This window comes from Streptomyces glaucus (genome assembly GCF_039533365.1).
Taxonomy (GTDB): domain Bacteria; phylum Actinomycetota; class Actinomycetes; order Streptomycetales; family Streptomycetaceae; genus Streptomyces; species Streptomyces glaucus.
In genome coordinates this window covers 1-57,351 of the sequence record NZ_BAAATK010000034.1, presented here as the reverse complement: position 1 = coordinate 57,351, position 57,351 = coordinate 1, and the positions used below count along the sequence as shown (strand labels likewise).

The 57,351-nt window shown below is 74.2% G+C and carries 43 protein-coding genes, 1 tRNA gene and 2 pseudogenes; 31 read left to right on the top strand and 15 right to left on the bottom strand.

What is annotated here, in order from left to right:
- Positions 1-467: 467 nt before the first annotated feature.
- Positions 468-806 carry a transcriptional regulator WblA gene (wblA, locus tag ABD363_RS22930; protein WP_344606588.1) on the top strand — a complete coding sequence of 113 codons (339 nt, stop codon included), beginning with the start codon at positions 468-470 and terminating at the stop codon, positions 804-806.
- Between the two features lie 27 nt (positions 807-833).
- Here the strand turns inward: wblA and bagB are convergent, their stop codons facing one another.
- Together bagB and bagA are read right to left on the bottom strand one after the other, a co-directional pair.
- Positions 834-2,186 carry an ATPase BagB gene (bagB, locus tag ABD363_RS22925; protein ID WP_344606586.1) on the bottom strand — a complete coding sequence of 451 codons (1,353 nt, stop codon included), beginning with the start codon at positions 2,184-2,186 and terminating at the stop codon, positions 834-836.
- A gap of 31 nt (positions 2,187-2,217) precedes the next feature.
- Positions 2,218-3,195 carry an ATPase BagA gene (bagA, locus tag ABD363_RS22920; protein ID WP_344606584.1) on the bottom strand — a complete coding sequence of 326 codons (978 nt, stop codon included), beginning with the start codon at positions 3,193-3,195 and terminating at the stop codon, positions 2,218-2,220.
- Positions 3,196-3,335: 140 nt separating this feature from the next.
- Here bagA and sp36 point away from each other — a divergent pair, with 140 nt between their 5' ends.
- From sp36 to ABD363_RS22900, 4 genes are all read left to right on the top strand, one after another.
- Positions 3,336-3,500, top strand: a complete 165-nt coding sequence (sp36, locus tag ABD363_RS22915; RefSeq protein WP_344606582.1) for a Sp36 family protein — start codon at positions 3,336-3,338, stop codon at positions 3,498-3,500.
- On the top strand, positions 3,497-3,964 hold the full coding sequence (locus tag ABD363_RS22910; RefSeq protein ID WP_344606580.1) for a RidA family protein: 468 nt from the start codon (positions 3,497-3,499) through the stop codon (positions 3,962-3,964). The genes sp36 and ABD363_RS22910 overlap by 4 nt, the downstream gene beginning before the upstream one ends.
- 201 nt (positions 3,965-4,165) lie before the next feature.
- A complete protein-coding gene (locus tag ABD363_RS22905) occupies positions 4,166-5,047 on the top strand; it encodes an NUDIX hydrolase (protein WP_344606578.1) in 882 nt (293 codons plus the stop codon).
- A complete protein-coding gene (locus ABD363_RS22900; protein WP_344606576.1) occupies positions 5,044-5,895 on the top strand; it encodes an MBL fold metallo-hydrolase in 852 nt (283 codons plus the stop codon). The genes ABD363_RS22905 and ABD363_RS22900 overlap by 4 nt, the downstream gene beginning before the upstream one ends.
- Before the next feature lie 97 nt (positions 5,896-5,992).
- On the opposite strand, the gene ABD363_RS22895 is transcribed toward ABD363_RS22900, so the two are convergent.
- Positions 5,993-6,667 (bottom strand): Crp/Fnr family transcriptional regulator, encoded by a 675-nt coding sequence (locus ABD363_RS22895; RefSeq protein WP_029382547.1) that lies wholly within the window; start codon positions 6,665-6,667, stop codon positions 5,993-5,995.
- Positions 6,668-6,918: 251 nt separating this feature from the next.
- On the opposite strand from ABD363_RS22895, the gene nth reads away from it, so the two are divergent.
- From nth to ABD363_RS22880, 3 genes are all read left to right on the top strand, one after another.
- Complete coding sequence (gene nth / locus ABD363_RS22890; RefSeq protein ID WP_344606572.1) at positions 6,919-7,890, top strand: endonuclease III; 972 nt, start codon at positions 6,919-6,921, stop codon at positions 7,888-7,890.
- Between the two features lie 88 nt (positions 7,891-7,978).
- Positions 7,979-8,668 carry an NUDIX hydrolase gene (locus ABD363_RS22885; RefSeq protein WP_344606570.1) on the top strand — a complete coding sequence of 230 codons (690 nt, stop codon included), beginning with the start codon at positions 7,979-7,981 and terminating at the stop codon, positions 8,666-8,668.
- Between the two features lie 120 nt (positions 8,669-8,788).
- The gene (locus tag ABD363_RS22880; protein WP_344606568.1) at positions 8,789-9,988 is read left to right on the top strand and encodes a MarP family serine protease; all 1,200 of its coding nucleotides are present in this window, start codon (positions 8,789-8,791) and stop codon (positions 9,986-9,988) included.
- A gap of 21 nt (positions 9,989-10,009) precedes the next feature.
- On the opposite strand, the gene ABD363_RS22875 is transcribed toward ABD363_RS22880, so the two are convergent.
- The 6 genes from ABD363_RS22875 to ABD363_RS22850 form a co-directional block, all read right to left on the bottom strand.
- Positions 10,010-10,192, bottom strand: a complete 183-nt coding sequence (locus ABD363_RS22875; RefSeq protein ID WP_344606566.1) for a hypothetical protein — start codon at positions 10,190-10,192, stop codon at positions 10,010-10,012.
- A 198-nt stretch (positions 10,193-10,390) separates the two neighbouring features.
- The gene (locus ABD363_RS22870; RefSeq protein WP_344606564.1) at positions 10,391-11,356 is read right to left on the bottom strand and encodes an alpha/beta fold hydrolase; all 966 of its coding nucleotides are present in this window, start codon (positions 11,354-11,356) and stop codon (positions 10,391-10,393) included.
- Positions 11,353-11,838 carry a phage holin family protein gene (locus ABD363_RS22865; RefSeq protein WP_344606562.1) on the bottom strand — a complete coding sequence of 162 codons (486 nt, stop codon included), beginning with the start codon at positions 11,836-11,838 and terminating at the stop codon, positions 11,353-11,355. Before ABD363_RS22865 ends, ABD363_RS22870 begins: the two co-directional genes overlap by 4 nt.
- Positions 11,839-11,927: 89 nt before the next feature.
- Positions 11,928-13,364 (bottom strand): Na+/H+ antiporter NhaA, encoded by a 1,437-nt coding sequence (gene nhaA, locus ABD363_RS22860; RefSeq protein WP_344606560.1) that lies wholly within the window; start codon positions 13,362-13,364, stop codon positions 11,928-11,930.
- 191 nt (positions 13,365-13,555) lie between these two features.
- Positions 13,556-15,511 carry an acetate--CoA ligase gene (acs, locus tag ABD363_RS22855; protein WP_344606558.1) on the bottom strand — a complete coding sequence of 652 codons (1,956 nt, stop codon included), beginning with the start codon at positions 15,509-15,511 and terminating at the stop codon, positions 13,556-13,558.
- Positions 15,512-16,053: 542 nt separating this feature from the next.
- Entirely contained in the window at positions 16,054-18,393 is a 2,340-nt protein-coding gene (locus ABD363_RS22850) for a bifunctional SulP family inorganic anion transporter/carbonic anhydrase (RefSeq protein WP_344606556.1), read from the bottom strand.
- Between the two features lie 391 nt (positions 18,394-18,784).
- Between ABD363_RS22850 and ABD363_RS22845 the strand changes: the two genes are divergently transcribed.
- The gene (locus tag ABD363_RS22845) at positions 18,785-20,059 is read left to right on the top strand and encodes a polysaccharide deacetylase family protein (RefSeq protein WP_344606554.1); all 1,275 of its coding nucleotides are present in this window, start codon (positions 18,785-18,787) and stop codon (positions 20,057-20,059) included.
- A 511-nt stretch (positions 20,060-20,570) separates the two neighbouring features.
- On the top strand, positions 20,571-21,434 hold the full coding sequence (locus ABD363_RS22840; RefSeq protein ID WP_344606552.1) for a Fic family protein: 864 nt from the start codon (positions 20,571-20,573) through the stop codon (positions 21,432-21,434).
- A 418-nt stretch (positions 21,435-21,852) separates the two neighbouring features.
- Here ABD363_RS22840 and ABD363_RS22835 read toward each other — a convergent pair whose 3' ends face one another.
- Positions 21,853-22,686, bottom strand: a complete 834-nt coding sequence (locus ABD363_RS22835; RefSeq protein WP_344606550.1) for an HAD family hydrolase — start codon at positions 22,684-22,686, stop codon at positions 21,853-21,855.
- Between the two features lie 558 nt (positions 22,687-23,244).
- Here ABD363_RS22835 and ssd point away from each other — a divergent pair.
- The 7 genes and pseudogenes from ssd to ABD363_RS22800 all read left to right on the top strand — a co-directional run.
- Positions 23,245-24,372, top strand: a complete 1,128-nt coding sequence (ssd, locus tag ABD363_RS22830) for a septum site-determining protein Ssd (RefSeq protein WP_344606548.1) — start codon at positions 23,245-23,247, stop codon at positions 24,370-24,372.
- A complete protein-coding gene (locus ABD363_RS22825) occupies positions 24,369-25,577 on the top strand; it encodes a TadA family conjugal transfer-associated ATPase (protein ID WP_344606546.1) in 1,209 nt (402 codons plus the stop codon). Before ssd ends, ABD363_RS22825 begins: the two co-directional genes overlap by 4 nt.
- Positions 25,561-26,433, top strand: coding sequence for a type II secretion system F family protein (locus ABD363_RS22820; protein WP_344606544.1), 873 nt, complete (start codon positions 25,561-25,563; stop codon positions 26,431-26,433). The genes ABD363_RS22825 and ABD363_RS22820 overlap by 17 nt, the downstream gene beginning before the upstream one ends.
- Positions 26,430-27,212, top strand: a complete 783-nt coding sequence (locus ABD363_RS22815) for a type II secretion system F family protein (RefSeq protein WP_344606542.1) — start codon at positions 26,430-26,432, stop codon at positions 27,210-27,212. Before ABD363_RS22820 ends, ABD363_RS22815 begins: the two co-directional genes overlap by 4 nt.
- A 99-nt stretch (positions 27,213-27,311) precedes the next feature.
- Positions 27,312-27,521, top strand: coding sequence for a DUF4244 domain-containing protein (locus ABD363_RS22810; protein ID WP_344606540.1), 210 nt, complete (start codon positions 27,312-27,314; stop codon positions 27,519-27,521).
- Positions 27,508-27,894, top strand: a complete 387-nt coding sequence (locus tag ABD363_RS22805; RefSeq protein ID WP_344606538.1) for a TadE family type IV pilus minor pilin — start codon at positions 27,508-27,510, stop codon at positions 27,892-27,894. The genes ABD363_RS22810 and ABD363_RS22805 overlap by 14 nt, the downstream gene beginning before the upstream one ends.
- A pseudogene (locus ABD363_RS22800) lies at positions 27,891-28,247 on the top strand (Rv3654c family TadE-like protein); the annotation flags it as partial. The gene ABD363_RS22805 and the pseudogene ABD363_RS22800, both read left to right, overlap by 4 nt.
- 22 nt (positions 28,248-28,269) lie before the next feature.
- Here the strand turns inward: ABD363_RS22800 and ABD363_RS22795 are convergent.
- Positions 28,270-30,969 (bottom strand): DEAD/DEAH box helicase, encoded by a 2,700-nt coding sequence (locus tag ABD363_RS22795; RefSeq protein WP_344606536.1) that lies wholly within the window; start codon positions 30,967-30,969, stop codon positions 28,270-28,272.
- A gap of 81 nt (positions 30,970-31,050) precedes the next feature.
- On the opposite strand from ABD363_RS22795, the gene bldG reads away from it, so the two are divergent.
- The 13 genes from bldG (at position 31,051) to ABD363_RS22730 (ending at position 52,580) form a co-directional block, all read left to right on the top strand.
- Positions 31,051-31,392, top strand: a complete 342-nt coding sequence (gene bldG, locus ABD363_RS22790; protein WP_010986038.1) for an anti-sigma factor antagonist BldG — start codon at positions 31,051-31,053, stop codon at positions 31,390-31,392.
- Positions 31,393-31,501: 109 nt separating this feature from the next.
- The gene (locus tag ABD363_RS22785) at positions 31,502-31,933 is read left to right on the top strand and encodes an ATP-binding protein (RefSeq protein ID WP_344606533.1); all 432 of its coding nucleotides are present in this window, start codon (positions 31,502-31,504) and stop codon (positions 31,931-31,933) included.
- Between the two features lie 321 nt (positions 31,934-32,254).
- A complete protein-coding gene (locus tag ABD363_RS22780; protein ID WP_344606531.1) occupies positions 32,255-34,660 on the top strand; it encodes a sodium-translocating pyrophosphatase in 2,406 nt (801 codons plus the stop codon).
- 204 nt (positions 34,661-34,864) lie between these two features.
- Positions 34,865-35,464 (top strand): small secreted protein, encoded by a 600-nt coding sequence (locus ABD363_RS22775; protein WP_344606529.1) that lies wholly within the window; start codon positions 34,865-34,867, stop codon positions 35,462-35,464.
- A 37-nt stretch (positions 35,465-35,501) separates the two neighbouring features.
- Entirely contained in the window at positions 35,502-37,025 is a 1,524-nt protein-coding gene (locus ABD363_RS22770; RefSeq protein WP_344606527.1) for a DUF7059 domain-containing protein, read from the top strand.
- A 565-nt stretch (positions 37,026-37,590) separates the two neighbouring features.
- Positions 37,591-37,788: a hypothetical protein gene (locus ABD363_RS22765; RefSeq protein WP_344606525.1), complete on the top strand. Its 198-nt coding sequence runs from the start codon at positions 37,591-37,593 to the stop codon at positions 37,786-37,788.
- 256 nt (positions 37,789-38,044) lie between these two features.
- On the top strand, positions 38,045-40,879 hold the full coding sequence (gene topA, locus ABD363_RS22760; protein WP_344606523.1) for a type I DNA topoisomerase: 2,835 nt from the start codon (positions 38,045-38,047) through the stop codon (positions 40,877-40,879).
- A 211-nt stretch (positions 40,880-41,090) separates the two neighbouring features.
- Positions 41,091-44,273, top strand: coding sequence for a dTMP kinase (gene tmk, locus ABD363_RS22755; protein ID WP_344606521.1), 3,183 nt, complete (start codon positions 41,091-41,093; stop codon positions 44,271-44,273).
- Positions 44,274-44,454: 181 nt separating this feature from the next.
- Positions 44,455-45,660, top strand: a complete 1,206-nt coding sequence (locus ABD363_RS22750) for a DNA polymerase III subunit delta' (RefSeq protein WP_344606519.1) — start codon at positions 44,455-44,457, stop codon at positions 45,658-45,660.
- A 310-nt stretch (positions 45,661-45,970) separates the two neighbouring features.
- Positions 45,971-47,533: an alpha/beta hydrolase gene (locus tag ABD363_RS22745; protein ID WP_344606517.1), complete on the top strand. Its 1,563-nt coding sequence runs from the start codon at positions 45,971-45,973 to the stop codon at positions 47,531-47,533.
- A gap of 108 nt (positions 47,534-47,641) precedes the next feature.
- A tRNA-Thr gene (locus tag ABD363_RS22740) sits at positions 47,642-47,715 on the top strand.
- A gap of 326 nt (positions 47,716-48,041) precedes the next feature.
- Positions 48,042-48,938: a glycosyltransferase family 2 protein gene (locus tag ABD363_RS22735; protein WP_344606515.1), complete on the top strand. Its 897-nt coding sequence runs from the start codon at positions 48,042-48,044 to the stop codon at positions 48,936-48,938.
- 435 nt (positions 48,939-49,373) lie between these two features.
- A complete protein-coding gene (locus ABD363_RS22730) occupies positions 49,374-52,580 on the top strand; it encodes an AfsR/SARP family transcriptional regulator (RefSeq protein ID WP_344606513.1) in 3,207 nt (1,068 codons plus the stop codon).
- A gap of 78 nt (positions 52,581-52,658) precedes the next feature.
- Here the strand turns inward: ABD363_RS22730 and ABD363_RS22725 are convergent, their stop codons facing one another.
- Both ABD363_RS22725 and ABD363_RS22720 read right to left on the bottom strand, forming a co-directional pair.
- Entirely contained in the window at positions 52,659-54,344 is a 1,686-nt protein-coding gene (locus ABD363_RS22725; RefSeq protein ID WP_344606511.1) for a bifunctional 3'-5' exonuclease/DNA polymerase, read from the bottom strand.
- A gap of 56 nt (positions 54,345-54,400) precedes the next feature.
- Positions 54,401-55,153, bottom strand: a complete 753-nt coding sequence (locus ABD363_RS22720) for a Clp protease N-terminal domain-containing protein (RefSeq protein ID WP_344606509.1) — start codon at positions 55,151-55,153, stop codon at positions 54,401-54,403.
- Between the two features lie 142 nt (positions 55,154-55,295).
- On the opposite strand from ABD363_RS22720, the gene ABD363_RS22715 reads away from it, so the two are divergent.
- Positions 55,296-56,459 carry a DUF2786 domain-containing protein gene (locus ABD363_RS22715; RefSeq protein WP_344606507.1) on the top strand — a complete coding sequence of 388 codons (1,164 nt, stop codon included), beginning with the start codon at positions 55,296-55,298 and terminating at the stop codon, positions 56,457-56,459.
- 8 nt (positions 56,460-56,467) lie between these two features.
- Here the strand turns inward: ABD363_RS22715 and ABD363_RS22710 are convergent, their stop codons facing one another.
- Together ABD363_RS22710 and ABD363_RS22705 are read right to left on the bottom strand one after the other, a co-directional pair.
- Positions 56,468-57,004, bottom strand: a complete 537-nt coding sequence (locus ABD363_RS22710; RefSeq protein ID WP_344606505.1) for a DUF4232 domain-containing protein — start codon at positions 57,002-57,004, stop codon at positions 56,468-56,470.
- Between the two features lie 142 nt (positions 57,005-57,146).
- Positions 57,147-57,351: pseudogene (locus tag ABD363_RS22705) on the bottom strand (translation initiation factor IF-2); the annotation flags it as partial.

Sequence of the window (57,351 nt, the reverse complement as noted above, 5' to 3'; positions counted from 1 at the left end):
TACGTTCTCATTCGCCGGACACACGTATATGCCTTGGCCTAAGCTGCTCTCGACCGTTACAGCAGTGGGGCCATGTACCAGACACGTCCGGTGACGTCGAATCGTTCCGGATCCGCTCGGTCTTTTTTCCGTGGGCTCGCCGCCGGCCCGCCGTCGGGGCGCGGGCGGAGGGAGGCGGGCCGGAGCGGAGCGTGCGGGGGCGGCGGCGTCCGAATCCGCCTCGTGTGTCAGCCGATGCCCCTTGTGGCGCAACGCGACTGTCCCGTTATGCCGCGAATGCCGTGCATGTCGCCAGCTCACTCCCCCGGGTGATCTGCCGCTTACCCATAGTCCGTTCGGGCCATTCAAGATTGGGCCCGCTGGGGGTGTTGCACTGTGCCCACCTTCCGTAACGTCCTCAACTGGCAGCGGTGAATATGCCGCTGTCGCCGTGGGGGAGCCTCGATTCGGGAGAGGACGGCGCCGGTATGGGCTGGGTGACCGACTGGAGTGCGCAGGCTGCCTGCCGCACTACCGATCCGGACGAACTGTTCGTTCAAGGAGCAGCGCAGAACAGGGCCAAGGCGGTGTGCACCGGATGCCCGGTGCGCACGGAGTGCCTGGCGGACGCGCTGGACAACCGCGTCGAGTTCGGCGTGTGGGGAGGCATGACGGAGCGGGAGCGCCGCGCACTGCTGCGCAGGCGGCCCACCGTGACCTCCTGGCGCCGGCTGCTGGAGACCGCGCGTACGGAGTACGAGCGGGGGGCCGGCGTGGTGCCCCTCAACGGCGACGGGGTGTACGAGGACTACGCCGCCGTCAGCTGACCGCCGGCTGACGGCGGCGGCGACGGACTACGCCGGCTCGGGCCGGCCCGTCGCGAGACGGTCTCCGATGTCCCGCAGGCCCGCGAGGTCGTGCACGTCGCCGGGGAGCGCGGCCACCTCGGCCACCGCCACCTCGGGGTGCAGCGCGGTGAAGCGGTCACGTGTGCGCTGCTCGCGCGCGATCAGGTGCATACGGTCCGCGTGCAGCCTCAGCAGGCCCGCCGTGAGCCGGTCGACGGATCGCTCCGGATCCGCGGCGGTGTCCGCGGGCGGGTCCACGGCCGTGGGGGAGCCGTCGTCCGGAGCCGGCGCCGCGGAAGCGGGAGAGTCGGAACTGCCGTACGTTTCGTGAGAGTTACGAAGTCCAGCTTTCCCGCCGTCCTGATCCACAATGCGAGGGTCCTCAAGATTTTCCGCGGCGGCGAGCGCGCGCTCGGCCGACAGCTGGCCGGCGTTGCTGCCGTGCACCCGGTTGAGCACCAGACCGGCCAGCGGCATCTTCTCGGCCGCCAGCCGTTCCACGAAGTACGCGGCCTCGCGCAGCGCGTCCCGCTCCGGGGCCGCGACCACCAGGAACGCCGTGCCGGGCGCCTGGAGCAGCTTGTACGTCGCGTCCGCGCGCGTACGGAAACCCCCGAACATCGAGTCCATCGCGGCCACGAACGTCTGCACGTCCTTCAGCAGCTGACCGCCCAGCAGCTTCCCCAGGACGCCCGTCATCATCGACATGCCGACGTTCAGGAACTTCATCCCGGCGCGGCCGCCGACCTTCGCCGGGGCCAGCAGCACCCGGATCAGCCTGCCGTCCAGGAACGAGCCGAGGCGCTTGGGCGCGTCCAGGAAGTCGAGCGCGGAACGGGACGGCGGGGTGTCGACGACGATCAGGTCCCACTCGTCCCGCGCCCGCAGCTGGCCCAGCTTCTCCATCGCCATGTACTCCTGCGTGCCCGCGAAGCCCGCCGAGAGCGACTGGTAGAAGGGGTTGCCCAGGATCGCGGCCGCCCGCTGGGGGTCCGCGTGCGCCTCGACGATCTCGTCGAAGGTGCGCTTCATGTCGAGCATCATCGCGTGCAGCTCGCCGCCCGCGGAGTCGTCGATGCCCTTCACCCGGCGCGGGGTGTTGTCGAGGGAGTCGATGCCCATGGACTGGGCGAGCCGACGGGCCGGGTCGATGGTGAGGACCACCACCTTGCGGCCCCGCTCGGCGGCGCGCAGGCCGAGGGCCGCCGCGGTGGTCGTCTTGCCGACCCCGCCCGAGCCGCAGCACACGACGATGCGGGTCCCGGGGTCCGCCAGCAGCGGATCGATGTCGAGGACGCGCGCGGGGGAGAGGTGGGGGCGGGCCGTGTCGTGCGCCTGGGCCGGGTCCGGACGGCTCATGACATTCCCTGCTTCCGACTCGTGGACGGTCTCATGACAGGCCCTGCCTCCGCAGCTCGGCGGCCAGTTCGTACAGGCCCGCCAGGTCCGTGCCCTCGGCGAGCAGCGGCAGTTCGTGCAGCGGCAGGTCCAGCTCGCCGAGGACCGCCCGCTGCTCCTGCTCCAGCGCGTGCCGCTCGGCGTACTCCGCGGCCTGCTCCAGCAGCGGATCCACCAGTCGCTCGGCGTGCCCGCCGCGCCCCGCCCCGCCGAGCCCCGTGGACGACAGCGCCCGGGCGACGGAGGAACGCGGCACCGCCCGTACGAGTTCCAGGTCGGCCGCGTCCAACACCTCGGGCCGCACCATGTTCACGATGACCCGGCCCACCGGCAGCCGGGCCGCCCGCAGCTCGGCGATGCCGTCCACGGTCTCCTGGACCGGCATCTCCTCCAGCAGCGTCACCAGGTGCACGGCCGTCTCACGGGACTTCAGCACCCGCATCACGGCCTGCGCCTGATTGTGGATCGGGCCGATCTTGGCGAGCCCGGCGACCTCGCCGTTGACGTTCAGGAACCGGGTGATGCGCCCGGTCGGCGGCGCGTCCATGACGACGTAGTCGTAGACGAACCGTCCGTTCCGGTCCTTCCTGCGCACCGCCTCGCACGCCTTGCCGGTCAGCAGGACGTCCCGCAGGCCGGGCGCGATGGTGGTGGCGAAGTCTATGGCGCCGAGCTTCTTCAGGGCCCGTCCGGCGCCCCCCAGCTTGTAGAACATCTGGAGGTAGTCCATGAGGGCCAGTTCGGGGTCGATGGCGAGGGCGTACACCTCCCCGCCCCCGGAGGCGACGGCGATCTTCCGTTCCTCGTACGGCAGCGCCTCCGTCTCGAAGAGCTGCGCGATGCCCTGACGGCCCTCGACCTCGACGAGAAGCGTCCGCTTCCCCTCCGTGGCCAGGGCCAGCGCGAGGGCCGCGGCCACCGTGGTCTTGCCGGTACCGCCCTTGCCGCTGACGACCTGGAGCCTGCTCACGTCTTCGAGCGTAACCAGTCCGGGGCGGAACCGGGCGGGAGGCTGTGGACGACGTGCCCGCCGACGCCGTCCGGACCGCCCCCGGCGGGGGCCGGAGTCGGCCGCCGGGGGCGGTCCGGACAGCGGCTAGAGTCGGCCGCATGACCAAGAAGTGGGAATACGCGACCGTGCCGCTGCTCGTCCACGCCACGAAGCAGATCCTGGACACCTGGGGCGAGGACGGCTGGGAGCTCGTCCAGGTCGTGCCCGGGCCGAACAACCCCGAACAGCTCGTGGCCTACCTGAAGCGGGAGAAGCAGGGATGAGCGCGGTCGAGGCGCGGCTGGCCGAGCTGGGCCTGACGCTGCCGGCGGTCGTGCCGCCGCTCGCCGCGTACCAGCCGGCCGTGCAGTCGGGCGGATACGTCCACACCTCCGGCCAGCTCCCCATGGTGGACGGCAAGCTGCCCGTCACCGGCAAGGTGGGCGCCGAAGTCACGCCGGAGGAGGCCAAGGACCTGGCGCGGACGTGCGCGCTGAACGCCCTGGCCGCCGTCAAGTCCGTCACCGGTGACCTGGACCGCATCGCGCGCGTGGTGAAGGTGGTCGGCTTCGTGGCCTCCGCGGCCGACTTCACCGGCCAGCCGGGTGTCGTCAACGGGGCGAGCGAGCTGCTGGGCGAGGTCCTGGGCGACAGGGGCGTGCACGCGCGCAGCGCGGTCGGCGTGGCGGTGCTGCCGCTGGACGCCCCGGTGGAGGTGGAGATCCAGGTGGAGCTGACACAGGCGTAGCGCCACGCGGCGGACGCGGGCGCGGCGGTGCCCGGCCGGGGCGGGGCCCCGGCGGGGCGCCCGGCCGGACCGGCCGTTCCGCGCCGGGGCCGTTCCGCGCCGCCGGACGCCCGGGCCGGGCGGAGCGGGCGGGCCGTCCGGCCCGGACGCCGGGGACGACGGCCACTCGAACATCCGCCCGTCTCGGGATAGCCTCCGGCCATGGCGAATGGGCAGTGGTACCCACCGGAGTGGCCGGACCGCATCCGCGCGCTCGCGGCCGGCACCCTCACACCGGTCACCCCCCGGCGCGCGGCCACCGTCATGCTCCTGAAGGACACCGGCTCCGGCCCCGTCGTCCACCTGCTGCGCAGACGCGCCTCCATGGCCTTCGCCGGAGGCGCGTACGCCTATCCCGGCGGCGGGGTCGACCCGCGCGACGACGACCGGGACATCGGCTGGGCGGGCCCCCCGCGCGCGTGGTGGGCGGACCGGCTCGGCGTCGACGGGGCCGCCGCGCAGGCGATCGTCTGCGCGGCCGTACGGGAGACCTACGAGGAGGCGGGCGTCCTCCTCGCCGGACCGGACCCCCGCTCGGTGGTCGGCGACACCACGGGCGCGGACTGGGAGGCGGACCGCGCCGCCCTGGTCGCCCGCGACCTGTCCTTCGCCGAGTTCCTGGACCGCCGCGGCCTGGTCCTGCGCTCCGACCTGCTGGGCGCCTGGGCCCGCTGGATCACCCCCGAGTTCGAGCCCCGCCGCTACGACACGTGGTTCTTCGTGGCCGCCCTCCCCGAGGGACAGCGCACCCGCAACGCCTCCACGGAGGCCGACCGCGCGGTGTGGATCCGGCCGGCGGACGCGGTCGGCGGCTACGACCGGGGCGAGCTGCTGATGATGCCGCCGACCGTCGCGACCCTGCGCCGGCTGGTCCCGTACGCCACGGCCGCCGAGGCGCTGGCCGACGCGCCCGGCCGCGACCTGACCCCCGTCCTGGCCCGGGCCCGCCTGGTGGACGGCGAGATCGTGCTCTCCTGGCCCGGCCACGACGAGTTCACCCGGCACGTCCCGACCACCACCGAGACCGGGGGAGTCCCCGCATGACGGACGCAAGCGTTCTGCCCGGCCGGCCGCGGGACGGGGTCCGCACGGGTCCCGCGACCGCGCGGGCCGTCAACGTCCTCGCGCCCAACGCCTCCGCGATGACCCTGGACGGGACGAACACCTGGATCCTCTCGGAGCCCGGCTCCGGCCTGGCCGTCGTGGTCGACCCGGGACCGCTGGACGAGGGCCACCTGCGCGCGGTCGTCGACACGGCCGAGCGGGCCGGCCGGCGCATCGCCCTCACCCTGCTGACGCACGGCCACCCCGACCACGCCGAGGGCGCCGCCCGGTTCGCCGAACTGACCGGCACCCGCGTGCGCGCCCTGGATCCGGCGCTCCGGCTGGGCGACGAGGGCCTGGCCGCCGGAGACGTGATCACCGTCGGCGGCCTGGAGCTGCGGGTCGTACCGACCCCCGGGCACACCGCGGACTCCCTCTGCTTCCATCTCCCGGCCGACCGGGCCGTCCTGACCGGCGACACGGTCCTGGGCCGCGGTACGACGGTCGTGGCGCACCCCGACGGCCGCCTCGGCGACTACCTGGACTCCCTGCGGCGGCTCAGGTCGCTCACGGTCGACGACGGCGTGCACACGGTGCTCCCCGGCCACGGCCCCGTCCTGGAGGACGCCCAGGGCGCCGTCGAGTTCTACCTCGCCCACCGCGCCCACCGGCTGGCCCAGGTCGAGACGGCCGTCGAGGACGGCTACCGGACGCCGTCCGAGATCGTCGCCCACGTGTACGCCGACGTGGACCGTTCGCTGTGGCCGGCGGCGGAACTGTCGGTCCGGGCGCAGCTGGACTACCTGGAGGAGCACGGGCTCATCCCGCGACGGTCCGAGGACGTCTGACGGGAGCCCGGGGCGGCGGCCCCGGAGCGCGGCGACACGCGCGGAGTCCCGCCTCCGGGGGAGACGGGACTCCGGGACGTACGGCCGGGACCCGGCGTCAGCGGGACCGCTTGGCGAGGCGCTCCACGTCCAGCAGGATCACCGCGCGGGCCTCCAGGCGCAGCCAGCCGCGCTGGGCGAAGTCCGCCAGGGCCTTGTTGACCGTCTCGCGGGACGCGCCGACCAGCTGGGCCAGCTCCTCCTGCGTCAGGTCGTGGACGACGTGGATGCCCTCCTCGGACTGCACGCCGAAGCGGCGGGAGAGGTCCAGCAGGGCGCGGGCGACCCGGCCCGGGACGTCCGAGAAGACCAGGTCGGACATGGCGTCGTTGGTCTTGCGCAGCCGGCGCGCGACGGCGCGCAGCAGCGCCGCGGCCACCTCGGGGCGGGCGTTCAGCCAGGGCTGGAGGTCGCCGTGGCCCAGCCCGAGCAGCTTGACCTCGGTCAGCGCGGTGGCGGTCGCCGTACGCGGGCCCGGGTCGAAGAGCGACAGCTCGCCGATCAGCTCGCCGGGACCGACGACGGCCAGCATGTTCTCGCGGCCGTCGGGGGACGTGCGGTGCAGCTTGACCTTGCCCTCGGTCACCACGTACAGGCGATCTCCGGGGTCGCCCTCGTGGAACAGCGAGTCGCCACGGGCGAGGGTCACCTCACTCATGGAGGCGCGGAGCTCCGCGGCCTGCTCGTCGTCGAGCGCCGCGAAGAGCGGGTTGCGCCGCAGAACGTCGTCCACGAGTTCTCTCCTTGTCGACCTGCTCAGGGGATCTTGCTCCCCCGTGCACCAGGGGACCGTGGTGCCCATTTTGCCGGACAGTCCAAACAGTGTGATCTATCACAAGGATGCCGCACATGTGTCCCCGGGTACGCGTCAGGGGTCCGATCGGACGCCGGTCCCCGGGGCCTGCGGCGGATGCCGGTGCCGGGCCGTAGGCTGACCGGGTGTCCAAACAGCCGGTGAGAGCACAGGCCGAGGGGGCTGCGCGGATGGTGATACGTCGCGATTCCGCTGTGGGCGAACAGGGCCCCGATAGCGGCAGTGAAACGGCGAAAGCGGCAAAGAGGGTGCCGGTGAAGAAGACGACGTCCGGGAAGAAAACCGCCGCCGGGAGGCCCGCCCCGGCCGAGGGCGCCCCGGTCGGGGGCGCCGCCCGTGCGCGGACCGCCGGCGACTCGCCGCGCGGCGAGTCGCGCACCGCCCTGGTCCGCCGCGCCCGCCGGATCAACCGCGAACTCGCCGAGGTCTATCCGTACGCCCACCCCGAGCTGGACTTCGACAGCCCCTTCCAGCTGCTGGTCGCCACGGTCCTGTCCGCCCAGACCACCGACCTGCGCGTCAACCAGACCACCCCCGCCCTGTTCGCCCGGTACCCCACCCCCGAGGACCTGGCCGCCGCCGACCCCGAGGAGGTCGAGGACATCCTGCGCCCGTGCGGCTTCTTCCGGGCCAAGACCAGGTCGGTGATCGGGCTGTCGAAGGCGCTGGCGGAGGAGTTCGGCGGCGAGGTCCCGGGCCGGCTGGAGGACCTCGTCAAGCTGCCCGGCGTCGGCCGCAAGACCGCCTTCGTGGTGCTCGGCAACGCCTTCGGCCGCCCCGGCATCACCGTGGACACGCACTTCCAGCGCCTGGTGCGCCGCTGGCGGTGGACCGACGAGACCGACCCCGACAAGATCGAGGCCGCCGTCGGCGCGCTCTTCCCCAAGAGCGACTGGACGGACCTCTCGCACCACGTCATCTGGCACGGACGCCGCATCTGCCACGCCCGCAAGCCCGCCTGCGGCGCCTGCCCGATCGCCCCGCTGTGCCCGGCCTACGGCGAGGGCGAGACGGACCCGGAGAAGGCGAAGAAGCTGCTCAAGTACGAGAAGGGCGGCTTCCCGGGCCAGCGCCTGCGGCCCCCGCAGGCGTATCTGGACGCGGGCGGCAAGCCGGCGCCGCCGCTGGGGGCCACCGGATGACGGACCGGTCGGGGCGGCCCCGTACGCCCGCCCGGGAACGATCTCGGGGCCCTCGCGCGTTGGATCCGGCGGAACGACGGGGGTGGTGATGGCGCGAGCGAGCAACACACGGGGCGCGGCGCTCCGCAAGGAAGGCCTGCCCGCCTGGCTCGACCCGGTGGTGCGCGCGGCGGAGACGGTCCGGCCGGGACAGCTGAGCCGCTTCCTGCCGCCCGAGGACGGCGCGGGGCGGCAGTCGGCCGTGCTGATCCTGTTCGGCGAGGGCGAGCGCGGGCCGGAGCTGCTGCTCATGGAGCGGGCGAGCTCCCTGCGCTCCCACGCCGGCCAGCCCTCCTTCCCCGGCGGCGCCCTCGACCCCGAGGACGGCGACCCGCAGGCCGACGGCCCGCTGCGGGCCGCCCTGCGCGAGGCCGAGGAGGAGACCGGGCTCGACCCGGCCGGCGTGCAGCTCTTCGGCGTCCTGCCCAGGCTCTACATCCCGGTCAGCGGCTTCGTCGTCACCCCGGTGCTGGCCTGGTGGCGCGAGCCCAGCCCGGTCGGGGTCGTCGACCCGAACGAGACCGCCAGGGTCTTCACCGTTCCCGTGGCGGACCTCACGGACCCCGCCAACCGGGCCACCGCCGTCCACCCCAGCGGCCACCGCGGTCCGGCATTCCTGGTCGAGTCGGCCCTCGTGTGGGGCTTCACGGCCGGAATCATCGACCGGCTCCTCCACTACGCGGGCTGGGAGCGCCCCTGGGACAGGAACAGGCAGGTCCCGCTCGACTGGCGGTCGTGACAGGGTGGCCCGCGTACGGTGTTCTCCCCGGGACGCTGCGTCCGGCCGCCGCCGTGCGGCGGGCCGGAGCCCCGGACCGGGCTGGTGTGGGCGGAAGACGACGAGGCGAGGCCTGAAGCGGTGAACGTGCTGGACATCCTGTTGCTGGTCGCCGCCGTCTGGTTCGCGGTCGTGGGCTACCGCCAGGGCTTCGTCGTCGGCGTCCTGTCGGTGATCGGCTTCCTGGGTGGCGGTCTCGCCGCCGTCTACGTGCTGCCGGCCGTCTGGGACGCCGTGACGGACGACGCGGAGGTCGGCACCGCCGCCGCCGTCGCCGCGGTCGTCGTCGTGATCGTCTGCGCCTCCGTCGGCCAGGCCCTGACCACCCACCTCGGCAACAAGCTGCGCCGGTACATCACCTGGTCCCCGGCCCGCGCCCTGGACGCGACGGGCGGCGCCCTCGTCAACGTCGTCGCGATGCTGCTGGTCGCCTGGCTGATCGGCTCCGCCCTCGCGGGCACCACGCTGCCGACGGTCGGCAAGGAGGTCCGCAGCTCCCGGGTGCTGCTCGGCGTCTCCCGGGCGCTGCCCGCGCAGGCCGACACCTGGTTCGCGGACTTCTCCTCCGTCCTCGCGCAGAACGGCTTCCCGCAGGTCTTCAGCCCGTTCGCCAACGAGCCGATCGCCGAGGTGCGGCCCCCGGACCCGGCCCTGGCCGGCAGCGCCGTCGCCGCGCGCTCCCAGCGCTCCATCGTCAAGGTGATGGGCACCGCGCAGAGCTGCGGCAAGGTCCTGGAGGGCACCGGCTTCGTCTTCGCCGAGCGCCGCGTCATGACCAACGCCCATGTGGTGGGCGGCGTCGACGAGCCCACCGTGCAGATAGGCGGCGAGGGCCGCGTGTACGACGCCACGGTCGTCCTCTACGACTGGCGGCGCGACATCGCCGTGCTCGACGTCCCGGACCTGGACGCGCCCGCGCTGCGGTTCACCGCCGAGGACGCCGGCAGCGGCGACGGCGCGATCGTCGCGGGCTTCCCGGAGAACGGCGCCTACGACGTCCGCGCCGCGCGCGTGCGCGGCCGCATCACGGCCAACGGCCCGGACATCTACCACCGCGGCACCGTCCGCCGCGACGTGTACTCGCTCTACGCGACCGTGCGCCAGGGCAACTCCGGCGGCCCGCTGCTCACGCCCGACGGCGAGGTCTACGGCGTGGTCTTCGCGAAGTCCCTCGACGACGCGGAGACGGGGTACGCGCTCACCGCGGACGAGATCCGGGAGGACATCGCCCGGGGACGGACGGCGAACCAGCAGGTGGACAGCGACAGCTGCGCGCTGTAGGGCCGGCGGGGGCCTGCCGGGTCAGTCGCGGGAGTGACGCAGGCGGACCGAGACCCAGCGGGCCCGGCGGCGCAGGATGTGCGGAATCCCCACCCTCGGGTCCGAGCCCGGCAACTGCGGCGAGCCGCTTCGCTGGTGGGTGCTCACACCGCCGGCGGAGCGGCGGTCGCGTGCTGCGTCACTGTAGTCGTGCGTCCAGCCCATACCCCGACGTGTGCCCCCGCCCCAAGGTCGATAACCGCTCCCCGGGCCCCCAATTGGCCTATGCGGCGGGCAAGTGGCCGTTCGTACGACAAGTGTTCGTGACGCGGATGCGGGTCCGGATACCGGGCGCGTTCGTCCGGTCGCCGATCGCGTTTCCCGGAAGTCGCACCGGCCCCGTCGGTCACCAAGCCCGTCCGGTCACCGATCGGGCTCGGGGTCCTTCAGCCAGTTGATGAGCTCGGAGGAGAACGCCACCGGGTCCTCCTCGTGCGGGAAGTGGCCCAGCCCGTCGAACAGCCGCCAGCGGTACGGGGCTTCGACGTACTGCCCGGAACCGGCCGCGCTCCGCGTCCGCATCACCGGGTCGAGGGAGCCGTGGAGATGCAGGGTCGGCACCCGGACGGGCCGCTTCATACGGCGGTTGAACTGGATGCCGTCCGGGCGGGCCAGGGACCGCACCATCCAGCGGTACGGCTCGATCGAGCAGTGCGCCGTGGACGGGATGCACATCGCGCGGCGGTACACCGCCACCGCCTCCTCGTCGGGCAGCCGCGGACCCGACCACTCCCGGACGAGCCGGCCCACCAGCGCGCCGTCGTCGGCCGTCAGCTGCCGCTCCGGGATCCAGGGCCGCTGGAACCCCCAGACGTAGGACCCCGCCCGGGTCTGCCGGACGTCCGAGAGCATCGCCGAACGCCAGCGCCGGGGATGCGGCATCGAGGTCACCGCGAGGCGCCGGACGAGCTTGGGGCGCATCGCGGCCGCCGTCCACGCCAGGTAGCCGCCCAGGTCATGGCCGACCAGCGCGGCGTCCGGCTCACCGAGGGAGCGGATGACGCCGGTGATGTCGAGGGCGAGGTTGGCGGGGTCGTAGCCGCGCGGGGTGCGGTCGCTGCCGCCGACGCCGCGCAGGTCCATGGCGACCGCCCGGAAGCCCGCGTCGGCGAGCGCGCCCAGTTGGTGCCGCCAGGCCCACCAGAACTGCGGGAAGCCGTGCAGCAGCAGCACCAGCGGGCCGTCACCGACTTCCGCGATGTGGAAGCGCGCGCCGTTGGCGGCCACGTCCCGGTGGGTCACCTCGTACCCGCCGGGGATGCCGAGCCGTACGACCGAGGCGGGGTGCGCCGAGGGGGAGTGCCCCGAAGGGAGGGAGGAGCCCGTCATGAGGACGAGCGTGCCACAGCCTCGACGGCCTGCGGGGACCGGTCCTCCGGCGCCGGCCGCGGGTGCGGCCTGGCCTTCTGCAGCACGCCCGCCGTCTCCTTCACGGAGGCGGCGACCTTCTGCGGGCCCCGGCCCTTCCTGGCCTTCTTCGCGAAGACCACGCCGATCAGCGCGAGGACGGCCGCGATCAGCACGTTCGCCGCGAAGGACAGCAGGAAGCAGACCGCGAGGTTCCACCCGCTCCAGGTCCGGATGCCGTACGCGAGGGCGAAGTTCAGCATCGGCAGCGAGAACAGCAGGACCGCGGCGGCCACCGTGAACGCGCCACCGCTCGTCGCGCCGCGCTTGACGTCCTGCTTCAGCTGCGCCTTCGCCAGCGCGATCTCGTCGTGCACCAGCGCCGACAACTCGGTCGTCGCGGAGGCGAACAGCTGTCCGATGCTGCGTTCGGCGCCGACCGGGCTGCCGTCGGGTGCGCTCATCGCGGTCTCCCTCTTCTGAGTGCGGTTCCGTGGTGGCCTGACGTGTGTCCGACTGCGTACGGTCCCGTCTTTTGTACCGTCTCGTCAGATCATGCCGGACCGTCCGTGTCCTCGCCTGCCCCGCCCGGCACTTCGGCAAGCCCGTGCCGCTGCGCGGCCTTCAGCTCGGCGAGCCTGCGGTGCTCGGCGGCCTTGCGCTCGTGGATGCCGGCCATGCGCAGGTGGTAGGCCGGGTCGTCCTCCTCGTAGATGTCGGGCACGCCGTCGTGGTCGTCGTCGCGCTCCTCGGCCTCGGACAACCTGCGGTACTTGGCGTTCCGTATCTTCAGCAGCACCGCCGCCAGCAGGGCCGCGACGAGGGAGCCGGTCAGGACGGCCGCCTTGACCTCGTCCGTCATCGCCGCGTCGCCCTCGAAGGCGAGTTCGCCGATGAGCAGGGACACGGTGAAGCCGATGCCGGCGAGGGTCGCCACCGCGAACACGTCGGCCCAGGCGAGGTCGTCACTGAGCGAGGCCCTGGTGAAACGCGCCGTCAGCCAGGTGCCGCCGAAGATGCCGAGCGTCTTGCCGACGACGAGCCCGAGGACCACGCCGAGCGTCTCCGGCTGGGTGAACACCTCGCCGAGCGCGCTGCCGGAGACCGAGACGCCCGCGCTGAACAACGCGAACAGCGGGACGGCCAGGCCCGCCGACAGGGGGCGGACGCGGTGCTCGACGCGCTCGCCCGGGGAGCGCTCCTCGCCCTCGTGGCGGTGGCAGCGCAGCATCAGGCCCATGGCGACGCCGGCGATGGTGGCGTGGACGCCGCTGTTGTACATCAGCCCCCAGACGACCAGGGCCAGCGGGAGGTACACGTACCAGCCGCGCACGCCCTTCCTGAGCAGCAGCCAGAAGACGGCGAGGCCGGCGACGGCGCCGCCGAGCGCGGCGAAGTCCAGGCGGTCGGTGAAGAACACCGCGATGATCAGGATGGCGCACAGGTCGTCGACGACGGCCAGGGTGAGCAGGAAGGCGCGCAGGGCGCTGGGCAGGGAGGTGCCGATGACGGCGAGCACGGCCAGCGCGAAGGCGATGTCCGTGGCGGTGGGCACGGCCCAGCCCGCCAGGGAGCCGCCGCCGGTGGCGCTGGTGAGCGTGTAGACGAGCGCCGGTGCGGCCATTCCGCACAGGGCCGCCACGACCGGCAGCACGGCGGCTCTGAAGTCCTTGAGGTCGCCGGCGACCAGTTCGCGCTTGAGTTCGATGCCGGCGACGAAGAAGAAGACGGCCAGGAGGCCGTCGGCCGCCCAGTGCGCGACGGACAGGTTCAGGCCGAGGGCGTCGGGGCCGAAGTGGAAGTGACTGACGTCTTTGTAGCTGTCGTGCAGCGCGGGAACGTTCGCCCAGATCAGCGCGGCGATCGCGGCGGCGAGCAGCAGCACGCCGCCGACCGTCTCGGTGCGTAGCGCGTCCGCGACGAAGGTGCGCTCGGGGAGCGAGAGACGTCCGAAGACCTTGCGGGAGCTGCTGGTGCGGGGGGCGGTCACGGGGAGACCTCCGGTCGGTGGGCAGGACGGAACACATGCCGACCAGACTTCCCGGCACACCATGGAGTGATCACTGTTTTTGGTTAGCTTACCTAAAGGTGCCCGGGGGCGCATCCGCAGCGCCTCGCGGGCGCGGAAGGGGCACCCTCGGCTCCGTGCCGGGTGCCCCCTCCGGGCGCGGTTCAGTCGGCTCAGTCCTCGCTGGGCGTCGCCGGGAGCTTGGCCTGGATGAGGTCCATCACCGCGGAGTCGGTGAGCGTGGTGACGTCACCGAGTTGGCGGTTCTCCGCGACGTCCCGCAGCAGGCGCCGCATGATCTTGCCGGAGCGGGTCTTCGGCAGCTCGGCGACCGGCAGGATCCGCTTGGGCTTGGCGATCGGGCCGAGCGTGGCGCCGACGTGGTTGCGCAGCTCGGCGGCCAGTTCCTCGGTCTCCGCCGCCGTGCCGCGCAGGATCACGAACGCCACGATCGCCTGCCCGGTGGTCTCGTCCGCCGCGCCGACGACGGCCGCCTCGGCGACCGACGGGTGGGACACCAGCGCGGACTCGACCTCGGTGGTGGAGATGTTGTGTCCGGACACGAGCATCACGTCGTCGACGCGGCCGAGCAGCCAGATGTCGCCGTCCTCGTCCTTCTTCGCCCCGTCCCCGGCGAAGTACCTGCCCTCGAAGCGCGACCAGTACGTGTCGATGAACCGCTGGTCGTCGCCCCAGATGGTGCGCAGCATCGACGGCCACGGCTCGGTGAGGACCAGGTAGCCGCCACCGCCGTTCGGCACCTCGTTCGCCTCGTCGTCGACGACGGTCGCGGAGATGCCGGGCAGCGGGCGCTGCGCGGAGCCGGGCTTGGCCTCGGTCACCCCGGGCAGCGGCGAGATCATGATCGAGCCGGTCTCGGTCTGCCACCAGGTGTCGACGACGGGCGTCCGGTCGGCGCCGATGTGCTTGCGGTACCACACCCACGCCTCCGGGTTGATCGGCTCGCCGACGGACCCGAGGACGCGCAGGGAGGACAGGTCGTACTTCGCGGGGATGTCGTCGCCCCACTTCATGAACGTGCGGATCGCGGTCGGCGCGGTGTAGAGGATCGTCACGCCGTACTTCTGCACGATCTCCCAGAAGCGGCCCTGGTGCGGGGTGTCCGGCGTGCCCTCGTACATGACCTGGGTGGCGCCGTTGGCGAGCGGGCCGTAGACGATGTACGAGTGCCCGGTGACCCAGCCGACGTCGGCGGTGCACCAATACACGTCGGTCTCCGGCTTGAGGTCGAAGACCGCCCAGTGCGTGTACGACGTCTGCGTGAGGTAGCCGCCGGAGGTGTGCAGGATGCCCTTCGGCTTCCCCGTCGTACCGGAGGTGTAGAGGATGAACAGCGGGTGCTCCGCCTCGAACGCCTCGGGCGTGTGCTCGGCCGGCTGCCGCTCGACGAGCTCGTGCCACCACAGGTCGCGGCCCTCGGTCCAGGCGACCTCCTGGCCGGTGCGGCGCACGACGAGGACGTGCTCGACGCTGCCCGCCTTCCCGACCGCCTCGTCGACGGCCGGCTTCAGCGCGGACGGCTTGCCGCGCCGCCAGCCGCCGTCGGCGGTGATCACGACCCGGGCGTCGGCGTCCTGGATGCGGGTCGCGAGCGCGTCCGCCGAGAAGCCGCCGAAGACCACCGAGTGGGTGGCGCCGATCCGGGCGCAGGCCAGCATCGCCACGGCCGTCTCGGGGATCATCGGCATGTAGACGGCGACCCGGTCGCCCTTGCGCACGCCCAGCTCCAGCAGGGCATTGGCGGCCTTGGAGACCTCGTCCTTGAGCTGGGCGTAGGTGATCGAGCGGGAGTCGCCGGGCTCGCCCTCGAAGTGGATGGCGACCCGGTCGCCGTGCCCGGCCTCCACGTGCCGGTCGACGCAGTTGTACGCGACGTTGAGCGTGCCGTCCTTGAACCACTTGGCGAACGGCGGGTTCGACCAGTCGAGGGTCTCCGTCGGCTCCTCGGCCCAGGTCAGCCGGCGGGCCTGCTCGGCCCAGAAGCCGAGCCTGTCAGCCTTGGCCTGTTCATACGCCTCCGCGGTGACGTTGGCGTGGGCGGCCAGGTCGGCGGGGGGTGCGAACCTGCGCTCTTCCTTGAGCAGGTTGGCCAGGCTTTCGTTGCTCACGACATCTCCCTTTCTCAGGGTTGTCCGCTGTGTCCCAGGCCACAGCTCATCAGACCGGACGGCCCGCTGACAAGGGCCGATGGAAAATTGGTTTAGACCTCTGGTGAGGCGGTCACGGGGTGGTCCCGGGTGTTCCCGGCGGTGTTCCGGTCGCGCGGCGGAGGTCTCCCGGTGGCTTGCGGCTGGGGTGCGGCTGCTTGGGTCACCCGTACCCACGGACGCGGGCCGGCCGGAGTTCAGGTGCTGTAACGCCTTTCACACCGGGGCGCCCGGATGCCGCTCTCCCGGCGTGCCGGTCCTCGGCGTGCCGGCTCCTGTCCTGGCGGATGCCGGCATGTCGGATCTTGCCGTAGGGAGTCCCGCGGTGGACTCCCGGCGTGCCGGTCCGTGTCGGTATTCGGCTTCGCGGGTGCGTTTCGGTCGTGTCGGCCCGTGCCGGTCCGTGCAGGTCGGCGGCTCGGTCCTCGCGTCGGCCGGTGTCCGCGGCGCGGGGCTCCGCCCACCGGGCGGAGCCCCGCACCGCGTCCGTCGCCGCGTCCTCCTCACGCGGGCCGGCCGACCTCCCGTACGTGGTCGAAGACCCGGTCGCCGTCGGCCCCGGTGAGCAGGTAGGCCTGGGCCTCGCCCACGTGGAAGTACATGCCGTGCAGCTCCAGCTCGCCCTCCCGCAGGGCCCGGGCCACCGAGTCGTGGGCGCGCAGGTGCTCCAGCTGCTGGACCACGTTGGTCAGGCAGAGCTGCTCGACCGCGTCGGCGGGTTCGCGCCCGGCCAGCCGGGCCCAGGGGCGGTCGCCGTCGGCCATGCGCTCCAGGCTCGGCAGCCCGTGCCGCAGCCACCGCTTGAGCGGTGTCCGGGCGCCCCCGGGCTCGGAGTCGAGCAGTGCCTGCATGGCTCCGCAGCCGGAGTGCCCGCAGACCGTGATGGACCGCACCTTCAGCACGTCCACCGCGTACTCGATCGCGGCGGCCACCGAGTCGTCGCCGCTCTCCTCGCCGGGCAGCGGCACGAGGTTGCCCACGTTGCGGACCACGAACAGGTCGCCCGGACCGCTGGAGGTGATCATCGAGGTCACCAGGCGCGAGTCCGCGCAGGTGAGGAACAGCTGCGAGGGCCGCTGCCCTTCCCGGGCGAGCCGGGCCAGCTCACCGCGCACCAGCGGCGCGGTGTTGCGCTGGAACGCGCTGATGCCCCGTGCCAGTTCATGACCGCTCGGCGCGTCGGCGGTGCTCCCGGATCCGTCCTGGGGCGGGATGGACCGGGGGCGTTCGCACTGGTGGTTGCGCCAGGGCGTCCAGGGGCGGCAGCGGCAGCCGGGCGAGTCGTCCGGTTCGGCGATGCGCGTGCCGGGGCGGCGGCCGGTGATCTCGACGGTGCCGCCGTGCGCGGTGTGCGTGTTCTGCCAGTCCTGCAGGGTTTCGAACGCCGCGTGGTCCATGAACGACCCGTCCAACTCGACGACGGCGTCGGCCCCGTGGGGCACGAGGTGCAGGGCCCGGCTGAGCCGCGGCACCGCGAGGAACGTCAACTGCCCCCGGACCTGGACGTGGTGGACTCCCTCCCGCTCCTCGTGGGTGATGCGGGTGCGGGTCAGGCGGTGCAGGGCGACGCCGACGGCCACGGCGATGCCCAGGGCCACGCCCTCCAGGACGCCGAACGTCACGACGCCGAGGACGGTGGCCGCGTACACCAGCACCTCGCGGTGGCGGGTCACCGTGCGGATGTGGTTCAGGGACACCATCTGGATGCCGACGGCCATCACCAGGGCGGCGAGCGAGGCGAGCGGGATGAGCTCCAGGACCGGGACCATCAGCAGCGTGGCGACCACCACGAGAGCGCCGTGCAGCATCGTGGAGTTCCGGCTCACGGCACCCGCGTTCACGTTCGCGGTGCTGCGCACGGCCACACCGGCCACGGGCAGTCCGCCGAGCGCGCCGGAGGTGATGTTGGCGGCGCCCTGCCCGAGCAGTTCGCGGTCCAGGTCGGCGCGGCCGACGCGGACGGGCGGGCCCGGCCGGGCCGCCACCAGCTTGTCCACGGCGACCGCGCCGAGCAGCGACTGCACGCTGCACACCAGCGTGGTGGTGAGCACGGCGGCGACCAGGCCGAGCACCGGGCCCTCGGGCAGCGCGGCCAGGGCGTGGCTGCTCCAGCTCGGCAGGTCCACCTCGGGCAGGCGGAGCCCGGCGAGCGCGGCGGCCGCGGTGGCGCCGGCGACGGCGACGAGCGCGGCCGGCACCTTGCGCAGCAGCCGGCCGGCCCGGCCGGGCAGCCGTGGCCAGAGCAGCAGCAGGGCCAGGGTCAGCGCGCTCACCGACACCGAGGCGGGACGCAGGTCCGCCAACTGGGCGGGCAGCGCGCGGAGGTTGTCCAGGACCGCGCTCTGCGGGGTGCCGCCGAGGACGATGTGCAACTGGGCGACGGCGATGGTGACGCCGATGCCGGCGAGCATGCCGTGCACGATGGCCGGGCTGACGGCGAGCGCGCTGCGCGCCACGCGCAGGCAGCCCAGGCCGAGTTGGGCGAGGCCGGCGAGGACGGTGATGGCGCAGGTGGTACGCCACCCGTAGCGGTGGATGAGGTCGGCGGTGACCACCGTGAGCCCGGCGGCGGGACCGCTGACCTGGAGCGGGCAGCCGCCCAGCCGTCCGACGACGATGCCGCCCACCGCGGCGGCGACGAGGCCGGCCTGGAGGGGCGCGCCGGTGGCGAGGGCGATGCCGAGGGACAGGGGAAGCGCGATCAGGAAGACCGCGATCGAGGCCGAGACGTCGGCGCCCGCGATGCGGAAGCGGCGGGGCCGGGACGGTGGCGGGCTGTGGGATCGGTGGGCGCGGTCGGGTCCGGTCGGGTCGACGGCGCGAGTGGGGACGCAGGCTGACATTTTTCCCGTCTCCTCCGGGGCTACGCGGTCGCGGAACAGGTGGTCTCCCGCATGGGGCGGGAAGGGTCGCGGCCGTGGGTCACGGCGTGCAGCGGCGGGATGAATCAACGCTCAGTAAATGGATCGTAATGCTGAGTAAAGGAAGGGAATAGACAATCCAGGCGAATGGAGCAATTAATCACCCCGGCGAGTGAAGTAGCTCTTTGATCGGCTTGTCGTACTAACTCCTTCTCGGTCCCGTGCGACCTTGGCGGCGCTGACGGCGGGCCCGGCATCGCGCCGGATGCCGCCCTCGTCCGCGCCGGTCCGGGAGAAGCCCCGGAGCAGCCCGGGACCTGTCCCGGGAGGCAGCCCGGGACAAGTCCGAGAGAAGGAAGTAGGTGGGCGGAGCATGACCGCCACCCGGAGGATCGCCGCGGGCGCCCTGATCGCCGCGGTCTGCGCCGCACCGCTCGCCGGCTGCGCGGCCGGCGGCGAGGAGGCACCCGGCCCGCGGAGGACGAAGCCGGTCCCGGCGCCGGACAGAGCGGTCCGGCTGATCGGCGACGGCTCCACCGCGTACACCGGAGCACAACCGCACCTGCCCAGGCCCGAACGTCTCGGGCCCGGTCGGAGGCCGCCGCAGTTCGTGGTGTTCTCCTGGGACGGCGCGGGCGAGGACGGCCAGCGGCTGTTCTCCCGCTTCCGCAGGGTGGCCCGGGACAACGACGCGACGATGACGTACTTCCTCAGCGGCGTGTACCTGCTGCCGAAGGAGAAACGGCACCTGTACCGGCCGCCGCGGCACGCACCCGGCAGCTCCGACATCGGCTTCAACGACCGGCGGGGCATCGCCGACACCGTGCGGCAGCTGCGCCTGGCCTGGCTGGAGGGCAACGAGATCGGCACCCACTTCAACGGCCACTTCTGCGGCAGCGACGGCGGCGTCGGCGAGTGGTCGGTGGCGGACTGGAAGGACGAGATCGCCCAGGCCAAGCGGTTCGTGCGGACCTGGAGGACCAACACCGGCCTGACGCGGACGGCCCCGCTGCCCTTCGACTACGACAAGGAACTCGTCGGCGCCCGCACCCCCTGCCTGGAGGGCCGCGAGAACTTCCTGAAGGCCGCCCGCCGGCTGGGCTTCCGCTACGACACCAGCGGCATCGGCCGGCAGGTCTGGCCCAGGAAGGAACAGGGCCTGTGGGACCTGCCGCTGCAGCTCGTGCCGTTCCCCGGCCACTCGTACGAGCAGCTCGCCATGGACTACAACTTCATGGTCAACCAGTCGGGCACCACCCAGGGCGACCCCGCCAGGCACGACATGTGGGGCGACCAGATGCGCGACGGCCTGCTCAGGGGCTTCCGCCGGGCCTACGACGGCAACCGCGCGCCGCTGATCATCGGCAACCACTTCGAGTCCTGGAACGGCGGCACCTACATGCGCGCCGTCGAGGAGGTCGTCGAGGAGGTGTGCACCAAGCCGGAGGTCCGCTGCGTGTCCTTCCGGCAGCTCACGGACTGGCTGGACGCCCAGGATCCCGAGACGCTGCGCAAGCTGCGCACCCTGCGGGTCGGTGAGGCCCCCCGGCGGGGCTGGGCGTCCTTCCTGGCGGCCCGGCCCGCCCCGGCCCCGAAGGGCGCGCCCGGGGCGCCGGCGGCCGGGCGGGAGCCCGCGCCCCGGACGTGAGGCCGCGCCGGGCGACGCGGGGCGGACACGGGCCCCGCGGGTGACGGGGGCCGCGCCGGGTGACGCGGGCCCCGTCGCCCGGACGCCGGCGCCGCGCAGGGGCCGGTGCCGCCCGGGAACCGGTGCCACGCGGGTGTGACGACGCCCTCGCCGAGGACGAGCCCGGGGCCGGTCCGCGCCGCCGGGACGGCCCCGGCGCGCTCGTCGCCCCGGGTCCGGGCGTTCTCCAGGCGGAGGTGGGCCGTCCGGTGCGCGCAGCGCTCCCGGTCCCGCGCTTCGCACGGGGCGCCGGCGGCCGCGGGACGGCGGACGGACAAGGACGACAGGCGAGGACCGGTGAGGGCCGGTGAGGGCCGGTGAGGGCCGGGGCGTCCTGCCGCTGCCGCCTTTCCCGGCGGAAGCAGGTCCCGTCTTCGCCGACCGCGGCGAGAAGGCGGCCGCGCGTCGCGGCCGAGGTGAAGAAGGCCACTTCTTCGAGGGGCGGACCACCGAAGTGCGTAGGGTCGTACTCATGAGTACGACAGGTGCGGCCGCCGATCCTCCCCCGAGCTCCCGGACGAGTCCGAGCGAGGGGGACCCCCTTGCGGCGCTGGGCGCACTGCCCGGCGTGGCCGAGTCCGTGGAGTCCGTGCGCAAGGCCGTGGACCGGGTCTACGGGCACCGGATCATGCGGCGCCGCAGCAACGAGATCACCTCCGAGGCGGCGCTGCGCGGCGCCCGCGGTTCGGCGGCGCTGTCCGGCGCGGACTGGGCCCTGGAGGAGGTGCGCCGGCGCACCGACTTCAGCGGTGACGGCGAGGCGCGCACGATGGGCGCGGCCCTGCGGCTGACCGCCGAGGCGGGGCAGCTGCTGTCCGTCTGGCGGCAGTCCCCCCTGCGGGTGCTGGCCCGGCTGCACCTGGTGGCCGCCGCGGACAAGGCCGACCACGTCGGGCGGCCCCGCCGGGAGGGCGAGCCGGTCGACGAGCCGCTGATCGGGCTGCCGCTGCCGGACGCGGCGGAGATGCACGGCCGGCTGGAGGGCCTGGCCGAGCTGATCATCGCGGGCGGTTCGGCTCCCGCCCTGGTCACGGCCGCCGTGGTGCACGGCGAACTGCTGGCGCTGCGTCCCTTCGCCTCTCACAACGGCCTCGTGGCGCGCGCGGCCGAGCGCATCGTCCTGGTCGGCAGCGGTCTGGACCCGAAGTCGGTCTGCCCGGCCGAGGTCGGCCACGCCGAACTGGGCCGGGAGGCCTACCTGACGGCGCTCGACGGCTACGTCTCCGGCACCCCGGAGGGCGTGGCGGCCTGGATCGCCCACTGCGGCAGGGCGGTCGGACTGGGCGCGCGCGAGTCGACGGCGGTGTGCGAGGCACTGCAGCGCGGAGCCGCGTGACCCGCCCCGGGCGGGGCGGCGGAACGGCGGCGGAACAGGGAGGAGGCCCCCGGCGGGGGCCTCGCAGGGTTGCGGCGGTACGAGTACTCGTACCGCCGCTGGCATGATCACCGGGTTACCAGGCGTCCTCGATATGTCGCCCATCAGGTCGGGAACGTTGCCCGTCACCTGGTGCGGCTGGCCCGTAATCGACGGGTCGACGTCGCGTGGGTGCCCGGTGTTCATGCTCGGTCCGTGGGGCCAAATGCGGTTTTAAGGTGATCCTTTCGGATGTCCTTGGTCTCGCGGGCCGTTGAGTCCTTTGTACTCCAGGACCGCGGTAAGCGGAAGTGCTGACCGTAGTTCTTTACTTTTAGGTGCGAAAGGGTGGTAAACGGGCGCCTAAATGTTGAAGGACGATATTTCGGCGGCCGGTGGGTCAGGCCGCCGATGCCCGGCGCCGGCTGGCGTACCAGACGAGACCCGCGGTGGCCGCCGCGGCGCCTATCGCGGCGGCCGCGACAAGTGCCGGACGGGGCGGTACGGAGAACGCGGGCAGCCGCTGCTTGAGCCGCACCGGGCGGTGGAAGTCGAGGATCGGCCACCCGCGCGCGAGCGCCTCCCGGCGCAGCGCACGGTCCGGGTTCACGGCGTGGGGGTGGCCGACCGACTCCAGCATCGGCAGGTCGGTCACCGAGTCGCTGTAGGCGTAGCAGCGGGAGAGGTCGTACCCCTCCGAGGCGGCCAGTTCCCTGACCGCCTCGGCTTTCGTGGGGCCGTACGCGTAGTACTCCACCTCCCCGGTGAAGCAGCCGTCGTCGCCCACGACCATGCGGGTCGCCACCACCCGGTCCGCGCCGAGCAGTTCGCCGATCGGCTCCACGACCTCGGCGCCCGAGGTGGAGACGATCACGACGTCGCGGCCGGCGGTGTGGTGCTCCTCGATCAGGGAGGCGGCCTCGTCGTAGATGATCGGGTCGATCAGGTCGTGCAGCGTCTCGGCGACGAGCTCCTTGACCTGCTGGACGTTCCAGCCGCGGCACAGCGCGGACAGGTACGCGCGCATGCGCTCCATCTGGTCGTGGTCGGCGCCGCCGGCGAGGAAGACGAACTGGGCGTACGCGGTCCGCAGGACGGCCCGGCGGTTGATCAGTCCGCCTTGGTAGAACGACTTGCTGAACGTGAGTGTGCTCGACTTCGCAATGACCGTCTTGTCCAGATCGAAGAAGGCCGCTGCACGGGGGAGGGAGTGGTTTTCCACGCCCCTGAGCATAGGGGCAGCCCATTCGGCGTAAGGTGGGGCGCGTGGGTTTGCCTGAGAAGGCTCTCGGGTACACCATGGAAGTCACGGATCGTTCGCGACCGTGCTAACCCGGTCCGACTCCTCCCCCCCCGAGTCGGCCGTGGAGACGACCCCCGCTCTCCCCCCCGGCGGGGGTCGTCGCATGTCCGGGTGGGTTTTTCCTCTTCTGGGCGGCCGGGCCGCCGGGCCGGAGCGTCGGCGGCCATCCGGCGATCACGCTCATGATCCGTCACTGTGCGTAGTCGTCGGGCTGCTCTGCGGAAGGTGCGCGAGCGGTGGTGCGGTCATCACCGGTAAGGGTGACGGCGATATTCACAACCACCGAGTTGTCCACGGTTATCAACCAAGATCCACACGATTTCCCGGATCGCCGCACCGTGTTTCCGACGCGTTCCGGCCGCACCGAGTTCACGGCCGGTTCCGTTTGTCGGGCGCGCAAGGCCGGTTCCTGCCGGCCGCTCATACGGAGACCGGTCGCCGGCTCTCCACGCGTCCGGAAACCGCGAGGCCGCAGGGGCCGCGCGGGAGATGCAGCGAAGGGGGATCACCACCGTGACCGGAGCCGTCACACACCATCCGCCGCCCACCGCCGGAGGGCGGCGGAGCGGACCGCTGATCGTCACCGAGGACGCCGGACTCCTCGACGACCTGCTGCGCCTGTGCGCGGCGGCCGGCGCCACACCCGAGGTGCACCACGGCGTGCCCGAAGGGCGCGGCGGCTGGGAGGCCGCACCGCTCGTCCTGGTCGGCGACGACGCCGCGCGGCGGGTGCGCGGGGCCGCGCGCAGACGCGGAGTGGTACTGGTCGGGCGCGACCAGGACGACCCGGGGGTGTGGCGGCGGGCCGTCGAGATCGGCGCCGACCACGTCCTGATGCTGCCCGACGGCGAACAGTGGCTCGTCGACCGCATCGCCGACGTCACCGAGGGAACGGGCCGGCCCGCACTCACCGTCGGCGTCATCGGCGGCCGGGGCGGCTCCGGCGCGTCCACGCTGGCCTGCGCGCTCGCCGTCACCTCGGCGCGCCAGGGCCTGCGCACCCTGCTGGTGGACGCCGACCCGCTGGGCGGCGGACTCGACGTGCTCCTCGGCGGCGAGACGGCCGAGGGACTGCGCTGGCCGGCGTTCGCCGCCTCCCGCGGACGGGTCGGCGGCGGGGCCTTGGAGGAGTCGCTGCCCGAGCTGCACTCGCTGCGGCTGCTCAGCTGGGACCGCGGCGACCGCGTCGCCGTTCCGCCGCAGGCCGTGCGGGCGGTGCTCGCCGCGGCCCGGCGCCGGGGCGGCGCGGTCGTCGTCGACCTGCCGCGCCGTGTCGACGACGGCGTCGCGGAGGTGCTCGCCCAGCTCGACCTCGGGCTCCTCGTGGTCCCCGGCGAACTGCGCGCCGTCGCGGCGGCCGGACGTGTGGCCTCGGCCGTCGGCATGGTCCTGCGCGACCTGCGGGTGGCGGTGCGCGGCCCGTACGCGCCCGGGCTCGACGACCGTGAGGTGGCCCGGCTGCTCGGACTGCCCCTGGCCGGCGAGGTCCCCGTCGAGGCCGCCCTGCCGCGCGCGAACGGGAACGGGCAGCCTCCCGCCGCGACCGGCCGCGGACCACTCGCGCGCTTCTGCCGGGAGTTCTGGGAGCGGGCACTGCTGGAAGCGGGGACCGCATGAGGACGCCGGCCGGGCCCGACCGGTCGGACGGTGCCGCGCTGCTGGACGGCGTGCGGCAGTGGCTCGCCGAGAGCGGGGCGGAACCGACGCCCGCGCGTGTGGCACAGGCCCTGCGGGAGCGGGGGCGGGTGCTCGGTGACGCGGAGGTCCTCCGCACGGCCGAGCGGTTGCGGTCCGAACTCGTCGGCAGCGGGCCCCTGGAACCCCTGCTCGCCGACCCGTCGGTGACCGACGTGCTGGTGTCCGCCCCGGACCGGGTCTGGGTGGACCGGGGCGGTGGCCTGGAGCTGACGGACGTCTCGTTCCCGGACGCGGCGGCCGTGCGGCGCCTCGCGCAGCGTCTCGCCGCCGTGGCCGGACGCCGGCTCGACGACGCCCGGCCCTGGGCCGACGCCCGGCTGCCCGACGGAACCCGACTGCACGCGGTGCTGCCCCCGGTCGCCGTCGGCTGCACCTGCCTGTCCCTGCGCGTCGTACGGCCGCGCGCGTTCACGCTCGACGAACTGGTGGCCGAGGGCACGGTGCCGCCGGGCGGGGACCGCGTGCTGCGGGCTTTGGTGGAGGCGCGGCTGTCCTTCCTCGTCAGCGGGGGCACCGGCAGTGGCAAGACGACCCTGCTGAGCGCGCTGCTGGGACTGGTCGGGCCGCGCGAGCGGATCGTGCTCGCCGAGGACTCGGCCGAACTGCGGCCGGACCACCCGCACGTCGTACGGCTGGAGACCAGACCCGCCAACCAGGAGGGGGCGGGTCTGGTCGCCCTGGAGGACCTGGTGCGGCAGGCGCTGCGGATGCGGCCGGACCGGCTGGTCGTCGGCGAGGTGCGGGGCGCGGAGGTGGTGCACCTGCTGGCCGCGCTGAACACCGGTCACGGCGGTTGCGGGACCGTGCACGCCAACGCCGCCGCGGACGTGCCGGCCCGGCTGGAGGCGCTCGGCACGGCCGCCGGGCTCGACCGGGCCGCCCTGCACAGCCAGGTGGCGGCCGCGCTGTCGGTGGTCCTGCACCTCGTGCGCGACCGGACCGGGCGGCGGCGGATCGCCGAGGTGCACGTGCTGGAGCGGGATGCGACGGGACTGGTGCGGACGGTGCCGGCGCTGCGATGGGGCGCGGAGGCGTTCGCGTACGAGCGGGGGTGGGAGCGGCTGCGCGGGCTGCTCGGCACCGAGTGCTTCGAGGGGAGGCGCGGGGATGAACGGGATCGGTGAGCTGTCGATGGGCGCGGCCGTGGCGTGCCTGGGCGCCGCGGTGTGCCTGACGGGCGGGTGGCGCTCCGGGGAGCGGCGGGCGCGGTTGCTGCTCGCGGGCGGGGCGGCGGCGGGCACCGGGTCTCCCGCATGGCGGCGGGCGACCGGCGGCACGCGGCGGATCCGCGGGCGGCTGCGGGCCGAGTGGTGGGCGCTGGTGGCCGGGCTGGTGCTGTCGGTGCTGGGAGCCTCGGCGCTGCCCGCCGTCGCGGGGGCGGTGGGAGTGCCGGTGCTGCGGCGGATGCGGCTGGCCGGCCGTGCGCGGCGGGCGCGGGACCGGCGGGCGGACGCGGTGATCGCGCTGTGCGGGGCGCTCGCCGGGGAGGTGCGCGCGGGCCGGCAGCCGGGTGAGGCCCTGCTGCGGGCCGCGCGTGACTCCGGCGGGCTCGGCGACGCGCAGGCGGCCGTACTGGCGGCGGCCCGGTTCGGCGGGGACGTGCCGGGCGCGCTCACGGCGGCGGCCCGGCAGCCGGGCGCCGACGGGCTGCTGGGCCTCGCGGCGTGCTGGCGAGTGGCCGTGGACCAGGGCGCGGGCCTCGCGGCCGGACTCGACCGGCTGGACGGGGCGCTGCGCGCCGAGCGGGACCAGCGCGCGGACCTGCGCGCCCAGCTGGCGGGCGCCCGCTCCACCGCGGTGATGCTCGCCGCCCTGCCGACCCTGGGGCTCCTGATCGGCACCGGCCTCGGCGCCGACCCGCTGTACGTCCTCCTGCACACCGGACCGGGGCTGGGCTGTCTGCTGGCCGGGGGCCTGCTGGAGGCCGTGGGGATGTGGTGGGTGGCCCGGATCGTGCGCGGGGCGGAGGCGGCGGCATGAGCGGGGACGCCGTCCACCGGCTGGGGGCGGCCGTCGGGACGCTGCTGGTGCTGGCGCACTGGCTGAGCGCCGTCCGCGGCGAGCGGAGGATGCGGCGGCGGCTGGCCGGACTGGCCGCCGCCGAGCCGGCCGGGACCGCCCCGCGCACCGGGCTGGGGAGCGCCGCGCGCAGGTGGCTGCCCCTGGCGGGGACGGCGTGCGCCGGATGGGCCCTGGTCGGAGGCGTCGCCGGTGCCGTGCTGGGGCTGGCCGCCGCGGCCGGGCTGTGGCGGTGGCGCCTGCGGCGGACGGACGCGGGCCCCGATGGCCCGGAGCGGATCGATCCCGTGGCGGCGGCCCGGCAGCTTCCCCTCGCCGCCGACCTGGTGGCGGCCTGTGTCGCCGCGGGCGCCGGTCCGGTGGCCGCGGCCCAGGCCGTGGGCGACGCCCTGGGCGGGCCCGTCGGGGACGCGCTGGCGCGCGGCGCGGCCGAGGTACGGCTCGGCGGCGAACCGGCCGGGGCCTGGCGGAGGCTGGCCGCGGCACCGGGTGCCGAAGCGCTGGCGCGGCTGCTGGAACGGGCCGACGTGTCCGGCCTCCCCGCGGCCGGGCCGGTCGCGCGACTGGCCGCGGAGGCCCGCGCCGGCCGGGCGCGCGCCGCGACGGCACGGGCACGCCGGGCGGCCGTCATGGTCACCGCACCGGTGGGGCTGTGCTTCCTGCCCGCGTTCATCGCGGTCGGCGTCCTGCCCGTGGTGATCGGGCTGGCGCGCGGGGCGCTGGGAGGGGGTGGTGGATGACGAGCGCCGGCAGCACTGACCGATCCGGCAGCACTGAACGGCCCGACAGGGCTGGATCATCCGAATTGTTCGCAGGAACCGTTTTCCACGGGGGTTGAGATGTACAAGGCGGTACAGGTATGGCTGCGCGTCCTGGTGCGCAGGGTGCGTGCGGCGCGGAGGGACGCGGGAATGGTCACCTCCGAGTACGCGATGGGGATCGTCGCGGCGGTGGCGTTCGCGGTGGTGCTCTACAAGGTGGTGACGAGCGGGGCGGTCGCCGCCCAGTTGCAGGGCATCGTGGAGCAGGCCCTCGATGCGCGGATGTGAGCGGGGGACGGACCGGGGATTCGTGACGGCGGAGTCCGCCGTGGCACTGCCCGTGCTGGTGGCGTTCGCGATGGCGCTGGTGTGGGGGCTGCTGGTCGTGGCCGCGCAGATCCAGTGCGTGGACGCGGCGCGGACCGGTGCCCGGGCGGCGGCCCGCCAGGACCCGGTCGACGCGGTCGTCGAGGTGGCCCGCGCGGCGGCACCGCGCGGCGCGGAGGTCACGGTCAGCCGGGAGGCGGACCGGGTCCGCGTGGTGGTCGTCGCGAAGCCGGCGGCGCTGCGCGGCCTTCCCTTCGAGGTACGGGAGGAGGCCGTCGCGTCGGTGGAGGAGGCCGTGGCGCCGGCGGAGGGGACGACGGGGGCGGGGACGTGACGGGCGGACCGGCCGGCGACGGCCCCTCGGACCGGGGCTCGGCCACCGTGTGGAGCGTGTGCGCGATCTCCGTTCTGTGCGTGGTCTTCGGCGCCGTTCTCGCCCTGGGGCAGGCCGTCGTGGCCCGGCACCGCGCGGCCGGCGGCGCCGACCTCGCGGCGCTCGCGGCGGCGGACCACTGGGCCGACGGCACCACGGCCGCCTGCGCCCGGGCGGACCGGGTGGCCCGGGCCCAGGGCGCACGGCTCGTACGGTGCGCGCTCACCGGGGAGATCTCGGACGTGACGGCGGCCTCGGGACGGGGGCCGTTCGCGGCGGAGGTCAGGGCGCGGGCGGGCCCCGCGGAGGCTGCGGGGACTGCGGGGACTGCGGGCGCTATGGGGACTGCGGAAACTGCGGGGGCTCCTGGGGACAGGAGTCGTTCCAGGCAGGTTCCGCAGTCCCCTCCCGGGAAGTCACCGGCTCCCCGGAGCGCGCCGGCTCCTCAGGGAGCGGCGGTCCCTGAGCAGCCCCCGCCGGCGATCCCGGGGAAGACGTCGTCGGCCGCGCAGCCCCCGCCGGCCGCTCCGGGGAAGGCGCCGCCGCCCCCGGCACGGCTCCGGTCCGCCGCTCCCCGTCCGCCTTCTCCGCAGGCGCCCCCCGCAGCAGCACCGTGAGCAGGCGCACGGCCCCCCGCTTGTGCAGCGGTTCGTTGCCGTTGCCGCACTTGGGGGACTGGATGCAGGACGGGCACCCGGCGTCGCACTCGCAGGAGGCGATGGCCTCGCGGGTGGCGGTGAGCCAGGCGCGGGCCGTGTGGAAGGCGCGCTCCGCGAAGCCCGCGCCGCCGGGATGGCCGTCGTAGACGAAGACCGTCGGGAGCAGCGTGTCGGGGTGCAGCGGGACCGACACGCCGCCGATGTCCCAGCGGTCGCAGGTCGCGAACAGGGGCAGCATGCCGATCGACGCGTGCTCGGCGGCGTGCAGGGCGCCGCCGAGGATCTCCGGGCCGATCCGGGCGGCGTCCAGCTGGTCCTCGGTGACCGTCCACCACACGGCACGCGTGCGCAGCGTACGAGGAGGCAGGTCGAGCTTCGTCTCGCCGAGCACCTCACCGGTGACGACACGCCGGCGCAGGAAGGAGACCACCTGGTTGGTGACCTCGACGGAGCCGTAGCACAGGCGCCCGTCGCCCCACGGGATCTCGGTGTCGGTCTCGAGGACGGAGATCGACGTCGTGTCGCGGGCGACCGTCGAGTACGGCGGGCCGGCCTCCTCGACCAGGGCGACCGAGTCCTCCAGGTCGAGCGAGCGCACCAGGTACGTACGGCCCTGGTGGAGGTGGACCGCGCCCTCGTGGACGGTCGTGTGCGCGGCGTCGGCGTCGACCGTGCCGAGCAGCCGCCCCGTCCCGGCCTCGACGATCTGCACCGGCCGCCCGCCCGCCCCGCGGATGTCGGTCAGGTCGGCGGCCCGCTCCCGGCGCGTCCAGTGCCAGGCCTTCGTCCGGCGGCGCAGCAGCTTCGCGGCCTCCAGCTGGGGCAGCAGGTCCGCGCACGCGGGCCCGAACAGGTCGAGGTCCTCATCGGTCAGCGGCAGTTCCGCGGCGGCCGCGCACAGATGCGGGGCCAGCACGTACGGGTTGTCGGGGTCCAGCACCGTCGACTCCACCGGCCGGTCGAACAGCGCCTCCGGATGGTGGACGAGGAAGGTGTCCAGCGGGTCGTCGCGGGCCACCAGGACGGCCAGCGCCCCCTGCCCGGACCGTCCGGCCCGGCCCGCCTGCTGCCACAGGGACGCCCGGGTGCCCGGGTAACCGGCGATGACGACCGCGTCCAGGCCGGAGACGTCGACGCCGAGCTCCAGGGCGTTCGTGGCGGCCAGGCCCAGCAGCTCGCCGGAGTGCAGGGCGCGTTCCAGGGCGCGGCGCTCCTCGGGCAGGTAGCCGCCGCGGTACGCCGCGACCCGCCGGGCCAGCGACCGGTCGACCTCGGCGAGGCGTTCTTGGGCGATGACGGAGATCAGCTCGGCGCCGCGCCGGGACCGTACGAAGGCCACCGAGCGCACGCCCTGCACGGTGAGGTCGGTGAGCAGGTCGGCGGCCTCGGCGGTGGCCGTACGGCGGACGGGCGCGCCCCTCTCGCCCCGCATCTCGGTCAGCGGGGGCTCCCAGAGGGCGAACACCAGTTCACCGCGGGGGGAGGCGTCGTCGGCGACCTCCACCACCGGCAGACCGGTCAGCCGCCGGGCGGCCACCGCCGGCTCGGCGGCGGTGGCCGAGGCCAGCAGGAACACGGGGGAGGCGCCGTAGCGGGCGCACAGGCGCCGCAGCCGGCGCAGCACCTGGGCGACGTGCGAGCCGAAGACCCCGCGGTAGGTGTGGCACTCGTCGACGACGACGTACTTCAGCGCCTTCAGGAAGGAGGCCCAGCGGGGATGCGACGGCAGGATGCCGCGGTGCAGCATGTCCGGGTTGGTCAGCACGTAGGTGGCGTACTGGCGGATCCACTCGCGTTCCTCGAACGGGGTGTCGCCGTCGTACACCGCGGTCCGCACGGCGGTGCCCAGCGGACGGGAGAGCTCCCTCACCGACCGGCACTGGTCCGCCGCGAGGGCCTTGGTGGGGGCCAGGTACAGGGCGGTGGCGCCGCGGCCGTTCGGGGCCTCGGCGCCGTCCAGCAGCGTCGACAGCACCGGGACCAGGTAGGCCAGGGACTTGCCGGAGGCCGTGCCCGTCGCCACGACCACCGACTCGCCGTCCAGGGCGTACTCGGCCACCCGCGCCTGGTGCGCCCACGGGTGCTCGATGCCGGCTTCCCGCACGGCCGCGACGACCTCGGCGCGAATCCGGTCGGGCCAGACGGCATGGCGGCCCGCGCGTGGGGGCAAGTGCTCCGTATGAGTGATGCGCGCAGCCCTGCTCGGCCCCGCGGCGAGCCGGTCCAGGACCGTGCCCGGCGCGAGCTGGGGGGCGGGGTCCGTCGAGGTTCGATCGGATCGGTGATTCTCGGCCATCGGCACCGAGTGTGTCACTGGCGTGACGGACAATGGGCCCAAGGCGTCGTGCACGCCTGCCGGTAAGTGATTGAATGCCATCGCGGCTGGCGAACCGTCCCGGGGGCTTCAAGCCGAGGTGCCCGAGGGGCGACCGCTCGATAGCAAGGTGCTGGAGGATCCGTGGACCTGTCCCTGTCGACCCGTACCGTCGGCGATCGTACGGTCGTCGAGGTCGGTGGCGAAATCGACGTATATACCGCGCCCAAGCTGCGCGAGCAGCTGGTCGAGCTGGTGAACGACGGGAATTTCCACCTCGTCGTCGACATGGAGGGCGTGGACTTCCTCGACTCCACCGGGCTCGGCGTGCTGGTCGGCGGTCTGAAGCGAGTGCGTGCCCACGAGGGCTCGCTGCGCCTGGTCTGCAACCAGGAGCGCATTCTCAAGATCTTCCGCATCACCGGCCTCACCAAGGTGTTCCCGATCCACACCTCGGTCGAGGAAGCGGTGGCGGCCACCGACTGAACCACCGGCCCGGGCCATGTGCCCGGGCCGCCATGTCGCATCGCAGGGGGGTCCGGGCTCTCGGCTGCCCGGGACCTCGACAGCACGCCCGTAGCTCCGAGGGGGATGCATGGCCACCGTCGAACTCCGCTTCAGCGCGCTGCCCGAGCACGTCAGGACCGCCCGTCTGGTGGCGGCCGCGGTGGCACGCAGGGCCGGGGTGGACGAGGCCGTTCTCGACGAGGTCAGGCTGGCCGTCGGCGAGGCCTGCACCAGGGCCGTCGGGCTGCACCGGAACAGCGGTGTCACCGCGCCGGTGAAGGTGCTGCTGATCGAGGAGGAGAAGCAGTTCTCCATCGAGGTCGGCGACGAGGCTCCGCACTCGGTCCCCGCCGGCGACGCCCCAGGAGCCGCAGGCGACGACGGGGAGACCGAGGAGGACGAGATGGGTCTCGCGGTCATCAGCGGGCTCGTCGACGACGTCGAGGTCACGACCGGGGCCCATGGCGGGCAGATCCGGATGACCTGGTCGACGACACCCCCGTCGGCTCCGCTGCCCTGACCCGCCCCCTCGCACAGCGACCTCCTTCTCGAAGGGCCCTACCTCGTAGGGCCCTTCGTCGTGTGCGGAACACGAGGTCCGCGCATACAGTGTTTCCAGCGACACTTTGCGTGAATCAATTCACGACCGGTCGCGCGCCGAACCGGATCACATGCCCATGCTTCCAGGGCATTACCGTTCTCGGGTTCCGTGGCCGCCCGGAGATCGTTCGCCGAGGAGTGTCCGAAGGCCAATTCCATGTACCGCGCCCCGTTTCGATCGGGTTCCGGTACCTACAATCCGTCCACATCTTGAGCTCGGCCCAAGCGTCAAGGAGGACGAATGGCGGGGCTTTCCACCTCCCATCAGCTGGGTGATCCCTCGACTTTCGCGGCCGCGGTGCTGACGGACGGCAACCGCGTCCTGGTGGCGGTCGTCGCGGCCGTGGCGCTGGCGGCGCTGGTGGTCGCGGGCGTCTTGGTGCGCCAAGTCCTCGCGGCGGGCGAGGGGACCGACAGCATGAAGAAGATCGCGGCGGCGGTCCAGGAAGGCGCGAACGCCTATCTGGCCCGGCAATTGCGCACGCTCGGCGTATTCGCCGTGATTGTTTTCTTCCTGCTCCTGCTGCTGCCCGCGGACGACTGGAATCAGCGTGCCGGACGATCGGTGTTCTTCCTGATCGGCGCGGCATTTTCGGCAGCCACCGGTTATATCGGCATGTGGCTCGCCGTACGCAGCAATGTCCGTGTCGCCGCGGCGGCCCGGGAAGCGACACCGGCGAAGGGCGAGCCGGAAAAGGACCTCACCCTCGTCTCGCACAAGGCGATGAAGATCGCATTTCGCACGGGCGGTGTCGTCGGCATGTTCACGGTGGGGCTCGGCCTGCTGGGCGCCGCCTGCGTGGTGCTGGTGTACGCGGCCGACGCGCCGAAGGTGCTGGAGGGCTTCGGCCTCGGCGCGGCGCTGATCGCGATGTTCATGAGGGTCGGCGGCGGCATCTTCACCAAGGCCGCCGACGTCGGCGCCGACCTGGTCGGCAAGGTCGAGCAGGGCATCCCGGAGGACGATCCGCGCAATGCCGCGACCATCGCCGACAACGTGGGCGACAACGTCGGCGACTGCGCGGGCATGGCGGCCGACCTGTTCGAGTCGTACGCCGTGACCCTGGTCGCCGCGCTGATCCTCGGCAAGGCGGCCTTCGGCGACGCGGGGCTCGCCTTCCCGCTGCTGGTGCCCGCGATCGGCGTGATCACCGCGATGATCGGCATCTTCGCGGTGGCGCCGCGGCGGGCCGACCGCAGCGGCATGAGCGCGATCAACCGCGGCTTCTTCGTCTCGGCGGTGATCTCGCTCGTGCTGGTGGCCGTGGCCGCCTTCGTCTATCTGCCTGGAAGGTACTCCGACCTCGACGGCGTCACCGACACCGCGATCAGCGGCAGGGACGGCGACCCGCGGATCCTCGCGCTCGTCGCGGTGGCCGTCGGCATCGGGCTCGCCGCCCTGATCCAGCAGCTGACCGGCTACTTCACCGAGACCGGCCGCCGGCCGGTGCGGGACATCGGCCGGACCTCGCTGACCGGCCCCGCCACCGTCGTCCTCGCCGGCATCTCCGTCGGGCTCGAATCGGCCGTCTACACCGCCCTGTTGATCGGCCTCGGCGTGTACGGGGCCTTCCTGCTCGGCGGCGCGTCGATCATGCTGGCGCTGTTCGCGGTGGCGCTGGCCGGCACCGGCCTGCTCACCACGGTCGGCGTGATCGTCGCGATGGACACCTTCGGGCCGGTCTCCGACAACGCGCAGGGCATCGCCGAGATGTCCGGCGACGTCGAGGGCGCCGGCGCGCAGGTGCTCACCGACCTCGACGCGGTCGGCAACACCACCAAGGCCATCACCAAGGGCATCGCGATCGCCACCGCCGTGCTCGCGGCGGCGGCGCTGTTCGGCTCGTACCGCGACGCGATCGTCACCGGCGCGCGGGACGTGGGCGAGCAGCTCAGCGGACCCGGTGCGCCGATGAGCCTGATCATGGACATCTCGCAGCCCAACAACCTCGTCGGCCTCGTCGCGGGCGCGGCGGTGGTCTTCCTCTTCTCGGGGCTGGCGATCAACGCCGTGTCGCGGTCGGCGGGGTCGGTGGTCTTCGAGGTGCGGCGGCAGTTCCGCGACAGGCCCGGGATCATGGACCACAGCGAGAAGCCGGAGTACGGCAAGGTCGTCGACATCTGCACCAGGGACGCCCTGCGCGAACTCGCCACGCCCGGCCTGCTCGCCGTGCTGGCGCCCGTCTTCGTCGGGTTCACGCTCGGCGTCGGCGCGCTCGGCGCCTTCCTGGCCGGCGCGATCGGCGCGGGCACGCTGATGGCGGTGTTCCTCGCCAACTCCGGTGGCGCCTGGGACAACGCCAAGAAACTCGTCGAGGACGGCCACCACGGCGGCAAGGGCAGCGAGGCCCACGCGGCGACCGTCATCGGCGACACGGTCGGCGACCCCTTCAAGGACACCGCCGGTCCCGCGATCAACCCGCTGCTGAAGGTGATGAACCTGGTGGCGCTGCTGATCGCGCCCGCGGTGATCAGCTTCTCGTACGGCGCCGACCGGAACGTCGGGATGCGGGTGCTGATCGCGGTCCTCGCGCTCGCCGTGATCGTCGGCGCGGTGTACGTCTCCAAGCGGCGCGGCATCGCCATGGGTGACGAAGACGACGCCGGCCGGGAGACCAAGTCGGCCGACCCGGCGGTGGTTTCCTAGGTCCTCCCCCCGGTTCTCGGACGAGCCCCAGCTCAAGGCGCGGGCGGACGGCGCGTGTTGACGTGCCGTCCGCCCGCGCCGCGTCCGTGCGCGCCCGCGCCGTGAGCCTTCTCTCGCTTGACGCAAACGGCGCAATATATGTTTTAGCCGACCTTCGGCATGCGGCTGCCGCTCGTCCGGCGTGTATGTTCCGGGCCGAGAGCCATGGAAGGGACCAATCCGGTGAACAAGAAGCTCGCGGCCGCGCTGTCCGGCGGTGCGGTACTGGTACTGGCGCTGTCCGGGTGCAGTGAAGACGAGGGCAACGCGGAGCTGGACGCCTGGGCCAAGCAGATCTGCGACGTCGTGCCGGCGCAGAACGCGAAGATCGCGGCCGCCTACGAATCGATCACGAAGGCGGCCAAGGACAGCCCGCCGGAGAAGCTCCAGGAGACCGACTCCCAAGCCTTCCAGGACCTGGCGGACGGCTACCGGGCGCGCGCGGCGGTCATCCAGAAGGCCGGACCGCCCCCGGGCGTCGACGACGGCGAGCGGAAGCAGCAGGACGCCGTCAAGAAGCTCACCACCCTCTCCGCGTCGTACGCCGACCTCAAGAAGCAGGTGGACGCGCTCGACACGAAGGACCAGGCCGATTTCGCCTCCGGGCTGCAGGACGTCTCGGACCGGATGGAGGAAGTGGAGAAGCAGCGCCAGAGCGCGCTCGGCGCGCTGAAGGAGCTGGAGGCGGGCGACCCGAAGAAGGCGCTGGTCAAGCAGAAGGGCTGCCAGGCGGCGTCCGCCTCGCCGTCGTCCGCGGCGAGCTGAGCCGGAACGCCGCCGGGCGGGGGGACACAATGGGGGCGTGAGTAACGCCAGCCTCTCCCCCCTGCCCTCCGCCGGCCGCCCCGACGTCGCCGCCCGGCTCCGGGACGCCCTGCTCGCGGCCTCCTTCACCGCCGACGGCCTGCTCGACCTGCTCGGCGCCCCCGCGTACGCGGCGCTGGCGCGCGGCGAGACCGTGCCCGCGCTCCGGGCCACCCGCAGGGACACGCCGCTGGAGGCGCTCGTACGGCTGTTCCTGCTGCAGCAGCCCGTGCCGCACGCGCGCGTGGCGGACGTCCTGCCCGTGGCCGACTGCCTGGAGAGCGGGTGGCTGGTGCCCGCCGGCGAGGACGCGGTGACCGCGACCGTGGACGTGCGGCCGTACGGCGGGCCCGACGGCGAGGACTGGTTCATCGTGTCCGACCTGGGGTGCGCGGTCGGCGGCGCCGGCGGCATCGGCAGGCGGGACGAGGGCGTCGTCCTCGGCGTGGGCGGCGCGTCCACGACGCTGGCCGGCATCACCGTCCGCACGCCCGTCTCCTCCGCCCTCGACCTCGGCACCGGCTCGGGCATCCAGGCGCTGCACGCCGCCCGGCACGCCACGCGGGTGACGGCGACCGACGTGAACCCGCGCGCGCTGCATATCACCGCGCTCACCCTCGCGCTGTCCGGCGCCCCCGCCGCGGACCTGAGGGAGGGTTCGCTCTTCGAGCCGGTCCGGGACGACGAGACGTTCGACCTGATCGTCTCCAACCCGCCGTTCGTGATCTCCCCGGACGCCCGCCTCACCTACCGCGACGGCGGGATGGGCGGGGACGACCTGTGCCGCACGCTCGTCCAGCAGGCGGGGGAGCGGCTGAACGAGGGCGGGTTCGCCCAGTTCCTCGCCAACTGGCAGCACGTGGAGGGGGAGGAGTGGACCGAGCGGCTGCGCTCCTGGGTGCCGCGCGGCTGCGACGCCTGGATCGTGCAGCGCGAGGTGCAGGACGTCACGCAGTACGCGGAGCTGTGGCTCCGGGACGCGGGCGACCACCGCGGCGACGCGGCGGAGTACCGGGCGCGGTACGACGCGTGGCTCGACGAGTTCGAGGCGCGCAAGGTGCGGGCCGTGGGCTTCGGCTGGATCACCCTGCGCCGGACCGGCGCCGCCGAGCCCTCGGTCACGGTGGAGGAGTGGCCGCACCCGGTCGAACAACCGCTGGGGGAGACGGTCCGCGCGCACTTCGACCGCCTGGACTGGCTGCGGTCGCGCGACGACGCGGCCCTGCTCGCGGCGTACTTCGAGCTGGCCGGCGAGGTCGTCCAGGAGCAGGTCGGGCTGCCCGGCGCCGAGGACCCCGAGCACGTCGTGCTGCGGCAGAACCGCGGTATGCGCCGGGCCACCAGGGTCGACACCGTCGGCGCGGGCTTCGCCGGCGTCTGCGACGGGACGATGAGCGCGGGCCGCATCCTGGACGCCATCGCCCAGCTGGTCGGCGAGGACCCGGTACTGCTGCGCGACCGCGCGCCGGCCCAGATCCGGCTGCTGGTGGAGCAGGGGTTCCTCGAACCGGCCCGATCCTGATCGGGGCCGCGGGCGCTGACCGGACACCGGGGAGCGGCGGCGGGACCGGGAAACGACGGCGGGGTCCGAAGCGGCGCGACAGGACCCGAAGCGGCGCGACGGCACCCGAGGGTGCGCGACAGCACCCGAAGACACGCGACAGAACCCGAAGCACAGCGGCCAGGTCCGGAGAGAACAGGGGCGGGGCCCGAAGAGGAACAGAGGAATCCGAAGGACGGCGACGGGGTCCGCGGACACAGGACGGGAAGCGCGGCGGCAGGAAGTGCGCCGGCAACGCGCACGGACGGGACCCGCGGCGAAGGGGAGCCGGGCGAACCGGCCCGAGCAGCGGAATCGGAGGCGCCGGGGTTTCCCGGGATCAATTGCGCGGAGCGTCCGGCCACCGTGAAAGACGGCCGGAAATGTGCGCGCGCCCGCCCAGGTCCGGACCGGCGGGCACCCCGCGGTCCGGTTCACGGCCCCGCCGGCCTCGCGTTCACCCGTGCTTCGCCTGCCCGCCGCCCGTGCGTGTCAGCCTTCCGGGGCTGGGCATCCACGGACGGGAGAAAAAGGGGCACGGGCGGCCATGGAGAGAGGACCGGCGATCTTCGCGGGAGTGGTGTTCGCCCTGTTCGGACTGGGACTGCTGGTGTGGACCGCGGTCCGCGCGCGCCAGCGCCGCCCCGTCGCCCAGGGTGTGAACCCCGTCGCATCCGCGACCGTCGCGGGCGGCGTCGCGGTGATCACCCTGACCCTCGGGGCCTGGTGCTTCACGCGCGTCTGAGAAGCGCGTTTGAACAGTGACGGAACCGCCACTCCGATAAGTGGGAGGCGGCACTCCGGACCGGGCCGAAAGGGCTGGTGGGCACTCCGGGCGGCAGGAATGGCACGAGTCGGGTTACCGTTCGAGTGGCCGTTGCGGGCTTTTCCCGTTTGACACGGGGGCGGGATGTACCGTCACACTCCGCAGCGTCAGCACGACCCGACCCCGGGAACCAAGGCCTGGGGGGACCCAGCGTCGACCGGAGAGAAGAGCGAAGTTGTCCCCGACCAGCGAGACCGCGAAGGGCGGCCGCCGACTCGTCATTGTCGAGTCGCCTGCCAAGGCGAAGACGATCAAGGGCTACCTCGGCCCTGGATACATCGTCGAGGCGAGCGTCGGGCACATTCGCGACCTTCCCAACGGCGCCGCGGAGGTGCCGGAGAAGTACACCGGCGAGGTCCGCCGCCTCGGTGTGGACGTCGAACACGACTTCCAGCCGGTCTATGTCATCAACGCGGACAAGAAAGCCCAGGTCAAGAAACTCAAGGACCTGCTGAAGGACTCGGACGAGCTCTTCCTCGCCACCGACGAGGACCGCGAGGGCGAGGCCATCGCCTGGCACCTGCAGGAAGTGCTCAAGCCCAAGATCCCGGTCAAGCGCATGGTGTTCCACGAGATCACCAAGGACGCGATCCGGGCCGCCGTGGCCAACCCGCGCGAGCTGAACCAGAAGCTGGTCGACGCCCAGGAGACCCGCCGCATCCTCGACCGCCTCTACGGCTACGAGGTCTCGCCGGTGCTGTGGAAGAAGGTCATGCCGCGGCTGTCCGCCGGCCGCGTCCAGTCCGTCGCCACCCGGCTCGTGGTCGAGCGGGAACGCGAGCGCATCGCCTTCCGCTCCGCCGAGTACTGGGACCTGACGGGCACCTTCGCGACCGGCCGCGCGGGCGACCCGTCCGACCCGTCGTCGCTGGTCGCCCGTCTGCAGACGGTGGACGGCAGGCGGGTGGCGCAGGGCCGCGACTTCGACTCCCTGGGCCGGCTCAAGAGCGCCGGCGCCCTCCACCTCGACGAGGCGGACGCCCGCGCGCTGGCCGCCGCCCTGGAGAACACCCGGTTCTCCGTCCGGTCCGTCGAGTCCAAGCCGTACCGCCGCTCGCCGTACGCCCCGTTCCGTACGACGACGCTGCAGCAGGAGGCCAGCCGCAAGCTCGGCTTCGGCGCGAAGGCGACCATGCAGATCGCGCAGAAGCTGTACGAGAACGGCTACATCACGTACATGCGTACGGACTCCACGACCCTGAGCGACACGGCCGTCGCCGCCGCCCGCGCCCAGGTCACCCAGCTGTACGGCGCCGACTACCTGCCGCCGCAGCCGCGCACGTACGCCGCCAAGGTCAAGAACGCCCAGGAGGCGCACGAGGCGATCCGGCCCTCCGGCGACCGCTTCCGCACGCCCGCGGAGACGGGGCTGACCGGCGACCAGTTCAAGCTGTACGAGCTGATCTGGAAGCGGACGGTCGCCTCCCAGATGAAGGACGCGACCGGCAACTCCGTCACCGTCAGGATCGGCGGCACGGCGGCCGACGGCCGGGACGTCGAGTTCAGCGCCTCCGGCAAGACGATCACCTTCCACGGCTTCCTGAAGGCCTACGTCGAGGGCGCCGACGACCCGAACGCCGAGCTGGACGACCGCGAGCGCCGCCTGCCCCAGGTCGGCGAGGGCGACGCCCTGGCCGCCGAGGAGATCACGGTCGACGGGCACGCCACCAAGCCCCCGGCCCGCTACACCGAGGCGTCCCTGGTCAAGGAGCTGGAGGAGCGGGAGATCGGCCGCCCGTCGACGTACGCGTCGATCATCGGCACGATCCTCGACCGCGGCTACGTGTTCAAGAAGGGCACCGCCCTGGTGCCGTCCTTCCTGTCCTTCGCCGTGGTCAACCTGCTGGAGAAGCACTTCGGGCGGCTCGTCGACTACGACTTCACCGCCAAGATGGAGGACGACCTCGACCGCATCGCGCGCGGCGAGGCGCAGGCCGTGCCATGGCTGAAGCGGTTCTACTTCGGCGAGGCCAACGGCATCGGCGGCGCGGCCGAGGCCGGCAACGGCGACGGGGACCACCTCGGCGGCCTCAAGGACCTGGTGACCGACCTGGGCGCGATCGACGCGCGCGAGGTGTCGTCGTTCCCGGTCGGCAACGGCATCGTGCTGCGGGTCGGCCGCTACGGCCCGTACATCGAGCGCGGCGAGAAGGACTCCGAGCAGCACCAGCGCGCCGACATCCCCGCCGACCTGGCGCCGGACGAGCTGACCGTCGAACTCGCGGAGGAACTGCTCGCCAAGCCGAGCGGCGAGCGCGTGCTGGGCCGCGACCCGGAGACGGGCCGCCAGATCGTCGCCAAGGACGGCCGCTACGGCCCGTACGTCACGGAGATCCTCCCCGAGGGCACCCCGAAGACGGGCAAGAACGCGGTCAAGCCGCGCACCGCCTCCCTCTTCAAGTCGATGTCGCTGGACACGGTGACCCTCGACGACGCGCTGAAGCTGATGTCGCTGCCGCGCGTCGTCGGCACCGACGCCGACGGCCAGGAGATCACCGCGCAGAACGGCCGCTACGGCCCGTACCTGAAGAAGGGCACGGACTCGCGGTCGCTGCAGTCCGAGGACCAGCTCTTCACGATCACGCTGGAGGAGGCGCAGGCGATCTACGCCCAGCCCAAGCAGCGTGGCCGGGCGGCCGCCAAGCCGCCGCTGAAGGAACTGGGCACCGACCCGGTCAGCGGCAGGCCGGTCGTGGTGAAGGACGGCCGCTTCGGCCCGTACGTCACCGACGGCGAGACCAACGCGACCCTGCGCTCCGGCGACAGCGTCGAGGCGATCACCCCGGAGCGCGGCTTCGAACTGCTCGCCGAGAAGCGCGCGAAGGCGCCCGCCAAGAAGACGGCGAAGAAGGCCGCCGCGAAGAAGGCCCCGGCCAAGAAGACCGCGGCGAAGGCGACGGCGGCCAAGAAGACCGCCGCCAAGACGACGACGGCCAAGAAGACCGCCGCCAAGACGACGGCCACCAAGACGGCCGCGAGGAAGGCGACCGCCGCCAGGGCGGAGGACTGACCGGACGGCGAAGGCCGGACCGGACCTCGGAGGACCGGGCCGGACCGGATTTCGGAGGACCGGATCGAACCCCGGAGGGCCGGGCGTCTCCGGCTCCCGGTTCCGCACGGCCGCTGCGCGAAACGCCGCCCCGGCACCCCGCAGGTGCCGGGGCGCGCGCCCGCCCGGACGGGCGCTCCGGGCTGTCGGCGGGTGCCGATAGTCTGAATGCATGACGCGAGCCGAGCAGCCAACGGCCCCTCACACCGCCCCTGACGACGCCCTGGTCGCGGACTCCCGCGAGCGCGCCGTCCGCGCCCTGCTGCGCCGGCCCCGGCTGAGGCGGCTGTGGAGCGCGCAGCTCGTGAGCGGCACCGGCGACGTGCTCGCGCTCCTCGTGCTGGTCGCCCTCGTCCTCCAGGCGGCGATCGCGGAGGGCTCCTTCGGCGGCGGCTACCGGGGCGTGGCGTTCGCGGTGGCGACCGTCTTCGGCGTGCGCATCCTCGCCACGCTGCTCTTCGGAGCGGTCCTCCTCGGCCCGCTCACCTCGCTCACCGGGCAGGACGGCCCGCTCGACCGCCGCTGGACCATGGTCGGCGCCGACGGGCTGCGGGCCGCGCTGCTCATCGTCGCCCCGCTGTGGATCGACTGGACACCGGACGACGCCCTCGCCGTCCTCCTCGTCACGGTCTTCGTCAGCGGCGTCGCCGAGCGCTTCTGGACGGTCTGCCGACAGAGCGCGGCCCCCGCGCTGCTGCCCGCCCCGCCCCCGGAGGGCGCCACGGTACGGCCGCTGCCGGACCACCTGGACGCCCTGCGCCGCCTGTCCCTGCGCACGGGCTTCGTGGCGATCCCCCTCGCCGGGGCCGTGCTCGTCACCGCCTCGCTGTTCAACAACCTCCTGGGAGCCGGCCTCGACTGGTTCGCCCAGCACCAGGCGGCCCTCGCGTCGTACGTCGCGGCCGGGCTGTTCGCCGCGTCCCTGTCCGTGCTGACCCTCCTCGAGGTGCCCGGCACGCGCACCCCCCGCCCGCGGTCGCCGCTGGAAGGGCTGCGCCGCCCCAGGACGGCCGCGGGCGTCGTCAAGGGCCGCACCGGCGCGATGCCGCTGCTGGTGCTCGCCTGCGCGGCCGTGGCGGGCGCGGTGGCGGCCGCGGTCGCCGTGTCGGTGCTGCACGCCAAGGACCTCGGCGGCGGCCCCGTGCTGTACGGCCTGCTGGTGCTGGCGCTGACCGGCGGAGTCGTCGCCGGCATCCGCACGGCGCCCGCCCTGCTGCCCGCCCTGTCGCGGCGCCGGCTGCTGGCGCTGGCGATCGCCTTCACCGGCGTCGCCCTGCTCGCCGCCGGCCTCGTCCCGGACGTCACCAGCGTGCTGCTGATCGTCGCGCTGGCCGGCGTCGGCGCGGGCGTGGCCGCCAACACCGGGCACGCCCTGCTCGACCAGGAGGCCGAGGAACAGCGCCGGGCGCGTACGACCGAGCACCTGCACGCGGTCGTCCGGGTCTGCGTGGCGCTGTGCGCGGCGGTCGCCCCCGTGGTGGCGGCGGCGATCGGGCCGCACCGGCTGGAGAGCGGCAGGTTCGTCTTCGCGCACGGCGGCGCCGCGTTCACGCTGATGCTGGCCGGCGCGCTGCTGCTGCCGGTGGCCGCGCTGGTGCTCGCCAAGGCCGACGACCGCTCCGGGGTGCCGCTGCGGCAGGACCTGCGGGACGCGCTGCTCGGCGGCGACGACCCCGTGCCGACGCCCGCGCCGTCCGGCTTCTTCATCGCGCTGGAGGGCGGCGACGGGGCCGGGAAGTCCACCCAGGCCGAGGCGCTCGCCGAGTGGATCAGGGCCAAGGGCCACGAGGTCGTCCTCACCCGCGAGCCGGGGGCGACCCCGGTCGGCAAGCGGCTGCGCTCGATCCTGCTGGACGTGTCGAGCGCCGGCCTCTCCCACCGCGCCGAGGCCCTGCTGTACGCCGCCGACCGCGCGGAGCACGTGGACACGGTGGTCCGGCCCGCCCTGGAGCGCGGCGCGGTCGTCATCTCGGACCGCTACACCGACTCCTCGGTGGCCTACCAGGGGGCGGGCCGCGACCTGTCCCCGACCGAGATCGCCCGCATCAACCGCTGGGCGACGAACGGACTCGTCCCGCACCTCACGGTCCTGCTGGACGTCTCCCCGGAGACCGCGCGCGAACGCTTCACCGAGGCGCCGGACCGCCTGGAGTCGGAGCCCGCCGAGTTCCACGCGCGCGTGCGGGCCGGTTTCCTGACGCTGGCCGCCGCCGACCCGGGCCGCTACCTCGTGGTGGACGCGGGCCAGGAGCCCGAGGCCGTCACGACCGTCATCCGGCACCGGCTCGACCAGGTGCTGCCGCTGTCCGAGGCCGAGATCGAGGCCCGGGAGGAGGCCCGCCGCAAGGCCGAGGAGGAGGCGCGCCGCAGGGCGGAGGAAGAAGCGCGCCGCAAGGCCGAGGAGGAGCGCCTGGAGCGCGAGCGCCAGGAGCAGCTGGCGCGGCTGCGCGCCGAGGAGGAGGAGCGCAAGCGGCGCGAGCTGGAGGAGGCGCAGCGGCGCGAGGCCGAACGGCAGGCCGAGGAGGCCCGGCGCCGGGCCGAGGAGGCGCGCCGCAGGGCCGAGGAGGAGCGGGCGCGGCTGCTCGCCGAGGAGAAGGCACGCGCCGAGGCCGAGGCCCGCCGCAAGGCGGAGGAGGAGCGCCGCCGCAAGCAGGCCGAGGAGGAGGCCCGGCTGCGCGCCGAGGCCGAGGCCCGGCGCCTGGAGAAGCAGCGCAAGGCCGAGGAGGCCCTGCTGCGGGCCGAGGAGGCACGCCGGCTGGCCGAGCAGGCGGCCGCTGCGGCCGCGGCGGGCCCCAAGCCGACGCCTCCCGGTGACACGCACAGCCGCCGGCCCGCCGCCGCGCCCGACGCGGTGACCGTGCCGACCCCGGTCGTGACGCCGAAGAACGCCTCCGGCGGCCCGCTGGAGGAGACGGCCGTGCTGCGACCGGTGCGGGAACGGGGCGACGAGGAGACCGCCGCCGGGTCCTCCGGCAGCCCCGACTCCGAGGTGACGGCCGAACTGCCGAAGCCGCCGGTCGTGCCGGGCGCGGCGGACGAGACGGCCGTCCTGCCCTCGGCGACGCCGGAACCCGCGGACGGGACGGCCGTCCTGCCGCCGGTGCCGGGGGAGGAGCCCGCGAACCGGGTCCCGCCGGGCTTCTTCCGGGACGAGCGCCCCGCCGGCGGGCCGGACGGATCCGACGACCGCACGCGCGAGCTGCCCCAGGTCGACGCCGAGCCGGCACCGCGCCGCCGGCGCCGCTCGGACTGGGCCGAGGAGACCCCGCTGGACGACCTGCCGACCCTGGCGGACGAACTGCTGGGCCCGCGGGAGGACGAGTACGGGGAGGACGGGGGCCGGAGGCGTCCGTGACGTGCGCCGCCCGGCCGCGCATCCGGGGCCGTCCGGGCCGCGGGCCCGCCTCCTCCGGGCGCCCGCCCGCGGCCCCCGGCCCGACCCCCGGCCCCCGCCTCCACCGCGAGTCGGGTGCTGTCAGTGGTCACCCCCACAATGGATCCCGTACCCCAAGCAGGACGAAAGGGCGGCGTGACCCATGACCGTATGGGACGACCTGGTCGGCCAGGAGAAGGTGTGCGCCGTGCTCGACGCGGCCGCCCGCGACGCCGACGCCCTGGTCACGGCGGCCGCGGCCGACGCCCCTCTCCCGCAGGCGTCCAGGATGACGCACGCCTGGCTCTTCACCGGCCCCCCCGGTGCCGGCCGCACGCAGACGGCCCGCGCCTTCGCCGCCGCCCTGCAGTGCGTGAGCCCCGACCGCGCCCTCGGCGGGGCACCCGGCTGCGGATTCTGCGACGGCTGTCACACCACCCTGATCGGCACGCACGCCGACGTCACCACCGTCGCCGCCGTCGGCACGCAGATCCTCGCCGACGACATGCGGGACACGGTCCGCAAGTCGTTCACCTCACCGGCGGGCGGCCGCTGGCAGGTCATCCTCGTCGAGGACGCCGAGCGCCTGAACGAGAAGTCCGCCAACGCCGTCCTCAAGGCCGTCGAGGAACCCGCCCCCCGCACGGTCTGGCTGCTGTGCGCCCCGTCCGTCGAGGACGTGCTGCCGACCATCCGGTCCCGCTGCCGCCACCTCAACCTGCGGACGCCGTCCGTCGACGCCGTCGCCGACATGCTCGTACGCCGCGAGGGCATCGAGCCCGACGTCGCCGCCGCGGTGGCCCGCGCCACCCAGGGCCACGTCGACCGGGCACGCCGCCTGGCCACCGACCCGGCCGCCCGCGAGCGCCGCGCCGCCGTGCTGAAGCTGCCGCTGCGGGTCGAGGAGATCGGCGGCGCGCTCAAGGCCGCCCAGGAACTGGTCGACGCGGCCGCCGAGGACGCCAAGCAGCTCGCCGAGGAGACCGACACCAAGGAGACCGAGGAGCTGAAGGCCGCCCTCGGCGCGGCCCAGGGCGGCCGGCTGCCGCGCGGCACGGCCGGGGTGATGAAGGACCTGGAGGACAAGCAGAAGCGCCGCCGCACCCGCACCCAGCGCGACAGCCTCGACCTCGCCCTGACCGACCTCACCGCCTTCTACCGCGACGTCCTGGCCCTCCAGCTCGGCTCCCGGGTGGCCATCGCCAACGCGGACGCCGAGGACCTCCTGGAGCGCCTCGCCCGCGGCAGCACCCCGGAGTCCACCCTGCGCCGCATCGAGGCGATCGCCGCCTGCCGCAAGGCCCTCGACCGCAACGTGGCGCCGCTCCTCGCGGTGGAGGCGATGACGATGGCCCTCAGATTGGGCTGACCGGGCACCCGTGCCCCGGACCGGGCCGACGGCAGCCCGGAAGACACCCGGAGGGCGCCCGGCGAGCAGCGGACGACGACGGACGGACGGCAACAGGCGGCGACGGGAGAAGCCGGGAACATCCGGAAGACACCGGAAGGCCCGGGGCATCTCCCGGAGGGCGGCAGGCAGTCCTCCGGGAGGCGCCGGGGGATCTCCAAGGGGCGCGGAAGACCTCCCGGAAGGCAACGGAGCGCACAAGACGTAACCCGTACGTGGCACACAGCGCGCACAGGGTGAGCATTTCGTCGCACAGAGTTACGCTCGCTCAATGCACACCAGGCGCACTCTCCGCACGTTCCGCACCGGAGCCCTCCTCCTGACCGCCGCGCTGCTGGCCACCGCCTGCTCCTCCGGGAGCGCCACGAGTTCCACCGGCTCGGCGGTGGCCGCGCTGCCCCGGGCCACGCCGGCGGCCCTGTCGCCGTACTACAAGCAGAAACTGATCTGGCGCGGCTGCGACGCCGCCGGTTTCGAGTGCGCCACGCTGAAGGCCCCGCTGGACTACGCCCGCCCCGCCGCGGGCGACGTCCGCCTCGCGGTGTCCCGCAAGAAGGCCACCGGCCCGGGCAGGCGGATCGGCTCGCTGCTGGTCAACCCGGGCGGCCCCGGAGGCTCGGCGGTCGGCTACCTGCAGCAGTACGCCGGCCTCGGTTACCCGGCCGGGATCCGCGCCCGCTACGACATGGTGGCGTTCGATCCGAGGGGCGTGGCCCACAGCGAGCCGGTGCAGTGCCTGGACGGGCCGGGGATGGACGCGTACACGCGGACGGACATCACACCGGACGACCGGCGCGAGACCGACGAACTCGTCGCCTCCTACAAGAGGTTCGCCGAGGGCTGCGGCGCCCGCTCGCCGAAGCTGCTGCGGCACGTGTCGACCGTCGAGGCGGCCCGGGACATGGACATCCTGCGCGCCGTGCTGGGGGACAGGAAGCTGAACTACGTGGGAGCGTCGTACGGAACGTTCCTCGGGGCGACGTACGCCGGGCTGTTCCCGCAGCGGGTGGGACGGCTGGTCCTGGACGGCGCGATGGACCCCTCCCTGCCCGCCCGGCGGCTGAACCTGGAACAGACCGCGGGCTTCGACACGGCGTTCCGGTCGTTCGCGCGGAACTGCGTGCGCCGGCCCGACTGCCCGCTGGGCGGCCCTGGCACCTCGCCGGAGCGGGCCGGCCGGAACCTCAAGGCGTTCCTGGAGAGGCTGGACCGGCGCCCCGTCCCCACCGGCGACGCCGGCGGCCGCAGGCTCACCGAGTCCCTGGCCACCACGGGCGTCATCGCGGCGATGTACGACGAGGGCGCCTGGCCGCAGCTGCGCCAGGCACTGGCCGCGGCGGCGAGGAGGAACGACGGCACGGGCCTGCTCGCCCTGTCCGACAGCTACTACGAGCGCGACGCCGGCGGCGGCTACAGCAACCTGATGTCCGCCAACGCCGCCGTGAACTGCCTCGACCTCCCGCCCGCCTTCGACACGCCCGACCAATTGCGGACGGCCCTGCCCGCTTTCCGCAAGGCGTCCCCCGTCTTCGGCGAAGGCCTGGCCTGGTCCTCCCTGAGCTGCGCGTACTGGCCGGTGCAGCCCTCGGGCGAGCCCCGCCGCATCGAGGCGAGGGGCGCGGCCCCGATCGTCGTGGTCGGCACCACCCGCGACCCGGCGACCCCGTACCGCTGGGCGCGGTCCCTGGCCCGCCAGCTCTCCTCGGGCCGCCTCCTCACCTACGAGGGCGACGGCCACACCGCCTACGGCCGCGGCAGCCGCTGCATCGACTCCACGATCAACGCCTACCTCCTGCGCGGCACCCCGCCCACGGACGGAAAACGCTGCTCATAGTCCCTCCCTCACTGGCCGGAACGCCTGCTTCCGGACCGTGGTCGGAGCATCCCCGGAAACTGTGTAGACTTACCGACGTTGCCGATCGCACCATGGTGCGGGCAGCGCGCCGCCTTAGCTCAGATGGCCAGAGCAACGCACTCGTAATGCGTAGGTCTCGGGTTCGAATCCCGAAGGCGGCTCCGTACAAGGCCAGGTCACCTACCTCGTGACCTGGCCTTTCGGCGTTCTGCCGAGTTTTCGGGTGCCCCTGCGGGCCCTGTCCGCCTCGGCTCCGGGCGTCTGCGCCCTCCGTGAGGGGGCAGGGGCCGGTTCGGCGGGCGGTCCCGGAAGCGATCGCACCGTCCCCGGGGTCCTTCGCGCGGCCCGGCCGCCGCCGCTCTCCGGCCCCGCACGCGGCCGAAGGGGTGGAACGGCGCGGCGTACTCGGGAAGTCCCCACCGTGAACGGCTAGCATCGCGGGCGCAGCCGCCGACAGCCGCCGACAGCCGGGACAGGGGGTGCGGGGATGCGGGAGCCGAGGCTCGCCGTCGCCGTGGTGACCATGGGGGACCGGCCCGACGAGGTCGACGCCCTGCTGGAGTCGGTGGCCGAGCAGGACCTCCCGCCCGAACGGATCGTGATCGTCGGCAACGGCTGTCCGCTCCCCGACTTCACCGAACGGCTGTCGCTGCCGGGGCGGGTCACCACCGTCGAGCTCGACGAGAACGTCGGCTGCCCCGGCGGGCGCAACGCGGCGATCGCCCGGCTCCGCGCGTTCGGCGACATCGACGTCGTCGTCGAGCTGGACGACGACGGCCTGCTCGTCGGGACCGGCGTACTGCGCCGCGTGCGGGAGCTGTACGCGGCCGACGACCGGCTCGGCATCGTCGGCTTCCGCATCGCCGACGAGCACGGCGAGACCCAGCGGCGGCACGTGCCCCGGCTCGGCGCCGCCGGCCCGCTGCGCGGCGGGTACGTCACCGGGTTCCTCGGCGGCGGGCACGCGCTGCGGATGGCGATGCTGGACGGGATCGGCGACTGGCCCGCCGAGTTCTTCTTCGCGCACGAGGAGACCGACCTGGCCTGGCGGGCCGCCGACGCCGGCTGGCGGATCCTGTACGCGCCCGAACTGCTGCTCCGGCACCCGAAGACCTCGCCCGCCCGGCACGCCATCTACCACCGGGTCAACGCCCGCAACCGGGTCTGGCTGGTCCGGCGCCGGCTGCCGCTGCCGCTCGTCCCGGTGCACCTGGCGGTGTGGGTGCTGCTGACCGTCGTGCGGAACCGGTCGTCGCCCGGGGCGCTGCGCGCGTGGTTCGGGGGGTTCGCGGAAGGTGTGCGGGAGCCGGCGGGGGAGCGGCGGCCCATGCGCTGGCGGACGGTGTGGCGGCTCAGCCGGCTGGGACGGCCGCCCGTGCTGTGACGCGGGCGGCGTGCGAGGAGAATCGGCGGCCGCGCACGGAGGGCGGGGGAAAGCGGGCGAGGGCCCCGATCGGTCACCTCCGCCGGCCGGGGCCCTCGTTCGTCCCCGGATCCGGCCGCGGCGGCGACACTCCCCCGAGCGACGCGTCGTACGCGTGCGCCCCCGGGCCAGATCCGATGTTGTGATCACATCAGGTCGCACCAACGGGTCGCTAACATGTGGCCAACGGCTCCCCGCGATGTCGTGGGCCGGTTGGCGTGAAGTCGCCCCAGGGCGGCGGAGGATGACCGAACAGTAGCGGATTCTGGCGGAGGCCGTCGTGAAGAAGGTGGCGGAAAACCATCGCGAAGTGGGTGGGAATCCGCCAGGAACGGTGGGTGTCCGCGGGAAGGGCGCATCCGGGCGCGGTGCGCGGGAAGGCAACGGGGCGGTGTGATGCGGTGCGAACTGCGGTGCGAGCTGCGGTTCGGACTGCTGGGACCGCCGGTCCTCTACGACGTCCGGGGCGACGGGACCGACGTCCCCGGCTCCGCGGCCGAAGCCCTCGCCCCCGCGGTCGGCGCCCCCGCGGCCCCCGCCCGGGTCCGTCCCCTCTCCAGCCCCAAGGCGCGGGCCCTGCTGGCCGTACTGCTGCTCGAAGCCGGCCGGGCCGTCTCCGTCGAGTCGCTCAAGGAGGCGCTGTGGGGCGGCGCCCCGCCCCCGTCGGCGCAGGCCTCGCTGCACAACCACGTGGCCCGGCTGCGCCGGCTGCTCGACGACCCCGAGCGGCTGCGGTCGGTGCCGTCGGGATACGTGCTGCGCGTCGAGCAGGGTGAGCTGGACGTCCATGTCTTCGAGACCCAGGTCGCCGCGGCGCGCGCCGCGCACGCCGGGCGCGACTGGGCGGGCGTCGTGCGCGCGTGCTCCACGGCGCTCGCGCTCTGGCGCGGCACGCCGCTGGCCGGACTGCCGTCCGAGATCGGCGGCTACGCCTTCGCCCAGCGCCTCCAGGAAGCGCGGCTGCTGCTCCTGGAGTGGCGCTACGACGCCGAACTCGCCCTGGGCGGCACGCGGCTGGCCGGCCTGGTCCCGGAGTTGGCGGCACTGGCCGCCGAGCACCCGTTGCGGGAGGCGTACCACCGGCAGCTGATGCTGGCCCTGCACCGCACCGGCCGCCAGGCCGAGGCCCTCGCCGTCCACCGCGATCTGCGCGACCGCCTCGTCGAGGAACTCGGCGTCGAGCCGGGCCCGGCGGTGCGCGAGGCCCACCTGGAGGTGCTGCGCGGCACCGCGCAGACCTCACCGCAGGACGGCGGCGCGCCGGCCGGGACCCGGAATCCCCCGAAGCCCCACCAGGCCGGGGAGCCCTCCGCTCCCGGCGCCCTCCAGCCGCTCCGGCCGGCCCAGCTCCCGCCGCCGCCCGTCCACTTCACCGGCCGTACCGCCGTGCTCGACGAGTTGCGCCGCACCCTCACCCCCGGCCCGCACCCGGCCGTCGCGGTCATCACCGGCATGGCCGGGGTCGGCAAGAGCGCGCTCGCCCTGCACATCGCCCACGAGCTGCGGGAACGCTTCCCCGACGGGCAGCTGTACGTCAACCTGCACGGCGCCACCCCGGGCATGGCCCCGCTGACGCCCGGCCAGGCGCTCGCCGCGCTGCTGCGCGACCTCGGCGCCGACCCCCGTGCCATCCCGGAACACCCGGACGCGGCGGCCGCGCTGCTGCGCTCCCTGCTCGCACCGACGCACACGCTGATGGTCCTGGACGACGCCGCGAACGCCGCGCAGGTGCGTCCCCTGCTGCCGGCCGGTCCCGGCTGCGCGGTGATCGTCACCAGCCGGTCGCCGCTCACCGCGCTCGACGGCGCCCGCCGCTTCCCGCTCGCCCCGCTGTCCGCCGAGGACAGCGCGGCCCTGCTGCGGGCGGCCTCCGGCCGCGACGGCCCGGACGGCCCGGACCGCATCGACGCCGCCCACCCCCTCGTCGAACTCACCGGCCGCCTCCCGCTGGCCCTGCGCGTCGTCGCCGCCCGGCTCGCCGCCCGCCGGGTCCTCACCCCGGACGTGCTGGCCGGCCAGCTGACCGCCACGGAAGGGCGCCTGCACCACCTGGAGTACGACGACCTCAGCGTCCGCCGCTCCCTGGCCGTCGCGCACGACGCGCTCGCCGCCTCCGACCGCGAGGCCGACCGGGACGCGGCCCTCGCCCTGCGCCGCATCGGCGCGCTGGACCTGCCCGCGTACGGGGCCCCGCTGCTGGCCCGCCTCACCGGCACCGACGAGCGCCGCGCCGAGGCCGCCCTCGACCGCCTCGTCGACGTGGCCCTGCTGGAGGAGACGGCGTACGGCCGGTACGCGCCGCACGACCTGGTGCGCGACTTCGCGCGGGAGCTCGCGCAAGGGGAGCGCGCGGGGGACGGTCCCGGCGGCGACGTCGCCGAGATCGCCCTGCGCTGGTACGCCGCCGTCGCCGAGCGCACCCTCACCGCCATCGTCGAACCCGGCCTCGACCGGGAGGACCGCCGCCGCCCCACCGCCGCGCAGCCGCCCGAGCACGCGGCGCACGTGACGGCCGTCGCCCCCTTCCCCGCGCCCGAGGACGCCTTCGCCTGGGGCGACGCGGAGCTGGAGAACATCGTCGCGCTGGTCGAGCGATACGCCGGGAACACCGACGACGCCGACGACACCGGGAGCACCGGGAACGCCGACGACCGCCGGGCCGCCTGGGCGCTGGTCCTGGTCCGGCTCGTCTTCCCGTACGTCCAGCGCAGCGGCCGGGTCGCGGAGATGGAGGTGCTGGGCCGGGCCGCCCTGGACGTGGCGCGACGGCTCGGTGACGAGGCCGCCGAGGCGTACGCGCTGGGCGATCTCGCCGGCCTGCACTTCCTCACCGGCCGCCACGGCGACGCCCTCGCCCTCACCGACCGGGCGCTGGCGATCTGGCGGCGGCTCGGCGTGCTCTCCTGGATCCGCCGCTGTCTGAACAACCGGGGCCTGCTCCTCGAAGGGCTCGGCCGCCACGCCGAGTCCGGCGACGCGCTGCGGCAGAGCCTCGAACTCTCGCGGCAGCTGAACGACCCGTACGGCGAGGCCGTCACCTACAGCCACCTCGGCAACCTGTACGAGCACACCGACCCGCGGGCCGCGATCGAGCAGCACCGGCGGTCGCTCGCCATCGGCGACGCGATCGGGAACGTGATCGTGCAGCACTCGGCGCACTGCAACATCGGGTACGCCCACCTCACCCTCGGCGAGCCGGCCGCCGCCGCGGAGCACTTCGAGGAGAGCCTGCGCATCCTCGGCGGCCACGGCGACTGGCACGGCGAGTCCCAGACCCGGCTCGGCCTGGTCCGCGCCCTGCGCCTGCTCGGCCGCACCGAGCGGGCCGCCCACGAGTGCGCCGAGCTGCTGCGCCGCGCCGACGCCCGCGCCGACCGCTACATGGGCGGCCTCGCCCGGCACCAGCACGGGCTGCTGCTGCGGGAGCGGGGCCAGGACCGGGAGGCGTACCAGGAGTGGCGCCGGGCTCTCGCGGCGCTGGCCGGGACGGACGAGCGGACCGTGCTGGGGGAACTGCGGGAGCTGATCGCCGCGGCCGAGGCAGCGGCCGGGACCGGGGCCGAAGCGACGGACGAGGCCGCGGCCGAGGCCGACGTACGCTGACCAGGCCGCAGCGGTACGGCAGTTCGCCGCCGCCGTCGTCGGTCGTCCGGTGCCGGCGCGGCGTTCCGCCACCGTCGGTCACTTGGCGTCCGCGTAGCACTCCACCACCGCCGTGGTGAACGGGAACCGCACCGGCGTCTCGCCGAACGTCAGCCGTCCGGCGAGGTCGGCCGCCTCGCGGATCGCGGCGACGACCGCGTCGGCCTCCTCCTCGGGACAGTGCACAATCACCTCGTCGTGCTGGAAGAAGACCAGCTCGGCCGCCAGGCCGGCGCAGGCCCGCCGCAGCGCGGCGAGCAGCAGCAGCGCCCAGTCGGCGGCGCTGCCCTGGACGACGAAGTTGCGGGCGAACCGGCCCCGCGCGCGGGCGTCGGCGGTGGCGTGTCCGGGCACCCGCGGCCGGTCCTCGGCGTCCTCCTCCGCCACGGGGATGCCGGCCTCCCCGGCCGGATCCTCCGCCGCCCGGGCCGCCGGGGGACAGGTGCGCCCCAGCCAGGTCCGCACGAGCCGTCCCTCCTCGCCCGCGCGGGCGGCCTCGTCGACGTACGCCACCGCCTTCGGGAAGCGGCGCCGCAGCGTGGCGAGGTTCCGCAGGCCGTCGCCGGAGGTCTGGCCGTAGACCGCGCCGAGCACGGCGAGCTTGGCCTGGGCGCGGTCGCCGGAGAAGGCGCGGTCGGACACCGACTGGTACAGGTCGGTCTCCCGGGCCGCCACCGCCATCAGACCGGGGTCGCGGGAGATCGCCGCCAGTACCCGCGGCTCCATCTGGTCGGCGTCGGCGACGACGAGCCGCCAGCCGGGGTCGGCGACCACGGCCCGCCGGATCACCCTGGGGATCTGCAGGGCGCCTCCGCCGTTGGTCACCCAGCGCCCGGTGACGGTCCCGCCCGCCAGGAACTCCGGCCGGAACCGCCCGTCCCGCACCCAGTCCTGCAGCCAGGACCAGCCGTGGGCGACCCAGATGCGGTACAGCCTCTTGTACTCGATCAGCGGCTTCACGGCCGGGTGGTCGACGGACTCGATCTCCCAGCGGCGGGTGGATCCGATCCTGATCCCGGCCTGCGCGAACGCCTTGACGACGTCGGCGGGCAGGTCGGGCCGCACGCGGCGCCCGAACGCGGCGGACACCTCGTCGGCCAGCTCGGCCAGCCGGCGCGGCTCGCCGCCGCCCGCGTACCGCTCGCCGAGCAGGTCGTGCAGCACCTCGCGGTGCACGTCGGCCCGCCAGGGCAGTCCCGCGTGATTCATCTCGGCGGCCACCAGCATCCCCGCCGACTCGGCCGCCGTCAGCAGCCGCATCCGGTCCGGGTGCTCGGTCCGCTCGTGCCGCCGCTGCTGCTCGGCGTAGACCTCGGCGAGGTCGGCCAGCGGCACGTGCGCGCCCCGCGGCTCGAACAGCGGGGACTGCGCGCCCGGCTCGGCGGACCGCTGCGGCGGGTCGGGCGGTACGGGGCCGCCGCGCAGCCGGGCCAGGGCGGCGGCGGCCGAGCGGGGTTCGCCGTGGCGCCCCTCGTGGCCGAGGAGGAGGTTCTCGGCGTCCTCGACGTCGTAGCACCGCTCCACGCGCACCCCCGCGGCGAGCAGGCGCGGGTAGACCTCGGCGGTGGACCGCCACACCCACCGGGTGACGCCGGGGCGGCTGCGCACGGCCTCGGCGAGGTCCGGCTCCCACCGCACCGGGCCGGCGGGCAGCCCGTCCGGACCGAGGGGGGCGATCTCCACGCCGCCGTCCTCGGCCGGGGCGAGCGCCCACCGGTCGGCCATGCCGCGAGTGTGCCAGGCGGGTCCGACAACGGGGTCCCGGCCCCGGTCACCGGGTCTCAGTCCCGGTCCGGCTGCTCCTCCTGCTCCGCGCCCTCCCGCGCGATCAGCGACAGCGCCTCGGCGAGGTACTCCTCCGTCCTGCCCTTGTCGAGGCCGAGACCGCTGAGCACACCCGTGCCGTTCTCGTGCTCCAGCAGGGCCAGCAGCAGGTGCTCGGTGCCGACGTAGTTGTGGCCGAGACGCAGGGCCTCGCGGAAGGTGAGCTCCAGGACCTTCTTCGCCGCGGAGCCGTACGGCACCAGCTCCGGGGCCTCCTCGACGGCCGGCGGGAGCGCCGCGGCGGCGGCCTCGCGGACCGCGTCCAGGGTGACGCCCTGCTCGGCGATCGCCTTCGCGGCCAGGCCCTCCGGTTCGGCGAGCAGGCCGAGGACGAGGTGCTCGGGCACCCCCTCGGCGTTGCCCGCCGCCCTGGCCGCCTCGTGCGCGGCCATCACCGCGTTGCGCGCGCGGGGCGTGTAGCGGTTGAAGCCCTGGTTCGGGTCGAGGCCGGCGGACTCCTTCGGCACGAAGCGCTTCTGCGCGGCCTGCCGGGTGACCCCCATGCTCCTGCCGATGTCCGTCCAGGAAGCGCCCGAGCGCCGGGCCTGGTCCACGAAGTGGCCGATCAGGTGGTCGGCCACCTCGCCGAGGTACTCGCCGGCGAGCACCGCGTCCTGGAGCTGTTCCAGGGGTTCGGCGTGGACCTTCTTGATGACCCTGATGAGGTCGTCGAGGCGTACGGATGACGTGAAGTCGGGGTTCGTCGTCATGTGTCAACCGTAGGTTGACGGCCCGGAGGTGTCAACCGGAAGTTGACAATTGAGGAGGGGGTCCCGTCGCCCGGGCGCTCCCGCGCTCCGGGCCGGATCCCGGGGAACGGGACGACACCGCCGGCCGTGGCACCATCACCGGGTGAGCACGTCCAGCACCGTCGACCGCGCCTTCCGGACCGCCCTCTACGAGAGCGCGGGGAACACCCGGAACACCCGGAACACCAGGAGTGCCCGGAACGCCGACGCCGCCCTCGACACCGCCGCCTCCCTGCTCGCGGCCGACCCGGCGGCGGACGCCGAACTGGCCCGCCGGGGCGAGGAGTTCGTGGCGACGGCCTGGCGGCGCGGCTGGCAGCCCGCCGACGTCGTGCGGATCGTGCGCCGCGAGCTGGACGACGGGCACGTCCGCCTGGCCGCGGCGCTGATCCGGGCGCAGGCGGCGCGCGACCGTCCGCGCGGGCGCCGCTGGGCCGCACAGCTCGACGCGCTGCCCGCCGACGCGCCGCCGCGCACCGACCGCTTCTCGCACGCCACGGCCGTCCTGGAGCTGTACCGCCTGCTGCTGCGGCTGCCCGCGCTCGAACCCGTCGACGAGCCGGCGTCCGCCTCCCGCCCGGAGTCCCGCACGCTCGCCCGCATCCGCGCGCTGCTCGCCAAGGCCGAGGCGACCGCGTACCCGCAGGAGGCGGAGGCCCTCAGCGCCAAGGCGCAGGAGCTGATGGCCCGGTACAGCGTCGACGAGGCCCTGCTGGCGGCACGGGCGCCCGATCCCGACGCCCCCGGCGCCTGCCGGATCGGCGTGGAGCCGCCGTACGAGCAGGCCAAGGCGGTGCTGCTGGACGCGGTGGCCGCCGCCAACCACTGCCGGGCGGTGTGGAACGAGCCCTTCGGCTTCTCCACCGTGGTCGGCTTCGAAGCCGACCTGGAGGCCGTCGAACTCCTCTACACCTCGCTGCTGGTGCAGGCCGAGGCCGCGATGACGAGGGCGGAGGCGGCGCAGCGCGCGGGCGGCCGCAAGCGGACCAAGACCTTCCGCCAGTCCTTCCTCGCGGCCTACGCCCACCGCGTCGGCACCCGCCTGCGCGCCGCCGCCGAGCACGCCGCCACCGGGACGGCGGCCGAGGCGGCGGAGGTGCTGCCGGTCCTCGCCTCCCGCGAGGCCGCGGTCGCCGACCGCCTGGAGCGGCTGTTCCCCGAGACGACCACGACCCGGCTGCGCGGCGTCGGCGACGCGGCGGGCTGGACGGAGGGGACCCGGGCGGCCGACGAGGCCCAGGTCAGGTCCCGCCGGCCGCTGCGCTGACCCGCGCCTCAGTCGCCGGCCTGCTGGAACGGGGTCACCGAGGCGTCCGGCGCGCCCTCGCCCTCGAGCGCGACCTCGCCGTAGGACCAGGTGAAGCTGTGCGTGCCGGAGGCGCCGGGCAGACCGAACGTCGCCTTGCGCGCGGCGAGGCTCTGCGCGCCGCCCGCCTCGCCGCGCGCGTAGGTGACGGTGAAGGACGCGGTGGCGCCCTGGGCGAGGGTCACCTGCTGGGCCGCGGCGGCCTGGTCGCGCGGGACGTCCACCGTGGTGGTGCCGGCGGCCAGGGTGACGGTGGGGAAGCCGTCGAGGGTGCACGAGGAGCCGTTGTTGGTGAGGACGACCGAGACGGTGCCGGTGTCCCCGGCGGCCGGCGCGGGGCTCGCCTCGACCTGCACGCCGACCTCGTCGAGCCGGCAGGCCGTGCCCGTCGGCGCGGCCTCGCCGCCGTCGTCCGTGCCGCCGCCGCTGCCCCCGTCGTCGCAGGCGGTCAGCAGGAGGGCGGCGCACAGGGCGGAGACGGCGAACGGGATGGCGGTGGCGCGCATGGCGGATTCCTCTGGGACGTGACGAACGGTGCCGGACGAGCGGGTCCCCGGGCCGTGGAGCGGCCGTGGACCGGCTGCAAGGATCATCACGTACGAGGCCGGGGGACGGTCGCCCGCCCCGCCGCCGCGGAGGTCCTCGGGGTCAGGGACCGGGGTCCTCGGCCGGCGGCCCGCCCGGCGGCCCGCCGCCCCCGGACCGGGTGCGGGTCTCCGTGCCGGGGCCGCCCTGCCGGGTGACGTTCGGCGTCGCGCCGCCGACGGAGCCGCCCGTCCCGGTCCGCTCCTCCGGTCCTCGCCGCCGTCGCCGCACGCAGTCGGCGCCGGCGCGCCCGCCAGGCCGGGCGGCG

Excerpts from the sequence above, each read along its gene's own strand:
- wblA (WP_344606588.1), top strand. The coding sequence starts at position 468 with ATGGGCTGGGTGACCGACTGGAGTGCGCAGGCTGCCTGCCGCACTACC.
- bagB (WP_344606586.1), bottom strand. The coding sequence starts at position 2,186 with ATGAGCCGTCCGGACCCGGCCCAGGCGCACGACACGGCCCGCCCCCAC.
- sp36 (WP_344606582.1), top strand. The coding sequence starts at position 3,336 with ATGACCAAGAAGTGGGAATACGCGACCGTGCCGCTGCTCGTCCACGCC.
- ABD363_RS22910 (WP_344606580.1), top strand. The coding sequence starts at position 3,497 with ATGAGCGCGGTCGAGGCGCGGCTGGCCGAGCTGGGCCTGACGCTGCCG.
- ABD363_RS22905 (WP_344606578.1), top strand. The coding sequence starts at position 4,166 with ATGGCGAATGGGCAGTGGTACCCACCGGAGTGGCCGGACCGCATCCGC.
- ABD363_RS22900 (WP_344606576.1), top strand. The coding sequence starts at position 5,044 with ATGACGGACGCAAGCGTTCTGCCCGGCCGGCCGCGGGACGGGGTCCGC.
- nth (WP_344606572.1), top strand. The coding sequence starts at position 6,919 with ATGGTGATACGTCGCGATTCCGCTGTGGGCGAACAGGGCCCCGATAGC.
- ABD363_RS22885 (WP_344606570.1), top strand. The coding sequence starts at position 7,979 with ATGGCGCGAGCGAGCAACACACGGGGCGCGGCGCTCCGCAAGGAAGGC.
- ABD363_RS22875 (WP_344606566.1), bottom strand. The coding sequence starts at position 10,192 with ATGGGCTGGACGCACGACTACAGTGACGCAGCACGCGACCGCCGCTCC.
- ABD363_RS22870 (WP_344606564.1), bottom strand. The coding sequence starts at position 11,356 with ATGACGGGCTCCTCCCTCCCTTCGGGGCACTCCCCCTCGGCGCACCCC.
- ABD363_RS22865 (WP_344606562.1), bottom strand. The coding sequence starts at position 11,838 with ATGAGCGCACCCGACGGCAGCCCGGTCGGCGCCGAACGCAGCATCGGA.
- ABD363_RS22850 (WP_344606556.1), bottom strand. The coding sequence starts at position 18,393 with ATGTCAGCCTGCGTCCCCACTCGCGCCGTCGACCCGACCGGACCCGAC.
- ABD363_RS22845 (WP_344606554.1), top strand. The coding sequence starts at position 18,785 with ATGACCGCCACCCGGAGGATCGCCGCGGGCGCCCTGATCGCCGCGGTC.
- ABD363_RS22840 (WP_344606552.1), top strand. The coding sequence starts at position 20,571 with ATGAGTACGACAGGTGCGGCCGCCGATCCTCCCCCGAGCTCCCGGACG.
- ABD363_RS22835 (WP_344606550.1), bottom strand. The coding sequence starts at position 22,686 with ATGCTCAGGGGCGTGGAAAACCACTCCCTCCCCCGTGCAGCGGCCTTC.
- ssd (WP_344606548.1), top strand. The coding sequence starts at position 23,245 with ATGCAGCGAAGGGGGATCACCACCGTGACCGGAGCCGTCACACACCAT.
- ABD363_RS22825 (WP_344606546.1), top strand. The coding sequence starts at position 24,369 with ATGAGGACGCCGGCCGGGCCCGACCGGTCGGACGGTGCCGCGCTGCTG.
- ABD363_RS22820 (WP_344606544.1), top strand. The coding sequence starts at position 25,561 with ATGAACGGGATCGGTGAGCTGTCGATGGGCGCGGCCGTGGCGTGCCTG.
- ABD363_RS22815 (WP_344606542.1), top strand. The coding sequence starts at position 26,430 with ATGAGCGGGGACGCCGTCCACCGGCTGGGGGCGGCCGTCGGGACGCTG.
- ABD363_RS22810 (WP_344606540.1), top strand. The coding sequence starts at position 27,312 with ATGTACAAGGCGGTACAGGTATGGCTGCGCGTCCTGGTGCGCAGGGTG.
- ABD363_RS22805 (WP_344606538.1), top strand. The coding sequence starts at position 27,508 with ATGCGCGGATGTGAGCGGGGGACGGACCGGGGATTCGTGACGGCGGAG.
- ABD363_RS22795 (WP_344606536.1), bottom strand. The coding sequence starts at position 30,969 with ATGGCATTCAATCACTTACCGGCAGGCGTGCACGACGCCTTGGGCCCA.
- ABD363_RS22785 (WP_344606533.1), top strand. The coding sequence starts at position 31,502 with ATGGCCACCGTCGAACTCCGCTTCAGCGCGCTGCCCGAGCACGTCAGG.
- ABD363_RS22780 (WP_344606531.1), top strand. The coding sequence starts at position 32,255 with ATGGCGGGGCTTTCCACCTCCCATCAGCTGGGTGATCCCTCGACTTTC.
- ABD363_RS22775 (WP_344606529.1), top strand. The coding sequence starts at position 34,865 with ATGGAAGGGACCAATCCGGTGAACAAGAAGCTCGCGGCCGCGCTGTCC.
- ABD363_RS22765 (WP_344606525.1), top strand. The coding sequence starts at position 37,591 with ATGGAGAGAGGACCGGCGATCTTCGCGGGAGTGGTGTTCGCCCTGTTC.
- tmk (WP_344606521.1), top strand. The coding sequence starts at position 41,091 with ATGACGCGAGCCGAGCAGCCAACGGCCCCTCACACCGCCCCTGACGAC.
- ABD363_RS22750 (WP_344606519.1), top strand. The coding sequence starts at position 44,455 with ATGACCGTATGGGACGACCTGGTCGGCCAGGAGAAGGTGTGCGCCGTG.
- ABD363_RS22745 (WP_344606517.1), top strand. The coding sequence starts at position 45,971 with ATGCACACCAGGCGCACTCTCCGCACGTTCCGCACCGGAGCCCTCCTC.
- ABD363_RS22735 (WP_344606515.1), top strand. The coding sequence starts at position 48,042 with ATGCGGGAGCCGAGGCTCGCCGTCGCCGTGGTGACCATGGGGGACCGG.
- ABD363_RS22730 (WP_344606513.1), top strand. The coding sequence starts at position 49,374 with ATGCGGTGCGAACTGCGGTGCGAGCTGCGGTTCGGACTGCTGGGACCG.
- ABD363_RS22725 (WP_344606511.1), bottom strand. The coding sequence starts at position 54,344 with ATGGCCGACCGGTGGGCGCTCGCCCCGGCCGAGGACGGCGGCGTGGAG.
- ABD363_RS22720 (WP_344606509.1), bottom strand. The coding sequence starts at position 55,153 with ATGACGACGAACCCCGACTTCACGTCATCCGTACGCCTCGACGACCTC.
- ABD363_RS22710 (WP_344606505.1), bottom strand. The coding sequence starts at position 57,004 with ATGCGCGCCACCGCCATCCCGTTCGCCGTCTCCGCCCTGTGCGCCGCC.